Here is a 45,238-nt window from a genome sequence, read left to right as displayed (position 1 = left end):
CTTCGAATTCACTGAAATCTTCTAATTCAGAATTATACAGCATATTATTTAACGTTATATGAAAAATCAGGGATAAATAATAGATACTATTTTTAAATTTAAAAACCCTTTATTATATTTATTAAATTTTTTTGAATTATTAAAGAACGCTCATTATTTAAGCCTCTTTCATGTTTAGGTACATTATTAATAATTATTTTTTTTATATTAGTTGGTTTTTCACTAAGAACTACAATCTCATCTCCTAGCATTAAAGCTGCATGTATATCATGTGTTATAAAGATAACAGTTTTATTATCAATTGCATGAAGCTTTTGAAAATCCGTTATTAAATTCATTCTAAGCTCTAAATCTAAAGATTTAAAAGGCTCGTCCATTAAAAGAATATTTGCAGGATATGCAAATGCTCTAGCAATAGCAGTCCTTTGTTTCATCCCTCCACTAAGCTTATTAGGGTAATAACTCTCATATTCTTTTAAACCTACTACATCTAAGCATCTATCTATAGTACTATTAATTTCCTTTTCACTCATTTTATCTTCTAAAACAAATCTAATATTTTCTTTAACGGTTTTCCATTTTAAAAGGCGTGGTTCTTGAAATAAATAACTTATAGTTTTATCTTCAAAACCATCTATTGATCCTGAATCAGGCTTTAGCACTCCAGACATTATATTAAACAAAGTAGTTTTTCCACATCCTGATGGACCTAAAATACAAGTTATAATATTGTCCTTAATATCAAGGTTTAAATCTTCTAATACACAAAGATTTTCGTATGATTTATTTAATTCTCTTATTTTATACATATAAAACTACCTCCAGCTTTCAAATCTATGCTGTAATGCTCTAAAAAATGTTTCAACAATAAAAGAAAGTATTATTATGACTATTGTCCATGCGAATACTCCTGCTGTTTCTAAAAAAATAGACTCATCCTGCAAAGCAGTTCCTATAGATACTGCGGGCTGACTTAGTACTTCAGCTGTTACAACTGATTTTATTGTCATACCCCAACCAATAGATATAGCTGCAAATAAATATGATGATATTGAAGGCAGATAAATGTTTTTAACTATACTAAGCCTTTTTACTTTATACATGTATGCCATTTCTATTAAGTCATCATCAATGTTTCTTACACCTTCTAAAACATTATTATATATTACAGGAAAAGTAATTAGAAAACCAACAAAATTTGGAGTTATTTTTCTAAACCATATTAAGGCAAGGAGTATTATTGAAATAACAGGTGTAGTTTTAATAATAGTTATTATAGGCTGTAATAAATAAAATACAGGCTTAAAAAACCCTGATAAAAAACCTAATATAGTTCCGATTATTAAAGCTATAGTAAATGTTATTATACAAGTTTTAAACGTTGATAAAACAGTTATAAAAAATCCATCTTCTTTAATTATGCTAAGTAATTTTTTAAATACTTTTATTGGAGGAGGAAATGTTACATCTTGACCTATTACACTTGAAAGAATTGTACAAACTATTAATATAACCACTAATGAAATAATTATATATATACTGTTAAGTAAAGGGCTATAATTTTTATAGCCCTTTTGATTTTTTAGCATTCTTAAATCATTGTCTGGTATTGATTGTATATTTTTATTATCATTAATTCTCATAATAGAACCCTTCATCAGGAAGTTTATCACCTATAGATTTTGGATTAAAGTCTAACAATATTTTTAAGAATTCTTCTGTTGCCTTTTTAGCATCTTTTGCATCCATATATTTTAAATTACATCTTGGTATAGAGTTTTCAATTATCTTAGCATTAGGCATTATTCCCAGCTCTTGCCCCTTAATTCCTGCTTGTTCTTTATTCATATTAACCCACTCTATAGAACCTTTATGTTCTCTTAAAAATGCTTTAACTATCTCAGGATGAGCATCTGCTAGTTCTTTTTTAACAAATATTGATGATTGAGGAAAGCCTAAATCATTGTCATACTTTTTAGCCCATTCTTCTTGTATGTTCATAACAACTTTAACATTTTTATTTTTCATTAAAACTTGTGTTTGTACAGGCTCAGGTAAAACTGCTGTTGTAGCTTTTCCTGTTATCATATATGTTGCTAATTCTTGTGGACTGTTTAAATATACTAGTTTAACATCTTTATTTATATCAAGTCCATTTAACTGTAGCAAGTTAGAAAATACTATTCCTGGAGTCCCTGTTTTACCAATTAAATAAATCTCTTTATCTTTAAGGTCACTCCATCCTTTTATATCCTCAGTACTTGATAGATGAAGTACTCCCCATGAATATACATCTGCTAAAACATATTCTCCTTCAGTCTTATTATAAATGTTTGCTCCTAAATTTGTTGGTGCTACAATAAAATCAGCTTTTTTATTAAGCATATTAGCTTGTATTAAAGATACCTGTTTTAACATTTCATAATTAGCATTAACGTTTTTCCCTAAATAAGGATTATCCTTTAGCATTTTTATTAGACTCACTGCCGAAGGTCCCCCTAAGTAGTTTATATTAATATCTACATTATCTTTATCTACAATATTAGTTGAAACATTTAAAGTTTTAGTTGATTCGTCAATATCAATATTTATTCCAAAAACTGTACTAAAGAAACTTAAAGGTAATAATGTTCTCGAATCTTTTATTATAACTTTTCCTTCTAATGTGCATGGTCTGGAGTTAACCTTTACAATATTACTATTAATCTTAACTTCTACACTAACATCATTAAGTTTAATATCAACACTTCTTGTTTCTCCATTCCATTTTATATCAGCATCAAACGTCTCTAAAGCTTCTCTTGCTGGTACATATACAACATCATTTATTACTGTTGGTGAAACTCCGTATTTAACTGCCACGTTATTATCATTAACAGTTAACTTAAATTGATTATCTGATGTAGTTGCAAATCCATAACTAAATAGAAATACACTACATAATATTAATGCTAAAACTGTACTAACCACTTTTTTCATATAAAAACCTCCATTCAATAAATAAAACAATCAACGTTTATATCTTATGTACTTTAATACTAATATTACTTTTTACATAAACATTATAAGACCTTTTGATTTATACGTCAAATAATGAAATAGATACAGTTCTTATTTACCCTGCTTTAATCAGAATAGTATCTATTAATATAAACACTGTTTATTCAAGGTTATATAAAAAATCACAGCTAGAACTATTTCAGCTGATTCTAAACATAGTATAATTACATTTATATTAATTAGTCATAAATTTCACACTTCTAATTTGTAAAATAACAAAAATGATAATTGGCAAAATCATTTCAAATATAATAGCATAATATGGCCAAATTCCAGCGTTATAATCCCAATAATCAAGAACTCCTATAAATAAAATATTAGATAAAATTATCATAAATAATCCAATAGGAACTACTAATGTTTTATAATCTTCAATATTGAATATCTTTGCAAAACATTTACTAGTAGCAAAAAAATATATACTTATTTTAATAAAAGCTCCTAATGCATAAACTGTAGATATAACAACTTCTATTCTCTGTATGGTATCAAAAACATTTATTCTTGAAATAGCAGTAAATGTTGGATGAAACAACATTGAAGATCTATTAGCACCTAAAACAAAAATGGTAGTTGTAGAAATTATCAACATTATACCTCCCCCAAATAACAAACCTGTAAGATAGACTTTTAGAGATGATTTTTTTTCTTTAAATTTGGTAAAAACCATAGAAAAAGTCGTTATTTCTCCAAATGGAAACGTAAAAGCCATAAAAGCTCCTTTTAAAATCGGATTTATTCCATTATAAAAAACTGGACGAATATTATTTATATCCATTCTGGGAATTGCAAATAAAACTGAACTAATTATAAAAAACAAAAATACAATAAACATAAATTCTGCCCATTTACCTAAAACTTTAATTCCACTTTTTACTGTCCATACACTCAAAAGCATAATACTTATCATAATTACAATATTAGGCGTGTAATTCAAAAAAGCTGTATTAACAAATTGTCCAAAATTAATTAAAACTAAAGTTCCCTCCTCTAAAAAATAATAAGCATATGCTATCATAATTATTTTTCCAATATACTTACCAAAACAAATTTCAATTACATCAAATAAATTTTTACCAGGTAATTTATTGTTGAATCTGCTAATTATTATTACGACTGGAATTGTCATAAGGATTGATATTATAATTGATATCCAGAAATCCTCTTTACCGTCCATTCCAGGTATTATTAAAGCTGTAGTTCCTGCTAAAAACATTATAATAAGAATTATCATTTGTTTATTTGTAATAATCTCTTTATTCAAATTTATTCCTCCAATTAACTTGATCAAATTACGTATCTTAGCTTTAGCATTTTTTTAGAGTATTTAACTAATTAATTATTATGCTTTTCAATCAAGTAGAATTATTTACATTAATAATTAGTTTTTATCTTATTCCTAATTTCTGCAATAATGAAAGTAACTATAGGAATAATTGTATAAAATAAAATAGCAATATACGGCCAAATTTCATAACTATATTCCCAATAATCAAGAACTCCTTTGAATAAAATGGAAGATAAAATCAACATAAATAATGTTGTAGGAATCACAAATAATCTATAATCGTTAAAAATGAACATCGTTGCAAAACCTTTACTAGTAGCTATTAAATAAACACTTAACTTAATAAATACACCTAATATAAAAACAGTAGAAATAATGATATCTATTCCTTGTATTACATTAAAAGCATCTATTCTTGACATAGCAACATATATTGGATATACTGCTTTCGATGCTGTTTTTGCACCTAAAATTAAAATACTAGTTGTAGAAATTAATAACGATAATAAACTCCCAATTAGTAACCCTAGACTATAAACTTTATAAGCAGACTTTTTTCCTTTGAAATTATTAAAAATCATAGTAAAAACTGTCATCTGTGCAAATGGAAATGTATATGTCTCAAAGACTCCTTTTAGAATTGGATTTATACCACTATATAATGTAGGACGAATATTATTTATATCCATTTTAGGTATTGCAAATAATATACAAACACCTATTAAGATCATAAATATAATAACCATCAATTCTGCCCATCTTCCTATAACGTTAATCCCTATTTTTGTTATCCAAATACACAAAATCATAATACTTATTAAAATAACAATAAGAGGAGTATAAGTCAAAAAAATCACATCAACAAAATAAACATAATTTAATAAAACTAATGTTGCCTCTCCTACTAAATAATATGTATATACTATAATAATTATTTTTCCGATAAATTTACCAAAACAAATTTCAAAAATATCAAATATATTTTTACCGGGAAAAATATAATAAAGTCTACAATAAATAATAATCATTGGAACAGCTAATAACATAGATAAAATAGAAGCAATCCAAAAATCTTCTTTAGCATCCATTCCCATTACTGTTAAAGCTGTAGTTCCTGCTAAAAACATTATAATAAGAATTATCATTTGTTTATTTGTAATAACCTCTTTATTCAAATTTATTCCTCCAAAATTACATAAATCTAAAATTAATTAATATTACTTTTAATGTAGTTTAACCCAATAAGCTTAATTTAATGAAAAATTTATATATTCAAACCATAATATAGGTATAGTATTTTATAATTAATTATTTTATTAAAAAAAATGTATTTTTATGTTGAAATATATATATTATATGTTATAATTTTAGAAAGTATATAATTTATTAATTTTGTCCTGAGAGGCAAAAATAAAGGAGGCTAATATTTATGAACTATTTACTATTAGAAGATGGTAGTTATTTCAATGTTAAAATTGAAAAAGGTATTAAAAATATTTTAGGAAAATTGACTTTAGAAGATGAATGCAATACTAAACTAATAAGTTATATGGGTGATATTAATTTACAAAGCAATTTATCCAATAAAAATAATTGTATGGTTTTAGATAAATATGATCTTAAAATAATAAATAAAAAAATTAGAGATAATACTCATCTTTTGGGCAAACTTGTTACAGACTCATTGCCATTAGAGTTTCATGTATATGATTTAAAGACTTCTGTACCATATGAAATATAATTTATAAACTCATTTATCAATAAAAAAACAATTAATGGAAAATTATAAAATAAAATTAGTTTTTAAAAAAAGATTTCTATAAATTTGTATCCTTATAGAAATCTTTTTTTAATACTATTTATATATAAAAATCCTCTTATAGCTTAATAAATAAACATTATTTCAATTTTTTATATATTTAAATTCCTTATTAGAATTCTGTATATCAAATTCATATAATAATATAATTATATTTTAAAAAAATGATTTTATAATAAATATTAGTCCTATACGTTTGTAATAGGTAAAAAATCTTCGCATTAATATGAATTTGTAAAGATTTTTTATCTTAAATCATAGATGATTACTTTATGCTATTTTAAAAAAAGCTAAATCAGGCGTATTCAACGATACCTGACCTAGCTTTTAGTTGTAAAAATTAGGATAGTACAATTCCTTGAAATCTTTGGAAATATGTTATGCATACTCCATCAACATATTACAAAATATAAACCTATTTATTATTTAGGCTATGTTTAAAATAATTATTGGTTTAGTGTAATTTTTTATAGGAGGTGGGCTTATAGATTTCATGGAGTTGCAACTAAGTATTTGAATCTATATCTTGTATGGCATAAGTGGCTTGAGCCATTTAAAGAATATAAAGAGTTCTTTAAATGCAATAATCTTATAAAAAATGCTATCAGTGCTTATTCTAAATTTAGAGTATGTGACATAAAGGTATTACAATCAAAAATATAAATACGATAATACTGTATTAACTTTTGGTATATTTAGGTTTATTGTAAAGGACTGTTTCACTATGCTATAAAGATATTAAGTATTGGAGTCAGGTTTGATATTTTTATGCTATTAGTTAGAAATGGTTGAAAACAAACCTATATTATGGTAAAATTATTTAAATTACTCAAAGGGGGGGCATCATATGAACAATAGAATAAAAGCATTACGTGGTGGAAATATGGATATAGATTTAGTAAGTGAAGGTGTTGATTGGAAGCAGACAGAATGTCCTTGGAATGCTTCAGACAATACAAATGAGCATAAATGTGCGGTAAAAGGAACTTCAATATGCAAGTATTTTTGTGGAATTAAATTTTTAGATAGCGTGTTATGTAGCTATCCTTATGAAAACAAAGATGTACTTAAAAGAAGTGATATAGATAGAGATTTATGGTAAAATTTCCATTTATAAGATATGTTAATTAGAATTTTAAATTAAAGGAACTTTAACTAGTTCCTTTAATTATTATCTCAATTTCAACATTTATTTTAAACATAGCCATCATTTACTATCTCCAAGTATAACAAAAACCAAAACTATCTGGTCCTAAATGTGAGCCTATTATTGGACCTATTTCATCTATATCTATTTCAACATTAGGAAACTTATTTTTTAGCATATCTTTTATTTCCATAATTTTATCCTTACACATAACATGACATATACATATTTTACAAACATCTTTAGGAATTTGCTCTATCATATATTTAAGAGCCCTGCTTTTACCCCTTAGTGATTTTTTAAGTAACAATCTACCATCTTCTAATTTAATTACAGGTTTTATATTAAGTATTTTTCCTAAAGCAGCTTTTGTCACAGATAATCTACCACCTCTTTTTAAGTACTCAAGACTGCCTACCGTAACGCTAATTCCCATATGATTTTTAATATCATAAACTTTATGTACAATATCTTCCCTACAATAACCTTGATTGGCCATATCTTTTGCAGTCAAAACCATTGTTTTCAAATGTGCAACTGTTGTTAATGAATCAATAACTGTAATTTTGTCAGTTTCTAACATATTTGCAGCCATCAAAGCACTATTATATGTGCCACTTAATTTTGAAGACATTAAAATTGCTATAACTTCATCATTGCTATTTAACGCTTTTTTAAAAACTTCCAAAAAATCTCCCACAGCTGGTTGAGAAGTTTTGGCAAAGTTTTTACTCCTACTTAATTTTATAAAATAATCATCATATGTTCCTGGATAACCTTCTATAAATTGTTCATCGTCAAGTTCATATGAAAGTGGCACTACTTCTATATCTCTATCCTTTATTATCTCTTCTTCAATATATGCAGTTGAATCAGTAACTATTTTTATTGCCATTTAAAATCACCTCTCTTATATATATAGTACCAGATACTAATACTAGGTTCAAGTTTTTTAAGAAATTTTTCTATAAAATTTAACTATGTTAATACAATTTATATTAATCATACCTTGGCAAATAAAAATTTGAGTTTTATGCAAAAAAAAGACCAACATATAAATATGTTAGTCCTCATTTCATAATTATCGAGCTAAAACTTCTGTCCATATTCTATCATATTGCTCAACGAAATCACCTGGGTCTCTAAATATTTCACAATCTTTTAATTCTTCAAATGTTGGATACACGATATCTAACATTTTTTCAGTTTCAGCATTTGGTGTGTAATACATAATATAATCTGCTGTCTTTTTAGCAATATCTTTTCCAGTCATATAATTAATAAACAATTCTGCTTCTTTTTTATGCTTGCTTCCTTTAGGTATTATCATACTATCAAACCAAAGGTTGCTTCCTTCTTTAGGTACTACATATTTTAAGTTAGGATTTTCATCTGCTAGTAACATTGCGTCTCCTGACCAAAATACTCCTATACTAGCTTCACCACTTAACATTTTGTCTTTTCCCTCATCTATTACATAAGCGAGAACTAATGGTCTTTGTTTTATTAACTCCTGTTTAGCTTGTTCTAGTTGATCTTTGTTTTTAGAATTAAATGAATATCCTAATTTTTTTAATGCAATACCTATTGAGTCTCTTGAGCTGTCAAGCATTAATATTTGCCCTTTATATTTCTCATCCCAAAGCACGTCCCAACTATCTATATCCTCTTTTATAACTTCACTATTATAAACTATTCCTACTGTTCCCCATAAATATGGGACAGAGTATTCATTTTTAGGATCAAAAACTAAATCTTTGAATTTATCATCTATCTCTTTATAATTAGTTATATTATTAAAATCTATTTTTTCTAACATATCTTCTTTTATCATTTTTTCTATCATATAGTCAGATGGAATTGCTACATCATAGTTAGTTCCACCTTGCTTTAATTTTATATACATATCTTCATTTGTAGTAAATTCTTCATAATTTACAGCTATATTATACTCTTGTTCAAAATCATCAAGTACTGTTTTGTCAATATAATCTCCCCAGTTGTATACATTTAATTGTACTCTGTCATCTCCAGAGCAGCCGCTAAAATTTACTAGCATAATTGTCATCACAATGCTTAAAACAATAATTTTAAGTTTGTTATTCATTATAACACTTCCCTTCTTTTTTCGTCTTTACTTGACCTAAAATTAATAATAAGTAATAATATTAATACACTTAAAAATAATAAAGTTGACAGCGCATTAATTTCTGGCTTAATACCTCTTCTAGCCATTGAATATATTGTTATTGATAGATTTGTCACTCCATGACCTGTTGTAAAAAAGCTGATAACAAAATCATCTATAGATAATGTAAAAGCCATTAGTAATCCTGTTACTATTCCAGGCATTATTTGAGGTATCAATACCTTTCTAATAGCATACATAGGTGTAGCACCTAAGTCTAATGCAGCTTCCATTATTTCCTTTGGGATTTGTCTAAGCTTTGGTAATACAGCTAATATAACATAAGGTATGTTGAATGTTACATGAGCTATAAGCATTGTAACAAAACCTAAAGGAATCTTTAAAAATATAAACAAAGCCATAAGTGATATACCTGTTATCAAATCTGGATTTACAACTGGAACATTATTAATGCCTAAAATAATCTTCTTTTTTATAGGTTTCATGTTATGAATTCCTAATGCTGCAAATGTACCAACTATGGTAGCTATTATAGATGATAGTATTGCTATTGTTAAAGTATAGTATAAAGCTTTCATAATATGCCTATCCTTAAAAAGACTTACATACCATTTCAATGTAAACCCATCCCATGAAGCTCTAGATTTTGAGTCATTAAATGAAAATACTATTAATACTATAATAGGTGCATATAAAAATATAAATATCAATATTGTATAAACAATTCTTAATTTACTCAAAACCTTATCTACCATAAAATATTTCCTCCATCATTATCTTTATCATATTTATTCAATATAGCCATAGAAATGAACACTATAATCATCATTATCATAGATATAGCACTGCCAAAATGCCAATCTCCTACTTTCATAAACTGACGTTCAATAAGATTACCTATCAGCATATATTGTCCTCCACCTAAAAGTCTAGATATAACAAAAGTACTAACAGCAGGCATAAAAACCATAGTTATGCCCGAGATAATTCCCGGTAAACTTAAAGGAAATATGATTTTTCTAAAAACTGTTAATCTATCAGCACCTAAATCCTGTGCTGCTTCAATTATATTATTATCCATTTTATTTAGTACTGTATATATTGGCAATACCATAAAAGGCAAAAAATTATATACCATCCCCATCATTACAGCACCACTATTATACAATAGATTATTCATGGGCTCAAAACCCATCATTTTTATAATACTATTAATAATTCCTTCTCTATTTAAAATAGTTAACCAAGCATATGTTCTCAATAAAAAATTCATCCACATTGGTAATAAAAATAACAATGATAAAATACGTTGTTTTTTAGGTTCTAAACCTGCAAGAATAAAAGCCATAGGATACCCTAATATTAAGCAGATTATTGTTGTTAAAACTGCCAATTTTAATGACCTGTATAATACTTTTATATAAATCGGATCAAAAAATTTCATGAAGTTTGTAAGCGTAGGTTTTAAATCTACAATGTTTTGTTTATTTCCATAAGTTATACTAAAAACTATTATCAACAATAATGGTACTACTATAAATATTAAACTCCATAAAACATAAGGATACGCTATCCATTTCTTGTTCACGCCATCACCCTCTTCATAACATGAATGTCCTGAGGCTCAACACTTAAGCTTAATTTACTGCCTTTTGTCTTTGATTGAGTACTATGTATCATCCACTGCCTACCCACATGATCTATCAGTAATATTTCATAATGAACTCCTTTAAATATTACGTTATTGACGATTCCTGAAAACATTTCTTCTGATTCAGGTACAAATTTTATATCCTCCGGCCTAATAACTACATCAACCTCTTCATTTTTTTCAAAACCTTCATCAATACATTTAAAAATATTTCCTGCAAACTTTACTCTATAATCTTCAAGCATTGTTGCTTTTACAATATTACTTTCACCTATAAACTTAGCAACAAATCTGTTTTGTGGTTCATTATATATATCAACGGGCGATCCTTTTTGTTGGATAACACCATTATTCATAACTATCACTGTATCAGACATAGTTAATGCCTCTTCTTGATCATGAGTAACATATATAAAAGTAATTCCAAGTTTTTTTTGCATGTTTTTAAGCTCTATCTGCATTTCTTTTCTAAGCTTTAAATCCAATGCTCCCAAAGGTTCATCCAATAACAATACTTTGGGTTGATTTACTAAAGCCCTAGCTATTGCTATTCGCTGCTGTTGACCTCCACTCAATGAATCAATACTTCTTTTTTCATAACCCTTTAAATTTACTAACCTTAACATAGCTTCAACTTTATTTCTAATAATTTTTTCTGAAATCTTTTTTATTCTTAATCCAAAAGCAATATTTTCAAATATATTCATGTGAGGAAATAATGCGTATTTTTGAAAAACCGTATTGATAGATCTTTTATATGGTTTAACATTATTTATATTACTGCCTTCAAATAGAATTTCTCCACAAGTTGGTTGTTCAAAACCTGCTATTATCCTTAGTGTAGTTGTTTTACCACAACCACTTGGACCCAATAAAGTAAGAAATTCATTTTCTTTTATACTCAAATTCAAATTATCTAAAATTCTCTCTCCATCGTATTCTTTATTAATGTTAACCAGTTTGATTATTTCTTTTTTCAAACCTTTCACCTCCTATATTAGAAATTTGGCGGTGTATTAATCCATAATACTTTAGCCTTCGTTTTACATGCATTTGATATATAATGGTCTTTATCAGCTTTAAAATAAAAGCATTCTCCCTTTTTAACCTTGTATTTTTCACTACCTAAATGAACAAACACACTTCCATACATAACATATCCAAATTCTTCTCCCTCATGAGGATAATCTATATTCGATCTCCCATTTTCTTTTAGTTCAAATAGAATTGGCTCCATAATGTTCTTTTGCGCATTTGGTACTATCCATTGTATTTCATAATTTAAGTCTTCATCCATCTTTACAAAATAATCATTTTTAGTAAACACTATTTTTTCTTCTTGTCTTTCATTAAAAAAATCTTGTAAATTAGTCCCTAGACTTTCTAATATATCTACTAAAGTCGCGATAGACGGTGATGTAAGATCTCTCTCGACTTGAGATATAAATCCTTTTGATAGTTCACTTCGATCTGCTAATTCCTCTTGAGTTAATCCATGCTTTATTCTTAGCCTTTTAATCTTTTTACCAATATTCATATTATCCACCTCATTAATTTGCAAAACAATTCTTTATTACCATCTTATAAACTATAGTTTAATTAAATTTTTCAAGCATAGAAAAAGCTTTGTATATAAGATTTTTTTATATAAATTTTTTCGCGGGAATACATCTAAATCAAAATATTTTATTCAAATATCCTAAGCATAGTTATTATATTAAATATAATGTTTACAATTACTAAACTTCAATCCATAAATATTATACAATCCTTTATATTAGTCGTCAATCATTTTTTTCTATGTTTTTATATATAAAAAAACATAGAATATAACAATGATACAAAATGCTTTAGTAAAGCCAAAATATCGTAAAAATACATTGATTTTTAGGGGGTTTTCAAAACAACGAAATTCAAGATACTCAAAATTTTTACAGTTAAAATCGTACTTATTGTATAATATATTCGAATAACTCAGTGAATTAGCTATTTTAAAATCCCCTTGATAAATCAATGATATTATAAAGGTATTGTACTATTATTTTTTTAAACCATCAATTAATACATTAACAGCTTCTATCTTTTGTTCTAATGTCACATCTTTATCAATATATCTCTCAATTGCCATTGCTTCTACAAAAGAAAAAATAGTATAAGACATCATCTGAGGATCAATTTCTTTTATTTCCCCATCATTCATAGCCATATTTAGCAAATCTTTAAACATACTTCTAATTTTCATAGCATTTTCTAACAAAATATTGTTTTCAAATTTATTTTCTCTTTTTACTAGTAACCAAAGTTCAACAAATATAATAATAATATCACTAATAAAATCATTAGATACTACTTCTTGTATAATTTTTTTTATTTTATCAATGGAATTTATGGTGTTATCTTCTTTTATTTTGTCAAATTTATGTATTATGGCATTTCTTTCGTTATCTACTACATATTTAAATATATCATCTTTATTTTTAAAATATTGATATAGTGTCGTTCTCCCCATTCCACACTTTTTAGCTATATCTAATAATTTAGTTTTGTGAAATCCTTTTTCTATAAAAACATGAACGGCTTCTTGTGCAATATAACTTTTTCTCTTTTCGTAATCAACTATTTTTGGCATACTAATCCCCTTTTTCGTCTGCAATATGAATTTGAAACAATATTTTGTCTTAAAAATACTTAGCCATATTATTCATGAAAATCATGAGCAGTGAACTCAAATCTTAATTTTGAACAGGAGCTAAAAGCTGTGATTTTCGTGAATAGCTTATTCATGAGTAGAGACAGAAATCTATGATTTCTTGTGAATTCATTTACTTTTAGGAAAGAACTAATAAGAAATTTATGAATAAAGTTCCTTCTAATTATAAAAGCTATAAGCTCGGACACCCTAATTTTATATTTAGGTTCTCTGCTCAAAATTCAAAATTATACAGCACACTATTCAAAGATACATGAATTATAAAGGTTTAATATTTTATAGTTCTAACTGTTTTATTATCTATAGCTTCTTTTATTAGTTCATCAATATTTAAATTGGACTCAGATTTTTCTATTGCTTCAAGCTTTGGTCTGGTTACTGGATGCTTTGGTGAAAAAACTGAACAACAATCTTCATATGGTAATATAGACGTTTCAAAAGTTTTTATATCTTGTGCTATCTCTATTATGTCTGTTTTATCCATTCCAATAAGCGGCCTAAAAACAGGTAGTGTTACAGAAGCATTAGTTGCATTTAATCCTTTTATGGTCTGACTAGCAACTTGGCCTAAGCTTTCCCCAGTAATCAATGCATCGTGGTCATTTTCTAAAGCTATTTTCTCTGCTATCCTCATCATAAATCTTCTTGAAATTATTGTCATTTGACTTTGAGGACAATTTTCATTTATACTCTTTTGAATGTTTAATATGTTAACACTGTGAATTCTCATATCTCCACAATATTGTGCCATTATTTTAGCTAATGACATAACCTTTTCTTCAGCTCTTTCACTTGTAAAAGGATAACTATGATAATGAACACAATCTATTTTAATTCCTCTTTTACTCATCATAAAACCTGCTACAGGGCTATCTATACCACCTGATAACAATAGGATTCCTTTACCATTTGTACCTACTGGAAGTCCTCCGTATGCTTTTATTTTTTCAGTATAAACATAACAAAAATCTCTAACTTCTACATAAACATATATGTCTGGATTATGTACATCAACTGAAATATCATTTACATTTTTAAGTATAACCCCACCTAAATCTCTTTCTATTTCCATGGAATTTAGATGAAATTTTTTATCTCCTCTTTTTGCATCAACTTTAAAAGTCTTTATCTCTCTTTTTTCACTTTCTTCTTCCATTACTTTTACAGCACATTCTCTTAATAAATCCATATCTTTATCTATTTTATAACATTTGCTTATAAGTACTATACCAAAAACTTTCTTAACAATATTAGCAATTTCATCTATATCTTCTTCTTCAGCTTCAATAAAAATTTTACTTCTATCTTGATATACATTTGTATTATCAAAGTTTCTAATTACTCTTTTTAAATGCTTTATTAATTTATTTACAAAATATGATCTATTTTTCCCTTTTAAAGCAACTTCTCCAAAACTAACTGATACTACTTTTACCAACAAAATCCCTCCTGTATATTAAACCCAGATTATTCATAGAAAATTAAAAAGTTATATGAATAATCAGGGTTAACAACTTTTTATTTTATACTAATTTGTATATTATTCCAATTCATCATTAAGTAAAACATAATGAAAATGGTCTTCCCATTTATTATTGATTTTCAAATATTTCCTTGATAAACCTTCCTTTTCAAACCCTAATTTTTTAACAACTTTTATGGATCTAATATTTCTAGGCATAATATTTGCTTCTATTCTATGTAAGCCGTAATCTTTAAACATAATATTTATACCTTTACTCAATGCTTCTGTTATAAAACCTTTATTAATTTCATCTTTATCTAACCTATAGCCTAAATAACAGGATAAAAAAGCACCTCTTACTATATTTGAAAAAGCAATAGTTCCAATGACTTTAGACATTTGTAAATCATTTTTCTTCATTATCCACAAACGCAACATATTACCTTGTTTAGCTTTAGTTAATTCATTCTCTAAAATTTTTTTTTGATAACTAATTGTAAAAAATTCATCATTCTTAATAGGGTCCCATTCTTGTAAAAATTTATTATTTCTAATGAAGTAATCAAGTACTATTTGAGCGTGAGTAGGTCTTAATACTTTAAGAATTAACCTATCAGTATAATAAATCTTTTCCAATAATCTCACACACCTTTCATAATCCCAGTTTATTTATAGAAAATTAAATACCTTTTATAAATGAACCTCATTCTTCGAATGAATAAGCGATTCACATAAAATCAAAGATTTTAGTTCTCTGCTCATGATTAGAAGATACCCATTAAATCCTCGACATACTAACTCGGTATGCCTTCGTATGTTATTTAGATGTACCTCAGACTACGTCTGAATAAGCGATTCACACTAAATTAAAATTTAGTTTCTCTGCTCATAATTCAGAAACTTACAGCATATTATTCAGCATTATATGAATAATCAGAGATAATCTATCTTTTCATAATTTTCCTAATTTCAGAAATACAAATTTTTAATTTATCAACTACGTAATCTACTTCTTCTTTATTATTATAATGCGAAAAACTAAATCTTATTGCTCCTTCTATCTCTTTTTCTTTCAATCCCATAGCTAAAAGAATTTTACTAACAGATTTATCTCTCGATGAACAAGCTGAGCCTGTGGAAATGAATATATTATAGTTTTCTAGATAATGCAATAACACCTCAGCTTTTGTTCCTAAAAAAGATACATTCACAACATGAGGAGCGCAATTTTCATCTATATAACTATTAAATCTAATATCTGTAATATTGCTTTTAACAGCATCTATGAAATATTGTTTTATTTCACTAACATGATCAATCTCATTTTTAAAGTTTTTATGTAAAATTTCAACAGCCTTACCCATGCCCACTATACCTGGAACATTTTCTGTACCTGCTCTTTTACCACTTTCTTGCCCTGCACCATAGACAACTGGTTCAATATTAATATTATTTGATAAATACAATCCTCCAACACCTTTTGGTGCATGGAACTTATGTCCACTAAAAGAAAAACTATCTATACCTAGTTTTTTTAAGTCTACTTTTAATTTGCCAAATGCTTGAATTCCATCAACATGTATTTTTGTATTTCTATTTTTAGCCTTTATTATTTTTCTTATTTCATCTATAGGTTGAATAGTACCATTTTCATTATTAACCATCATTATTGCAGCAAGTATTGTATTCTCTGTTATACATTTTTCTAGTTGTTCTAGATTAATTAAGCCAAATTCATTTGTATCTAAGTATGTTACCTCAAACCCATTTAATTCATAATATTTGAAAATATTCATAATAGAAGGATGTTCTATTTTTGTTGTTACAATATGATTTCCTCTCCTCTTAAGTTTGTTTATTATGCCCTGTACTGCAATATTATTACTTTCCGTACCGCCTGATGTGAAAAAAATTTCATTTTCATTAACATTCAAAAATTTGCTTATAATAACCCTTGCATTTTTCACCTTTTTTTCAACTTCAAAACCCATTCTATGTAATGATGAAGGATTACCATAATTCTTTTTAAACACATCTATAATTTCATTTATAACTTCATCTCTAACTCTAGTAGTAGCACTATTATCTAAATACACATTCACTATATCACCTCAAATACTTATTCACTCTAATTATTAATAAAATTTAATATACATTTTATTATCATTATTATTATCATTATATAAGAAAATAACTACTTTTGGAAGGATAAATGCTTAGTTTACTCTTTTTTAAATTAATAGTTATTAATTATATACAGGTCAATATATTATGAGCATTTATTTATAATAGCTTTTAAAACCCTACACATGAGTATAACTAAGAGAGCACTTACCGAAGAAAGATATGATGAGATATTGTAAATGCACAATAAAATGCTATCTACCATCAAGAAAGTAAAAGCTAGAGGAGTATATGTAATAGCAATAGCTAAAAAAGAAACAAAGAAGTAGTAAAATTCATTTGAATGGCACTTCAAAACATCCCCTAGACATTCATTTAATAGGGCTGACTTTTCAATGTTTTAAAAACCATTGTAAGATAGCCTCTTTTGTTTAGATTACAAGGTTTAAAAAAATATACTAAGGATGTAGTAGATTTCTTTATTATTTTAAGTCAGTTATAAATAAGCTTTAGTTTAATTTAATAATAGATAGGATTAGACACATTTTGTGAATTTTATGTAAAAAAGTATTATATGTTAATAGACTCAGGAAAATATTCGTAAACTGCCTTAATAAGCTGAGAACGATTTAAAACTCCTAATTTTTTGAATGTATCAGTCAAATGTTTTTTTACAGTATTTTTTGAAATAAATAGTTTTTCGCTTATCTCTTTATTATTTAATCCCATAAAAACTAATTTTGTTACTTCATATTGTCGGTTTGTAAGCTTATATTTTCCTTTTAAATCATTTTCATGATAACAATCTGTTTTACAACTTACTCCATTAGGATAAAGTAAAGCAAGTTTTTTTGATAGGTGTAAGTTGATAATTTGCATAATATACAAGTCTTTGTTAGTAAAATCATCCATATCTTTATCTCTAAACATGGTTATGGATCCTAATAACCTATCATTTGCAAATATACTAAAACCTCCTCCGTAATGTACACCTATAGATTGCATCCAATTTTTATAAATAATAGTTTGCTCTCTTAGATGGTCTGGAAGTATATTAGTATCCTTATATACAACAGGATGATCTAGCGACCATACAAAGTTTGCATAGTCTAAATGTAGGTAGTGTTTATAGTATTGGGTTAAATGTTTTTCACTTATATTTACAGAAATTGGATTAAAGAAACTAAAATTATAATTTTCATAATTACCTAAATCAAAAAAAGCTTTTTTATGCGGTATTAATACTTCTAATGACATTAAAAGGTTTTTAATCGCAGAATAACAGTCCTTTGTAGTATGAAGTTTCAAAACTATGTCGTTTATTAAACTCCATTCATTGTGGGATAAAGAAATCATTAATATTCCCCCTCAGCCTTAATAATTAAATTCATTTTTTACTTAAAACTTTGCTATATCAATATATAAAGCATTTACTAGTCGACTTATGAAAATAGCTAAAATCTAGAGTTTTATTATTTTATTTTATTATAAATCGCAATTCTCGTCAATAATAAACAATTTTTGTGAAATAACGTAAAAAAATAAAAATACTACTTTTAGGTAGTATAATAATACGTTTAGGTACTTTTTAGATATCTACTCTAAATGGTATCATTGTGTAATTTAAAAATAGAGAAATTAATATTATGATTATTATAGAAACTAAGATATTCATAAATAAATATTGAATGTTAAAAGAAATATATTATTTAAATATCAATGCTTGAGTGTTAAAATTGCTCTAAACTTTTGATATTATGAACAAAATATTGGAGGGATTATATGTCAAAAACAATTCAAAGTACACCAAAAAAAGATGGATATAGAATGCCGGCGGAGTTTGATACACAAGAGAGAATCTGGATGCTTTGGCCTGAACGTCCTGATAACTGGAGATTAGGTGCTAAACCTGCTCAAAAAACATTTGCAGATGTTGCGACAGCAATTTCAAGATTTGAACCAATTACAGTTTGTTGTAGCAGAGAACAATTTGCAAATGCTAGAGCGTTGTTACCTGAAGACGTTAGAGTGGTTGAAATGTCCTATGATGATGCATGGGTTAGAGATTGTGGACCAGCTTTCGTAAGAAATGAAGAAGGTGAAGTACGTGGTGTTCATTTTGGATTTAATGCCTGGGGAGGACATTATGATGGATTATATTTTCCTTGGGATAAAGACCAAAAAGTATCTCAAAAAATAATAGAAATTGAAAATTGTGACAGATATGATGCAACACACTTTATTTTAGAAGGTGGCTCCTTCAATGTAGACGGTGAAGGGACTATTATTACAACTGAACAATGTTTACTTAGTTCTGGACGTAATCCTGATATGACTAAAGAAGAAATAGAAGAAAATTTAAAAGAATATCTTGGATTAGAAAAAGTAATATGGTTACCTCGTGGCATTGATCCAGAAGAAACTAATGGACATGTTGATGATGTTTGTTGTTTTGCAAGACCTGGAGAAGTTGTAATAGCTTGGACTGATGATAAAACTCATCCATACTATGAAATATACAAGGAAGCTCGTAAAGTTTTAGAAAATACTACAGATGCCAAGGGTAGAAAACTTAAAATACACACTGTTCCATGCTTAAGACCACAACAATTTACTAAAGAAGAAGCAGATGGAGTTGACAAAGGTGATGCTATTCCCCGTATGGAAGGTGATGAATATGCTCCGTCATATATGAATTTCCTTATTGTAAATGGTGGTATAATCTGTCCTCAGTTTGGACTTGATAGTGATAAAAAAATAATTAAAGCATTAAGCAAAATATTCCCTGAAAGAGAAATTGTAGGAGTTTATACACATGAAATTATTCTAGGTGGAGGCAATATACACTGTATCACACAACAAGTACCTAAAAAATAATGATTTTAAAGTATATAACTGACTATCGCCTAAGGAATAAGTAGCGCCAGTAAATATTTTGACAAGGGGACGTCAGATCAATGCTGTCAACTTAAGAAATGACTATTTGATATTTAATTATTATACCATATAGTTTTACAAGTCTTAGTTCAGTATTCTCGACTAAAATAATCAAAATTCATATTATGAATAAGTGTTAATTCAAAGTAACATGTCTAATACCCGTTTTGTTATAAACAAAACGGGTATTCTTTTTATAAGAATTAATTATGTCATAAATTTTGGCTATATTTATTCCTACGCCTAATTTTTAAGCGTGGAAAACTTCTGCCAACTGAAGTCCGTTCTGATATAATCTCTGTAAACTACTAGAGGATGAATCAAAATTATAGCATGGCTGCTCATGAAAAATCAACTACTGTTTTTATCATCATCGGTCCAGTTGGAACTAATATAGGTGAAAATGCTTGGGTTGTAGTAAATCATCAATAGCACTGCCTTATTTTATAATATTAATATTTCATGGTTTGCATGACCTATTATGAATTGTTATAAATTTCCTGTTGATTATTATGTCGAAATTTGTTATAATTTATTATGGTTATCCCCCTGGTAACCTTAGAAATATATTTCAATACCCCTTTGAACAGTTTTATTTATGTATCGGTTCATGATTTACAAAAGAAGGCTCGTAAGAGCCTTCTTTTGTTTTTCATAAATATATGTTAAAATAGTTCTGTTATAAAAATTTTTTAACAGTTCAATTTTTATTAATACACAGTATTTTTTTCAAAATATATGAATAAACAAGTTTTAATGATAGTTATAAAGGGGGATTTATTATGAAAAAAAAGGTAGCAGTTATTTTTACTGGTGGAACAATATCCATGAAGGTAGATCCAAGAATAAATGCTGCAATTCCAATGCTTACTAGCGAAGAAATTATGTCTATGGTAACAAACATCGAAAAATATGCTGATATTGAAATTGTGAATTTTTCACAGTTACCAGGACCTCATGTAACACCTGAAATAATGTTAGAGCTATCTAAACTGGTTAATGAAATTATATTAAGAGAAGATATTACAGGTATTGTAATAACTCATGGAACTGATACTTTAGAAGAAACTGCATACTTTCTAGACTTAACTGTGAAATGTATTAAGCCTGTTATTGTTGTTGGAGCCATGCGTAACGGCTCTGAATTGGGTTATGATGGTCCTAGTAATCTATCCGCTGCCATATGTACTGCTATATGCGATGATTCATGTAATAGAGGTGTTTTAGTCGTTATGAACAATGAAGTAAATGCAGCTAGCGAAGTTACTAAAACCAATACTTTATCATTAAATACATTTAAATCTCCACAATTTGGTCCACTAGGTATTGTAGATAATGACGAGGTACTATTTTATAGAAAAACGAAAAATCACATGCATATAGATATAAAAGAAATCACAGCAAAAGTAGCGTTAATAAAATGTGCATCAGGTATGGATTCTGATATTATAGATTTCTGTATAGAATCAGGGTATAAAGGCATTGTTATAGAAGCATTAGGACGAGGTAATGTACCTATTGGTATGGTTGAAGGTATAAAAAACGCACTACTAAAGGGGCTCGCAGTGGTTATTGTTTCAAGATGTCATACAGGTAGAGTTTTGGATACTTATGGATATCCTGGTGCTGGTAAAGAATTAAGAAAATATGGCGTTATATTTGGTGATAATCTTCCAGGACAAAAAGCTAGAATAAAGCTATTATTAGCTTTAAACTTTAGTAATAATATTGATACTATTAGAGAAATGTTTGAAAATGATATATATATATAATGAGGTAATTGTTTATCAATTACCTCATTTATTTACGTCAATTATAATATGTAATATAGTGTTTAAATTTTTATTATTAATCTTGTTTAATCTATGACATCCATTATTTCTATATCTTTAGCCTTCATTAAATCACAAAAAATATCATCAACTTTTACAACAGGTCTTGTAGGATTATTCTTATCAACATATACAATTTCCCCTATTTCACCGTTGTTTAGTTTAACTATATTGCCAACATAAAAAGCTGATATATTTTTTAAAAATAGTAATGATATTTTAGGATTAAGTACTCCAAAGCTATCATGTGAAATCTGCTCAGCAACTTTGAATGGCGAAATTTTATTTCTATATACTCTTGAAGACGTCATTGCATCAAAAACATCACAAACAGCTATGATCTTAGCAAATTCATGAATTTTATCACTTTTTAATCCAAAAGGATATCCAGAACCATCTTCCCTTTCATGATGTTGTAACACACCATACATTACATTTTTGCTTATACCAACAGTATTTGATAAAAGCTCATATCCGTAAACAGGATGTTTTTTTATAATCTCAGTTTCTCTTTTATCTAGCTTATCTGGTTTATTTATAATATCTGCTGATATTTTCAATTTGCCAATATCATGAAATAATCCAGCCATAAATAATTGCTTCATTTCAACTTTAGAAAAACTCAACCATTTTCCTACCATTGTCGATAGTATTGAAACATTTATCGAATGTTTGAAAGTATAATCATTATCGTCCTTTATCTGTCTTAATTTAGCAAGTATATTATCGCTACTGTACAACTCTGAAATAATTTCATCAGCTTCATTATTAATTTCAGAAACGAGTATTTTTTTTCCAATTTTCACGTCTTCAAAAACTTTTTTAGCTTTACCGTTAAGCTTACTATGATTCTCCACAAAAGTTTTTGCCTTCTCCCCACGTTTTTTTATTTTTTCTTCATCACTGTAAGTTTCATCAATAATATAGATATTATCTATACCCATATTTTTCATATGTAGTATAAGATTTTGATTCAAAACAGTTCCTTTTGTTAATACAGTAATTCCTGTAACTTCATTTATTGAATCTTTACTCAACACCATTCCCTGTCTAGCATCACCCATTCCAATATGCTTCAAAATATCACCTACTTATATTATATTAACGTTCATCTATTTCAACTATTATTTACTTCGACATAAACTTATTTTTTTCCTTTTATAAAATAGATATTTTTTATTAAAATGTAATATTCTTTTATTTTTTTAATAAGTACTTCATGATAGTTACTTTATAATTTTTTTATTTTTCACAATAAATTTTCCTACTATGTAAGTCAATAAAAACGCTATAACTAACCTAAAGCTTAATAAAATATATCCATTTGCTCCTATAGTTGCAAACAGCAATGTATCCTCAAATACTGAATGACAAGCTATTAAAAATATCATCAAAAGGTATAAATCTTTTTTTGAAAGTTCTCCTTCTTGACTACTGTTTATAATAATACCTGCACCGTAAGATAATCCCAATATCAAACCTATTACCAAAGGAAATATTGATTTGTCTGAAATATTTAGTATTTTTGATATTGGTTTACAATAATTCGATATTTTATCTAAGACATTTAAATCTTTTAGTATTTCAGTAACTATCATAAGGGGTATTATAATTTTAGCCATAGTTATTATTGTACTAAAGCTTAATCCTAAAACCTCTTTAAAATAAGTTATAAATAAGTCCATCATTAATCACCCTAACCTTTATTACCATCTATTGTGAAACCATTCTATCTTATTGTTTTGCAAAATTTATATTTGCATCATTAAACTATAATATAATATTCAAAGCTATACCTGAAATTATAGATAAAGACAATCTTATAGCAATAACAATCAGTACACTTATACCTGTTTTTTTAGCTACAGCACTTTCAACAGGTAAACTATGTGAAAAAGACAACATAACCGCAATTATCGTTGCTTGCTTAGCAGTTAATGTCAAAGAAGTCATAGCTCCTATAGCTGCATATATATTTAAAATATTCCCAAATACTAAAACTAATGATGCTTCCCCTGGTAATCCAAATATTTTCATAAAAGGTTCAAAAATCAAAGAAATCTTATTTAGAATATGTATATACTTTAAAAAAACTATAAGAAAATGAATTGGAACTATTACCTTTGTAAGTAACCAAGTCGTTTTGATACCTTTGATTATGCCTCTTTTCAAGGTATTTACAATGGGTTTATCTTTAAAGCTATCAATCAACATATATCAACCTTTCCTTATTTTATGAAACCATTATAACATAAATTTAGATAATATAATATTAAACCTAAATTATTGATTGATAACTATTAAGGAACAATTTTGAGTCACTTCTACTAAAAAAATAATTCGTGCAATGATTCTTAGATTCTTTCATCTCTCCTTTTTGTTATACATATATACCATATTTTATTCAGCAGCTTCAATACAAAAAAACTGTCTCAAATTAGAAAATACTTTCTAATTTGAGACAGTCTCCTATTATCAATATTTGTTTCAATTCTATGCCAATTCTTGATTATCCGTTATTAAATTACTCCATCTACCACATTTATCTCCCCATCTAGCTATCACTTTCTTATTTCTCAAAATTTCTATAACTTCACACATGTTTGAGCAATGATTACACTCAAATCCATGGACTACAAATGCATTGTTAAATACTGCATCACTCTTAAAGTTAGTTTTTTGATCTTTTGCAACTTTTTCTTTTGCTAATATTGCTGAACCTATAGCTCCCATAACATCATAATTTTGTGGAACATATATTTCAGCATTTAGAGATTTTTCAAAAGCTTTCTTTATACCTATATTAGCAGCAACACCACCTTGAAAGAAAATTGGTTCCTGTATTTTTTTCCCTTTTCCAACATTATTTAAATAATTTCTAACTAAAGCTTCACATAATCCATTTATAATATCTTCTTGGCTGTGTCCTAATTGCTGTTTATGTATCATATCAGATTCTGCAAAAACAGCGCATCTACCTGCAATTCTTACAGATGTTTTTGATTTTAATGCTAGCTGTCCAAAATCTTCAATTTTAACTCCTAATCTTGCAGCCTGCCTGTCTAAAAAAGAACCAGTACCTGCAGCACATACAGTATTCATTGCAAAATCCTGTACCACACCATCTCTTAGAATTACTATCTTTGAATCTTGACCACCTATTTCTAATATCGTTCTAACATTAGACTTAATGTTTATAGCAGCAATTGCGTGAGTTGTTATTTCATTCTTCACTATATCAGCTCTTAACATAGCACTTGCTAAATATCTACCACTTCCTGTTGTTCCTACTCCTTTTATATATCTTGCTTCATCTTCTATTAATTTCATTCCCTCTTGAAGTACAACTATTGGTTTACCCATAGTTCTAAGGTAATATTTTTTTACTACATTTAAATTTTCATCTATCAAAACAATATTTGTACTAACTGACCCAAGATCAACCCCAAGATATAGATTTTCCACTGTTAATCTTCTCCTTTCTATTTCTTAATAAATCTACAAAAGCTTCTATTCTTGTGAGATATCCAGCTTCACCAGTCATCTCATCAACTATAAAAGTCATGATAGGTATGTTATATTTCTGTCCAATTGAAGGTAATATACTTGCTGCAACAATTTCAGGCATACAACCAAACGGATAAATCTGAATAATACCATCATATCCGTTTTGAGCATATAACACACTCCCTCCCACTGTCTCTCTTCCATGACCTCCTACCAATGTTTTTAAATATGGTCTTGCTGCTTTTAATATTTCTCTTTCTTGACTCATGCCTAATAGTGATTTTACGGTAAGATGATTTTCTACCCATGCACTTGGAGAATGATATCTATGAACTAATACATTAAAATTACCTAATTTTCTTTCAATCTCTAAATTAACAAATGGCTCTATTACACTATATATTTCACCAACTATTCCTATTTTAATAACATCTTTAGAATTTTCTTTTATTCTATCTAAATACTTTGCAGTTTTTGTTATATTCTTAATTATTTCCCTAGAACCTTTACAATTTTCTACTCTATTCATATAGTCATCCATTATTTTATCTATTTCACGTTTATTACTTGCATAAGCTCTTTTTCTATTTGATAACTTTGTAAGTTCATCAGCCATATATACAATATGCTTGCCTTTTAAAAAACATTTTACGATATCAATTTTATTTTTTGTACTTAGCTTTCCTGTATTTGCAATTATATTTTTATTACCACTGCTTGGCGGGTCAACAACTATAAAATTAACGTTATAACCCAAATCCTTAAGTATCTCTTCTTCTATAACCGAATATAAACCAAATCTACAAGGTCCTCGACTACCTGTAATTAATATTGTATCAGCACCTCTTTTAATACTCTCTATGTAGTTCCCAATATTAATTTTTAGTGGTAAACATATAGTTTCTGGTGAATATTTCGTACCTATTTCTAAAGTTTTTTTATTGCATTTTGGAGGAATTATAACCTCGTAACCTAAATCTTCTACTACTGCCTTTGCACCAATATATGCATTACCCATGTGTGGAAATGTTATTTTCATAATTTTTCCTCCATTCTAACATATCTAGAAAAGCTTCTAGTCTAGTGTTAAATCCAGCCTCACCAGAATGTTCATCTATTACAAGAACTGTAAATGGAACCTTATTTTTTATACATTTTCGTTGAATTATATCTATAATTATTGAATCCAAGCCACAACCAAATGATGATAGATATATTATTCCATCTACCAAATTTTTTTCTATTGCATAAAAACATGTGCCAACTATTTTGTTTCCTGCTGACCAAAAAATTTTTCTCTTAATTTGATTAATATATTCATCTCTGTGCTTTGATAACATTTCTGGTGTTATAATATGCACTTTTTCTTTACTTAGCTTGTTTATTAATCCCATATTAAGATATTCATCATATATATTATATGAGTGTCCTGCAACCATGATTTTAGTAGAATGATTATAATTGCTTATATTAGCATCCATAGCATGAGACAACATTTTATTTTGAAATTTATCTTCATATCGTTTTAGATCCATTAAACCATTATTATAGGCCTTTCTAATTTTGCTAATATTATGTGTGAATTTTCCCCCAAGTTTTAAAATTGCTGCTTTATATAACTGTTTTCTCAAATTTACCTCTACATCAATTATTTCAGGTAAATCTTTTACCGAATGCTTAACCATAGATGGTAATCCAAGTATCTTAGGACATTGATATGTTTTTTTCTCTACACTTATTATTTTAGGGATAAATATATAATCAACTCTATCCTTTAAATTCATAACTTGCCCATGAAAAAGTTTAACAGGTAAACAAGCATCATCTATACATTTTGATACTCCATCAGTTAATATTTTTTTATTACTTTTATCAGAAACAATAACATCTACGCCAAGTTCCTCAAAAAAAGTTTTCCAAAGGCTTACATAATCATAATACAAAAGCCCTCTAGGTATTCCCACTTTCAACTTAATCCCTCCTAACTACTCTTATATTATGAACAGTAAACAGTTTTTTTATCCAAAATAATACTATGTTATTTAAACTTTAAATTGAAATTCAAAAACTTCAAAAATATTTTTTCATTTTTTGTTTTCAATACAATAAGAGGCCATCATGAAATAATAATGATATCATTATTATTTCATGATGGCCTCTTTATATTATTAACTTTTAAAATTTTATATTTTATTTATCTATAATAGTATAAATCAATTCAATATAATATTTTAAATCCTCTTTATCACTACACATTTCTAGTGAGTATTTTATATAATCTACAAATTCATCTATTGTATCAAACGGTATACTTATTAATGACAATAACTTTTTCATTCTGTTTTTTTTCTCATTTTTATTCATTTTAGAAATACTTCTTAATATATAATCAATAAAATTATCTATTAACAATTCTAAATACTCTTTATTTACTAAATTATTATTATCTTCTGAAATAATAAACTCTTCAGGTTGGATAATTTCATCCTTATAATATGCAAGCAAATGCTCCGTTTTATTTATTTCATTCAATATTTTTTCATTGTTAATTTTTCTACTTATCAATTCATTAATTATTTTGCTTAGTTCTATATTTTTCTTCTTGATTTCATGATTAAGCTTATTTATATATTTGTTGTTCTGCTGAATATACCTATCTCGTTCTTTACTTTTTTCTATTTCTAATATGTTTAATAAGTATGGCTTTTTATTATATAAATCACTTAAACCATATTCTACGTCTATCATAGATAATATTATGAATCTATTAATTATAAGTCCTAAAATTCTTATAATTTCTGAGATATTATTCATTTCATCTGAAATTCGTAAAATTTCTTCATGTTTATTTAATGCTGCTTCGTATGATAATTCCTTAAATTTAATCATTTTTAATTCTTCAACATAAAAAAAATACTTTTCGAATTTTATACCATATTTTGGGTGCAAGTGTCCGTTAAAAAAATATTTATACGTAGAAATCATTGTTTCACAAAATTTATTTGATTTTTTTAACATACTTTTTCTCAAACCATTTCTTACTAAACTAAAATATTTATCTTTAGCTAGATATAATGGAATAACATTTATTATTTCAGGTATGTATGTTTCAACCATTTTAGGATTATTATAGTATTTATTCTTGAGATGACTACATAAAACGAAAATATCCGTTTTATTATTTTTGTTTATATTATTAGACCTTCTTCTTATAATACTTAAAAGTATCTCATTATAATAATCTATTTCGTTTATATATATGGATAACAAAAAACTTAATTCTCTAATATTATCTCTAACAATTTTATAATATTTAATCTGTTCAATATCAAATTTTTTTGTACTATCAACCTTGTATAATTTTTTTATATAATTCAAAAAAGTATCTCTTATGCTCAAAATATTTGTGTATTCACTTTCTACACCTTTTAAAATATCTTCATTTAAATTAATATAGTCTTCTAATTTGATTATATAGTTAAATAATTCAATAACTGATAATTGTCCAATATTATATTTTTGAATGTTATTTATTTTAAAAAACATATTTAATAATTCTTCAGTTTTAATAGTATGTACTCCTTCTTTTTTATTCATAGAATCACCTTCATTATATTATCCAATACTCACATTATTCATAGAAAATTAAACACAATACCATATTTGTATATGAATAATCAAAGAATATATATTAATAGTTTACTATTAATATTCTTATTTTTCAAGCTTAGAAAAATAGAAGCCTTAATTGACTTCTATTTAAAATATGTTTAATATTTTAACCCTGATTATTCATATAACTTTAAATAATGTGCTGTATAATTCTGAATTATGAGCAGAGAACCTAAATTTTAATTTAGTGTGAATCGCTTATTCAGACGTAGTCTGAGGTACATTTAAGTTAACCTTCGAAGGCATACCGAGTTGGTATGTCGAGAATTTAATGGGTATCTTATAATCAAAAGGATGCAATTACGTAATAATTGCAACACACCGTTTCAACGAGGCGGAAGATATGCACACCGCCTGTTAAATACAATTGGACCCACTACCTATAGAGGTGGGGGACATCTTGCGCCTTGTTATAATCAAAAGTATATTATTAATGAATCTCCTATTCAGTTACTTCATAGGAGTAAGCGATTCACATAAAATCATAGATTTTAGTTCACTGCTCATGATTTTCTATGGATAATCTGGGTTTAAGTTATTTATAAATCATAGTACATTTCAAATTCTTTTGGATGAGGAATCGAATCTAGCAACTTAGATTGATTTCTTATACTTCTTATTTGATCTTCAATTACACCTTTTGTAAAAACTCCACCTCTTAATAAAAATTCAAAATCTTTTTCTAATTCATCTGCTGCTTCTGATAAAGATGTTGGTAAACTTTTGATTTTATTTCTTTCTTCTATTGGTAAATTAAATATATTTACATTATACGGTCCATAACCTTCACTTTGCGGATCTATTTTACTTACTATTCCATCTAATCCTGCCAAAAGCAATGCTGAATATGCTAAATATGGATTACATGTTGCGTCCGATGGTCTATATTCAAATCTTTTAGTTTCAGGGGTATTTGCATATCCTGGTATTCTGATTACAGCACTCCTATTAGAAACTGCAAAACAGATACTTACAGGTGCTTCAAATCCTGGAACAAGTCTTTTATAAGAATTTGTACTAGGGTTCGTAAATCCAGATAACGCTGGAGCATGCTTTAATATACCTCCTATAAAATATAAAGCCTCTTTACTTAAACCTGAACATCCATTCTTATCGTAGAATATTGGTTCTCCATTTTTAAATAATTGCATATGGACATGCATTCCATTTCCAGCTTCACCATATAATGGTTTTGGCATAAAAGTAGCTGTTTTTCCATTTTGTATTGCAGTGTTTTTCACTACATATTTTAAGATCATTGTGTTGTCAGCCATTTCTCTCATTTTACCATGTTCTGTTTCTATTTCTACTTGACCTGTACCTCCGACCTCATGATGGTGATATTTTATTTTTACATTTAAATCTTCTAATTTTCTAGTAATTATTGAACGTAAATCATTGGTTAAATCCATAGGTAAATCAACATGATATCCATTTTGATAAGGTACTTTATATCCTTGATTATATTCTGAATTACCAGTATTCCAATAAGCTTGTTCGCTATCAATATTAACAAATTGTTCTTGAGGCTTGTTCAAATATGATATATGATCAAATAAATAAAATTCAAATTCTGGTCCTATTATGTTTTCATCAGCTATATTAGTTTCTATTAAGTATTTCTCTGCTTTTTGTGCAATATATCTAGGATCACCCTCAAACCTACTAGTGGTATCTCCTAATTGATAAATATCACTTATCATACTAATTGTGGGTACCTCACAAAATGGGTCAACAAAAGCTGTTGTTATATCTGGTATAAATATCATATCTGATTTTTCAACTGTCAAAAAACCATAACTTGAGCCATCAAATCCAATACCTTCTGTTAAAGTTTTTTCACTAAACCTTTCAACTGGCATAGCTAAATGATGCCATCTGCCTGCTAAATCAATAATCTTAAAATCAATTATTTCAATACCTTCTTGCTTACAAAAGCTTTTTACTTCCTCCAAATTACTAAACAAAAGATCACCCCTTTTTCAACTATGTAATTCTATAATATTGCAATAAAAGCAAGCTGTCAATATATACACCACTAGTTATATATTAACAGCTTATTAAGATTTTTTAACAATATTAATTTTAACTTGATTATTCATTAGATATTATAAGGTCTACCTGTATATTTGGGCTTTTATTAAGCTTTTTATTTAATATTACTTTGATGTATCCAACTAATTGTTCTTCAAGTTCATTTAAACTATAATTATTAATTTTATTTAATCTAACAATATTTAATAAATTTCTGAGAGTTTCTTCACATTCATTTAACTTTTCCAATCTGTATTCTAAATATGCTTTATTAAAATAAAACTTTTTAATAATATTAATGTTATTTATTTCCATTCCGTTATTGTCTAGTACATTTTTATATAATAATACTGCTTCTTCTAATTTATTATTATTAACAAGTAATTTAGATTTCGTAAAGATAGTATTAAAATATTCTTCTTGACTTGACGTTTCACTCTGCCATTTATTGAAAGCTTTATCTAGTATATCGTTTTGTACACTATATATAAACATTTCATTAAATATTGTCTTAGCTTCATAACTTTTTATATCATCACGTTTTAAAAAATCTTCCAACATTTCATATAATAGAGTTTGATAATCATCTTCTTTAACAACCTTATATTTTATTAAATAATAATTCAATCCTATTTTATTCCAATAATTTTCTTTTTTTAACTCTTTTAGAGTTTGTAGGGGATTCTCATCATAATTTTCTTTCTCATCATAAGGTATGGTTTCTACAAAATCTAAGTATTCTAATGTTCTCAGGACTCTAATATATTTATCATCATTTTCCTGTAATTCCATATCAGTAAAATAATTTCCAAAATACATAAATTTGTTATCGTAAATATCTGATATCATTTCAATATCCTTTATAAATTCTTTACCATGTTCCATCTCTTTAAAAACTTTTTGTATCAATGTTGCAGCTTCAGCTCTAGTAATGTTATTTTTAGGCTTAAATGTATTATCTTCATAGCCATTAATAATCCCATTATTAACAAGGTTTTTAATTTCATCATAATACTGATATGTTGGTAAAATATCTGTTAATACTAAATCTTTTTCTTCAATCGCGGGATAGTCAAAAAAACTAGTTAACAAAGCTGCTTCCTCTCTAGTTATATATTGATTAGGATTAAATGTATCTCCAACGAATATAGCTTCAAACTTCAAATCATTATCAAGACTATTTATATACTCAATTACTGTAGTTATGTTTTGATAAGCCCAAAATGTTGGTTGTAAATCACTATATAAATTTGAACTTTCTATCTTTTCCTCATCATCATTTCTTACATCATTGTCTAAATTATTATCTTCTGATTCTTGTTTTGTTTCATTAACTTCTTCCTCATCAATAGTATTTTCGGAATTGTTTGTTGAATTTGAATCAATTTCCCCATTAACATTTTTTGATTCATCGTTTATTATTTCAGCTGTACTATCTGGCGTATCTATAGCAATAGCATCTTCGTTTGTATTTTCTTCTATATTATTTGAACTTATTACTTTACTTATATTAGCTGCTCTATATAAAATACTTATGTATTCACTTCTAGTTATAAAGTTATTAGGTTTAAAAGAACCGTCTTCATATCCATTAAATAACGGATAATCATTAGATGCCCAAAAGATAGTATCTTCCGCCCAATGCCCAAATACATCATAAAAAAACATACTTGAATAAACATTGCTTATATTTAGTATGCTAAATAGTAATGCTAAAGCTAATACATAAATTTTTCTTTTCATAAAAATCCTCCTAAAGGGTCAATTACCCTATTCATATGTACTAAGTTTTATTATTACTAGCATTGAATATACTAATTATACCATAACTTATTAATATTTATTATTACAATAATATGACTTATTAAATACAATATAAGTTCCAATACATCCTCAATTTATTTAAATGTGGTATCAAATAAAAAACACAAATCTTATATATAAATTAACATTGTAATCTTTTATTGAATTATCATAAGCTATGTATTTTTTAAAAAACCATTATGCTTTTGAAAGCACCTATATAGTGTTTATTAATAATATGAATTAATTATATTTTATGAATTCATCATATATACCATTTACAAGAATATTCATTCCATATTTTTTTAGTTTTTCAATAATGATAAATTGTAAATCACCAAAATTACTTATTTTATTGTTGTCATTAATATTCATTCTTAAAAATAAATCAATTATATATTTACTTAAATATAATGTATAATATCTAATTGAAATTTCATCTATTAAATCGACGTAAAAAGTATCATTTTGCATAACAAGTAGTATATCTTGACTACTTTTTACTTTTTCATCATATCCTAAAAGATTTTGAACAATATCTTTTTCTTTTTGTAATAGTTTACCTTTACCATACATACTCCAAGCTAATCCTAAATACATAGAGCAAAATACCTTTACTATTGATATATCCATCAACATTCCTAAATCTATCAAATCTTTTAAATCTAATTTAATATTATTTATAATCGATAATATTGCTTCTTGCGAAAAATTATTAAAAACAAGCATAATATCATTTTCAAATCTATTCAAACATATATCTTCAGCTTGGCGCACTAAATAATCAGAAAAATAAATTACACCCAAAATTATCTACTCCTTATTTTTTATTATCTCCACTCACAAAATATATTGCTTAATGGATAATTGTTAATAATATTAATATGCATGAATTTATTGTTAACCTTATATACATATCTTTAAACATATTCTTTATATATAATTCATATTATTAATTGTTTGTACAATATAACATTTTTTGATAACAAAGATTTAATAAGAAGTTTTTTAATTTTAACCCTGATTATTAATATGACTCCAGATAATAAGCTGCATAATTCCGAATTCGAAGGTTTCAGTAAATTCGAAGGCATACCGAGCTGGTATGCCCGCCATTTAATAGGCATCTTATAATCGGAAGGATATTATTTCTGGGTTTAATACTACTGTATGAATTTTTTTATTATTTTTATTTCTTTATCATTTAGCTTATACATTTTAAAAAAGATGTCATTCATTTTCATTTCCAATTCAATTGCTCTCATCTTATTTTGATTATTCGCTATCGAATTATTGTTTATTTTTATTAGCTCTTTTACACAATTTTCTATATCTTTCTCCCAAGCAACTCTTATTTTTAAATTCATAATTTTATTAGGGTAATAATCATATACATTTACACCCAGTTTTTTAGCAACACACTTAAAATAGTATTCAAACAAATTTGAGTTAAGCATACCTAACAGATAATAAATAGAACATATATTGTTATTCGTTATACTATATACATCTGCACTACTTAAAGTACCAATATCATCTATAGTAAATCTATTGTTTTTACATTTATAAGGAAATATGATTTTCTGCTGCAAAAATACCTCCAGATTCCTTCCCCATTGCAATTCATACCATTTTCTTATATTTTTTTTGCACTCTCTTCTGCTTAATAGTCTATCTTTATATTTTTCTATATACTTAATAGCGTTTGGATATTTTTTTATATCAATTATTTTATCAGAATATATTATATATTTAGATGGTTTAACTTGCTTATATCTGGTGACATCACTATTTTTTATCCAAGGTAAAATTATATCTGTCTCTAAGTTAAATTGTGAAATTTGCTGTTTATTAACAATAAACGCTCTGTCACAGCCTGTTATAATTCCCTGATAACTATTGCATAAATTTTTTAGTACATAATCCCCTTGTTTATCTATTTTATTGTATATCTTTTTTTCTTCATTACTAAGTAAAACCCATTTTTGAACGCTAAAGTTATTGCTATCTACAGTATAATTATAAAAAATATCATATGGAAATTGATTTATATTCTTTATTTTAAAATTACTATTATCACCTAATCTAAATATATCTGAAGTCAAACTGTTCTGTTTACTCTTAACACAATTTATAATTGCAGGACTAACGCCTACCTGCTTAAAAACTTTATGTCCATAAAAATCAATTATTTTTTTTATATCAAATTCACTGTGTATAAATTTTCTCAAATTGATAGCTGAAGGTGCTTCTATAAAATATCTAGAAGTAATATATGTTAAATTCTGACCATCTTTTAATAAGTCATAACCTATTTTAAAAAAACAATAAGATATATCTGATTTATCTGTAAATATTTTAGGAAACTTTTCCTTTAGTTGTTTTTTATATAATATAGATAATTTTTTATGCCCAATATATGGTGGATTACCTATTACCAAATCAAAACTATTATTATCAATGATAGATTTATCATCTTGAATTAAATCAATTAGCATTGTATCATTGTCCAATAAAATATCCTTATTATAAATATTAGTTTTAATTAATTTATTGCAATTTTGATATTTTAGTAATAAATCAGTTCTAGTTAAAAACACTGCAAATTTGTCAATATCTGCTCCCCATAAACAATTTTCAATAATAAACTTATCTAAATCTGTATATATTTCATCTATCATTTGAGGATGCTTTTTTTCTATGTCAGGTCTATTTGTAACAAAAATCTCTTTTAATTTATCAAATATTTTAATCAAAAAAAATCCTGCTCCACATGCTGGGTCAATAATTTTATAACTTGGATTATTTACTATAGCTTCAGGCTTTATGCTAATATTTATCATTTCATCAATAATAAAATCTGGTGTATAAACTTGCCCAAGATATTTCTGCTCCTTTGCACTGATAAAATTTTCATATAGTTTCCCTACAGAAATGTTTCCACATTCATTGTACAGACTGCATAAAATTTCACTTAATTTATCTTTATCATTTTCATCAAAACTGCTATTATCAGAATATAACTGTTCATTTTTTTTGTTGATTCCAACAATTTTTGAAGCGGTTTCTATATCTACAGAATATTTATTGCATATAAGCTTAATTCCAACAAAATATATAATAACTTTCTTTAATTCTATATATTTATCAACATCATCTATTGAAACCTTAGACATTATCTCTCGTACTTTGTTTTTTAAGCCATCAACTGACATTTTATCACCTCAAATTATAAAGTTTAAACCTAAACACTTTATTTTATATAATAAATATTATAATATAAATATATAGCAGTAGTAAACAACACTTAAAGGAGTTAGTTATTTATGATTAAAATAGAAGATAAAAAATCTATAGATTTCAATATATGTAATGAATTCTATAACATAATCCAAAATAGAAGTTTTTGCATTTTTGATATCGAAACAACCGGTTTTAATAGCAAATTTAATAAAATTATTCTTATAGGAGTACTTTATTTTGATAATAACAAGTTAATTATTAATCAATTTTTTTCAAAAGGGCCTGAGGAAGAAATAGATATCCTGACAGAAGCTGTAACTCTTATAGACAAATTTGATACTTTCATAACTTATAATGGTGATACTTTTGATATCCCCTTTATAAACAGAAGACTCTTACATCATAAATCCAATTTAAAACTTGATAAAATCAAGAGCCTAGACTTAATAAAAATAGTTAGGAAAAATAAAAATATTTTAAAACTAGAAGACTGTAAATTGAAATCAGTAGAAAAATCGTTAGGAATTTATAGAGATGACAAAATATCAGGCAAAGAAAGTATTCAATTATACAAAAAATATGTTAAAACATATGATAAAAATATATTAGATATAATATTAAAACATAACTACGATGATATATATTATCTCCCACAATTATTAAATATCTATAGTATTATTTATAACAATAAATACTTTAACTACAATGTGTATTTGGACAACTATAATATAAATATTTCAATAAATCTAGATGATGTAGATATATCAAAAAATAACATGAGTATAATGTGTCAAACTGATTCTATAGAACTGCCAAAGCAGATTTACTATAGTGATATATTTGATTTTGATTGGGACATACGCAAGGGCATTTTAAAGCTAAATATGATGCTAGCTAACAGCAAGCTCTCAAATAACAATAAATGCTTTTATATAAATAAAGATGCTTTTGACTTTGAAATAAATATTAATGATAATTCACCTTATAATTTCCCAGAAAATATATTACTTATTAAAGAAAAAAATACATTGTATTATGAAAATATAAAACAACTCTTAAATCTCATATTAACTAATATATTTAAGTCATCTTCAAAATTAAATATGTCAACTATATAATATGTAAAATCACTTATAGTTGGTTGAATTCACTTATGATAATATGAAACCCTGATTATTCAATATTATATAAATAATCAGGGTTTTTTCTACAATTAAATTTTCATTTCCCTACTCTACAAACCTATATAGGCAAAAAAAATGGTGGGCCTTCAGGGACTCGAACCCCAGACCTACCGGTTATGAGCCGGGCGCTCTAACCAACTGAGCTAAAGGCCCCCATCAATGGTAGGACTAAGTGGACTCGAACCACCGACCTCACGCTTATCAGGCGTGCGCTCTAACCTGCTGAGCTATAGTCCTATGATATCATGTTTCATCTATTTAATTAAGTGGTGCCCAGAGGCGGAATCGAACCACCGACACGGGGATTTTCAGTCCCCTGCTCTACCGACTGAGCTATCTGGGCAAAAAAATGGTGGGCCTTCAGGGACTCGAACCCCAGACCTACCGGTTATGAGCCGGGCGCTCTAACCAACTGAGCTAAAGGCCCCCATTAATGGTAGGACTAAGTGGACTCGAACCACCGACCTCACGCTTATCAGGCGTGCGCTCTAACCTGCTGAGCTATAGTCCTATGTATCAAAAAATTTATGGTCGGGGTGGCAGGATTTGAACCCGCGGCCCTCTGGTCCCAAACCAGATGCGCTACCAAACTGCGCTACACCCCGAAATTAATTTTCCTTATATTATACTCATTCACAGTCTTCATTGTTTTCTACATTTTATTAAATTGGCAGGGGTAGCAGGACTCGAACCCACGGCGCTTGGTTTTGGAGACCAACGCTCTACCAACTGAGCTATACCCCTACAAATGGTGGGCCTTCAGGGACTCGAACCCCAGACCTACCGGTTATGAGCCGGGCGCTCTAACCAACTGAGCTAAAGGCCCAAAATAAATTTTGGGTGAATGGCGGAGAAGGAGGGATTTGAACCCTCGCGCCCCGTAAAGGACCTACTCCCTTAGCAGGGGAGCCTCTTCAGCCACTTGAGTACTTCTCCATTTACTGGCGGAGAGGGTGGGATTCGAACCCACGTGGGCGTAAACCCTAACGGTTTTCAAGACCGCCCCGTTATGACCACTTCGGTACCTCTCCATTATTAATCTGTTATTGGTGACCCATCGGCGACTCGAACGCCGGACACCCTGATTAAAAGTCAGGTGCTCTGCCAACTGAGCTAATGGGTCATATTAAATTTATAATATATCAATTTTTATAATCCTTTGTAACGACCTCTTTGATGTCTCCACCATTTATAAAAATGGTGACCCATCGGAGGCTCGAACTCCGGACACCCTGATTAAGAGTCAGGTGCTCTACCAACTGAGCTAATGAGTCAAATTGGCTGGGGTAGCAGGACTCGAACCTACGCATACTAGAGTCAAAGTCTAGTGCCTTACCGACTTGGCGATACCCCATCATGTGGTGCACCTGGGAGGATTCGAACCCCCGGCACACGGATTAGAAGTCCGTTGCTCTATCCTACTGAGCTACAGGTGCATGTTGAAAAATGGAGCGGGTGAAGAGAATCGAACTCTCGCGACTGGCTTGGAAGGCCAGGGCTCTACCACTGAGCTACACCCGCATAATTAAATTTGGTGGAGGGGATTGGATTCGAACCAATGAAAGCACAGCTAACGGATTTACAGTCCGTCCCCTTTGGCCAACTCGGGAACCCCTCCTCAATTTATGGAGCTGGTGAAAGGACTTGAACCCTCAACCTACTGATTACAAGTCAGTTGCTCTACCAATTGAGCTACACCAGCAATTTTTATGGCGACCTGGAAGAGACTCGAACTCTCGACCTCCAGCGTGACAGGCTGGCATTCTAACCAACTGAACTACCAGGCCATTTTTTCGGCTCAGTTATAAATTATAAGCCATCTTTTTTGTTTTGTCAACACTTTTTTAAATAATTTCTAAGCATTAATCTACTAAACAATGGTGGGCACAATAGGGCTCGAACCTATGACCCCCTGCTTGTAAGGCAGGTGCTCTCCCAACTGAGCTATGCGCCCTTAAATGGTTGCGGGGATCGGATTTGAACCAATGACCTCCGGGTTATGAGCCCGACGAGCTACCAGACTGCTCTACCCCGCGACAAAACAATATTAAATATGACTCTCTACTCACTCTGTTACAGAATAAGTGATTCACACCAAATCATAAATCTTGATTCTCTACTTAAATGGTGCCGGAGATCGGAATCGAACCGATACGATCGTATAAGGATCGCAGGATTTTAAGTCCTGTGCGTCTGCCAGTTCCGCCACTCCGGCAATTACTCTGGCTCTCAGGGTGGGACTCGAACCCACAGCCTACCGGTTAACAGCCGGTTGCTCCACCATTGAGCTACCTAAGAATACTTAATATTATTACTGTTGTCCTCAAGTAACTATTTGCTTGTTTTTCAAGGACAAGATATATCTTACCATACTAACAACCCACTGTCAAGGTTTTTAAAAAATTATTTGTTCATAAATTGTAATACTAAATGTCGAACCAGTTATGTTAAGTTGTTCCAGTTATAACTATGTATCATCTGTTGATATTCTATCATACTTTTGTACTATACACACCTATAAAAATAAAAAAATATAAATTTATTAATCTTAAACTAGAATCTATCATAGTTTAGCTAAATCTTTCATAGCTTAAAATAAGAAATTTTTTTTAGGAGGATAAAATATGATAGATTTTATAAAGTATTTATTATTTCTTATAATATATTATTTACTTATTATTAAACTCGATAAACGTTTTTGCTTTAAGCATTATATATTCAATAAGATTGGTACTCGCAAAAAATATAATATTTTAATCATTGCATTATTTTCTACATTATTGATATTATTAAGCTTTTTTGATACTTCACTAATTTACCCAAATATATTAGGTGGTATACTGATTGGATCTATGCTTTCTTTTTTATGTTATTAATTTTTATTATTGAAGTAACAAAAACTCCTTTACTACCATATATTATAGTACATAGATAATCAAATGTAATATATTTATATTCGAATATCAAATCTAATTACAGGAGGTATTCTTATGGCTGATGCTCAATGTGGATGCGGATGTAGTGATAGTTTATTATTCTTTTTCTTGCTATTAGTAATATTGTTCTGTTACTGCTTTTAATTAAAATTAGTATTAGGAGCTAGTAATGCTCCTAATAACTACATAGATTTATCTTTTTTACTAACTACATAAGCTATTATTAATAAACTATACAATATTTGTAACAAGTCGCATCTGATTTCCATAATATATAATAGCTATTGACTAATTCACTAAACAAAGGAGGTTGCGTTATGGCTAACGGTCTTTTTGGAAGTTTATTCAACTGTGAAAACGGTAGCAGTTTATTGTTTTTCTTCTTACTATTAGTTATAATTTTCTGTAACTGCTATTCAGGCGGCTGCTAGTTGTAAGACTCTAGACATCTGAGTTTACAAACAATAAAAAGCTAATATTATCCTTATGATAAATAAATAGCTAATTATGCATTTAATAATAATTTGATTTAGTTGCATAAACTTAGGTAGGAGTCTTTCAAGACTCCTTAACCTTTATAACAACACAATCAATTACGTAGTAATTGCAATACACCGTTTCAACGAGGCGCAAGATTTCACACCGTCTGTTAATCTAATCGGCACCCACCACCTAAAGAGATGGAGGACATCTTGCTCCTTGTTATAACCCCAGATTATTCATAGAAAATTATGAGCAGTGACCTAAAATCTGATTTTATTTGAATCGCTTACTCCTATAAAAAAGCGAAATAGGAGATTCATTAATAAGTATTCCTTTGATTATAAGATGTCCATTAAATAGCACTATAGGGAGTTATATGAATAATCTGGGATAATAATTTTATTAGAAAGAGTGATTGTATGATGAAGTTTCCTCTTTGGATTGCAAAAAATAAAAATAAGATATTAGTTTACGATTCAAACGGATTATTATTAAAATTATATGATAGTACTGAAATAAATTCACAAGATGTAGAAAAAAATATCGGAATTTGTAACAGAAACAAAAACATAGATAGTTTAAAACCCTGATTACTAGGCATTATGCGTATAATCAGGGCTAATACTTCTTTTAAATATTTACTCCAAAACAAATTGAGGTTGATATAAGTTAAAAACAAGTGTTCATTTCATATATAAATATCGTTAATCAAAACAAGAAATAAATTTAATTAATAATTTGACCTAGGAATATCGTCCTAGGTAATTATTTTTTTAACAATATTGAAACACCATTATAATCCATCTCCAGATTATTGTCATCTTTATAATATATCTTCAGTTTGTATTCTGCATCTACATTTGGTACGTCAAATAATAATACTCCAGTTTTTTTAACCTTTGGCTCAATATCTAAACGTAGATTTTTACCACCCATTATTTCAGTCTGTACTTTATCATAATTAATAATTTCTCCTGTTTTAAGAGTAATATTGTATTCTGTTCCATTTTTTTCGATTAATTTATATTTGAAATTATCTAATTTTATATTTTGTAAGCTTGCATTAACTCCAGATACTTGTACTAGCAAAAACTTATTTTCAGGTTTATACTCTACAATATCATTAGTATCTAATTTTATTTTACAGACATCAGTTTTATAGATTTCATCTACTTTAAACTTAACATCTTTATATTTAACTTCTTGACCAATTTTAATAGAATTTTCCTCTTGATATTGATCATTAGTAGTAAAAGAATTCGAATTACTACTTATTTTATCTTTCAACTCTGCAATTTCATTATTCAAATCATTAATTTTACTATCCTTTTGTTTAATATTGTTCTCAAGTAGTTTAATTTGGTTATTTAAATCCTCTATTTGACTCTTCATATCTTGATTTTCTTTTTTTGATGAATCATCATTTCCATTGCTACAACCACTCAATAGTAAAGCTAGAATAGTCATAACCACTATAATTTTTTTCATTGTTATCCTCCCTTTAAAATTAAGTACATTAATACATGGTTAATATTCTATAAGTACTTTTATATTCCTCTATATTATAATATAACTTGTCCATTATTTTAATTATATAAAACCAAATTATTCATATAAAACTAAAACCCATGATTTTATAATTGATTATATTTTTAAAAATAAGCTATAAAATCTAATAAAAATGCTACAATGCCAACTGTAATACTTACTAATAAAAAAGTTTTAACACTTTAGGTGATAAAGATACAATATTTAACTATAATCAAAGATTTCTAAGTCACTTTTATACATAATATAATTTATTATAAAAAAATAATTAACTTTCTACATTTTCCTAAAATCCAAAACCTCTCTAGTCTTCTTAATCTGTTCAGGAATGCTGTCAAATTTCTGTCTGACTATATTTATAAATAACACATCAATAACAGTCAATTGAGCTATTCTAGACGCAATTGCACCCATTCTAAGGGTGTTTTCTACCTCAGTAGTATATAAATTAATATCTGCTAGTTCGGCTAATGCATTTTTACCATACTTTGTTAATGATATTATTTTACATCCTCTTCTTTTAGCCATCTCTACAGCTTTAACAGTTTCTAGGGTTTTGCCATTATGGGAAATCGCTAAAACTATATCATCTTTATCTATATTTACAGCTGAAACTAACTGAAGATGATAGTCCATATACATACTTACTGGTATATTAATTCTGACAAGTTTATATTGAAAATCCATTGCTACTAATGCAGATTGTCCAACTCCAAACAAATGAACTTTTTTTCTATTTATAATTTCATTTGTAGCTTCATCTATTATATTCTTATCTAAAAGCTTCATAGTTGATTCTATCGCTCTCATATTACCGATTGATATTTTATTTATAATGTCCTTTGAAGAATCATTTATAGAAACTTGTTCATATATGTTTTTATTATCATTATCTATTTTGACTACATCCTTTGCAAGAGCAATTTTAAACTCTTGAAATCCAGAATATCCAAGTCTTTTTGAAAATCTTACCACACTAGCTGGGCTTGTATGAGATAAAGATGCTAATTGAGATGCTGTTTGGTTGTAAACTTCATCAATATTCTCTATTACATAATCAGCTAGTCTTTTTTCTGAACTAGAAAATTCATTTAACATACTACTTATTTTAACAATGACGCTCATTTTACCCTCCAACTAAAACCTATATTATTTATAGAACATAAAATATTATATTGCATTCCTCATAAATAATCAAAGTTAATTTCTTTTTATAATATTATATCAAGTTAATGTATATTTTAAAAACAATTTTTATATAATTACCATTAATTATTATAATATTTTCAATTATTGTTAATTTATGAATAAATGTACACTTCTTATACTTATTAAAAGTATACATCCTTCAAACACTGTTTCATCCTTTCTATTAATGGTGCCCTATGAAATCTTAACTAAACTATTTATATCCTTCTTCTATCAATTTAACAGCATTCATAGAATCTCTAAACGTAGGCAATTTCATGAATTTCAGTTTTTTATTATCAATATTTAATAAAAAGCTGTACAATGAAGCCATATGAGCATCTACCATCCATCCTAATGAGTATTTTCCAGATGGCCATACCTTATCAATGTCGTGTTCAACATCATCAAAAGATATAAAATTACCAATTTTATAACTCTGCTCTGCAAAACTGTATACCTCTGGATATAATGGATTCAAGGTAGTAATTTTTATTGAACCTTTTGTCCCATATATCTCGAACAAAACACCTTCTTTGAAACCAGATGAAACTCTGGAAACTTCCATAAATCCATTAACATCATTCTTCATTGTTATGTCCATATGAACAAAATCATCTACGTCAACCTTTTTAATCTCGTTGCCGCTAATTCTGTTATCAATCACAGTTTTTGTTACACCTTCTATAGTTTGTATTTCACCTAATACATAAGATATCAAGTCTATCATATGTACCCCAAGATCAATAAATGCTCCACCACCACTTTTAGCTTTTTCTAGTCTCCAAGACATTGGTCGATTTTTATTTAAATAACTCTCATGATAAAAACAACATTTAAAATGAATCACATCACCAATTATATCTTCCTGAATTATCTTCTTAGCTCTATTAACTGTTGGTAAAAATCTATATATTAATGCTGTTTGATTACAAACATTATTATCCTCAGCAAGCTGTGTTAAATACACTTCATCTTTATAAAATCCCGCAATAGGTTTTTCACAGTATATGTTTTTAACTCCCCTCTTTATGGAATCTTCTATTTGATTTTTATGTACAAAATTTGGTGAGCATATATCTAATATCTCTGCATCTATCATTTCCTCTATTGTCTTTACATGTTGATTATAGCCTGTTTTTGACGTGCTAATTTCTTTTGACGTAAGTAACTTATCTAATATAACATTATATTCAAAATTTTGATAGCAATATTTCATACTATTATAAGCAATTGAATGTATTTTTGATATATATCCATATCCAATAGTACCTATTCTAAAATTCATTATAACCCCTCCTTTGATTTTTATTTTAATTATATATTTATTTAATGGTAATGACAACATTATGTCTTGTAAATTATTATAGCATAATAACATTGTTATGATAATTATAGAAAGGGATGCGGTTTTAATAATAATAAATAGCAGCTATCTGAACTGACCTATGTCAAGTA

36 protein-coding genes and 22 tRNA genes are annotated in these 45,238 nt (G+C 27.6%); 6 read left to right on the top strand and 52 right to left on the bottom strand.

Features of this window, described 5'->3' with window-relative positions; translation table 11 throughout:
- Positions 1 to 98 precede the first annotated feature (98 nt).
- From AYC61_RS06735 to AYC61_RS06715, 5 genes are all read right to left on the bottom strand, one after another.
- A complete protein-coding gene (locus AYC61_RS06735) occupies positions 99 to 809 on the bottom strand; it encodes an ABC transporter ATP-binding protein (protein ID WP_066498519.1) in 711 nt (236 codons plus the stop codon).
- 6 nt (positions 810 to 815) lie between these two features.
- Positions 816 to 1,643 (bottom strand): ABC transporter permease, encoded by an 828-nt coding sequence (locus AYC61_RS06730; RefSeq protein WP_162265446.1) that lies wholly within the window; start codon positions 1,641 to 1,643, stop codon positions 816 to 818.
- Positions 1,633 to 2,979, bottom strand: coding sequence for a stalk domain-containing protein (locus AYC61_RS06725; protein ID WP_066498512.1), 1,347 nt, complete (start codon positions 2,977 to 2,979; stop codon positions 1,633 to 1,635). The genes AYC61_RS06730 and AYC61_RS06725 overlap by 11 nt, the downstream gene beginning before the upstream one ends.
- A gap of 256 nt (positions 2,980 to 3,235) precedes the next feature.
- A complete protein-coding gene (locus tag AYC61_RS06720; RefSeq protein WP_066498509.1) occupies positions 3,236 to 4,324 on the bottom strand; it encodes a GerAB/ArcD/ProY family transporter in 1,089 nt (362 codons plus the stop codon).
- A gap of 110 nt (positions 4,325 to 4,434) precedes the next feature.
- Positions 4,435 to 5,523, bottom strand: a complete 1,089-nt coding sequence (locus tag AYC61_RS06715) for a GerAB/ArcD/ProY family transporter (protein ID WP_066498506.1) — start codon at positions 5,521 to 5,523, stop codon at positions 4,435 to 4,437.
- A 254-nt stretch (positions 5,524 to 5,777) separates the two neighbouring features.
- On the opposite strand from AYC61_RS06715, the gene AYC61_RS06710 reads away from it, so the two are divergent.
- Together AYC61_RS06710 and AYC61_RS06705 are read left to right on the top strand one after the other, a co-directional pair.
- Positions 5,778 to 6,089: a hypothetical protein gene (locus AYC61_RS06710; protein ID WP_066498498.1), complete on the top strand. Its 312-nt coding sequence runs from the start codon at positions 5,778 to 5,780 to the stop codon at positions 6,087 to 6,089.
- Between the two features lie 925 nt (positions 6,090 to 7,014).
- A complete protein-coding gene (locus AYC61_RS06705; RefSeq protein ID WP_066498496.1) occupies positions 7,015 to 7,269 on the top strand; it encodes a hypothetical protein in 255 nt (84 codons plus the stop codon).
- A gap of 112 nt (positions 7,270 to 7,381) precedes the next feature.
- Here AYC61_RS06705 and AYC61_RS06700 read toward each other — a convergent pair whose 3' ends face one another.
- The 11 genes from AYC61_RS06700 to AYC61_RS06650 form a co-directional block, all read right to left on the bottom strand.
- Complete coding sequence (locus AYC61_RS06700) at positions 7,382 to 8,209, bottom strand: DegV family protein (protein ID WP_066498493.1); 828 nt, start codon at positions 8,207 to 8,209, stop codon at positions 7,382 to 7,384.
- Positions 8,210 to 8,395: 186 nt separating this feature from the next.
- Complete coding sequence (locus tag AYC61_RS06695) at positions 8,396 to 9,421, bottom strand: ABC transporter substrate-binding protein (protein ID WP_066498491.1); 1,026 nt, start codon at positions 9,419 to 9,421, stop codon at positions 8,396 to 8,398.
- Entirely contained in the window at positions 9,421 to 10,218 is a 798-nt protein-coding gene (locus AYC61_RS06690; RefSeq protein ID WP_066498489.1) for an ABC transporter permease, read from the bottom strand. Before AYC61_RS06690 ends, AYC61_RS06695 begins: the two co-directional genes overlap by 1 nt.
- Positions 10,212 to 11,051 carry an ABC transporter permease gene (locus AYC61_RS06685; protein WP_066498486.1) on the bottom strand — a complete coding sequence of 280 codons (840 nt, stop codon included), beginning with the start codon at positions 11,049 to 11,051 and terminating at the stop codon, positions 10,212 to 10,214. The genes AYC61_RS06690 and AYC61_RS06685 overlap by 7 nt, the downstream gene beginning before the upstream one ends.
- Entirely contained in the window at positions 11,048 to 12,094 is a 1,047-nt protein-coding gene (gene potA / locus AYC61_RS06680) for a spermidine/putrescine ABC transporter ATP-binding protein (protein WP_066498482.1), read from the bottom strand. Before potA ends, AYC61_RS06685 begins: the two co-directional genes overlap by 4 nt.
- 17 nt (positions 12,095 to 12,111) lie before the next feature.
- Positions 12,112 to 12,651: a helix-turn-helix domain-containing protein gene (locus AYC61_RS06675; protein ID WP_066498480.1), complete on the bottom strand. Its 540-nt coding sequence runs from the start codon at positions 12,649 to 12,651 to the stop codon at positions 12,112 to 12,114.
- Positions 12,652 to 13,152: 501 nt separating this feature from the next.
- The gene (locus AYC61_RS06670; RefSeq protein ID WP_066498472.1) at positions 13,153 to 13,743 is read right to left on the bottom strand and encodes a TetR/AcrR family transcriptional regulator; all 591 of its coding nucleotides are present in this window, start codon (positions 13,741 to 13,743) and stop codon (positions 13,153 to 13,155) included.
- A gap of 349 nt (positions 13,744 to 14,092) precedes the next feature.
- Positions 14,093 to 15,262 carry a tRNA uracil 4-sulfurtransferase ThiI gene (gene thiI, locus AYC61_RS06665; RefSeq protein ID WP_066498468.1) on the bottom strand — a complete coding sequence of 390 codons (1,170 nt, stop codon included), beginning with the start codon at positions 15,260 to 15,262 and terminating at the stop codon, positions 14,093 to 14,095.
- Positions 15,263 to 15,364: 102 nt separating this feature from the next.
- Positions 15,365 to 15,925, bottom strand: a complete 561-nt coding sequence (locus AYC61_RS06660) for a GNAT family N-acetyltransferase (protein ID WP_066498466.1) — start codon at positions 15,923 to 15,925, stop codon at positions 15,365 to 15,367.
- Between the two features lie 308 nt (positions 15,926 to 16,233).
- A complete protein-coding gene (locus AYC61_RS06655) occupies positions 16,234 to 17,391 on the bottom strand; it encodes a cysteine desulfurase family protein (protein ID WP_066498465.1) in 1,158 nt (385 codons plus the stop codon).
- Positions 17,392 to 17,983: 592 nt separating this feature from the next.
- Entirely contained in the window at positions 17,984 to 18,769 is a 786-nt protein-coding gene (locus AYC61_RS06650) for a response regulator transcription factor (protein WP_066498463.1), read from the bottom strand.
- 426 nt (positions 18,770 to 19,195) lie between these two features.
- Between AYC61_RS06650 and aguA the strand changes: the two genes are divergently transcribed.
- Positions 19,196 to 20,290, top strand: a complete 1,095-nt coding sequence (gene aguA, locus AYC61_RS06645; protein WP_066498460.1) for an agmatine deiminase — start codon at positions 19,196 to 19,198, stop codon at positions 20,288 to 20,290.
- A gap of 842 nt (positions 20,291 to 21,132) precedes the next feature.
- Entirely contained in the window at positions 21,133 to 22,122 is a 990-nt protein-coding gene (locus tag AYC61_RS06640) for an asparaginase (protein WP_066498456.1), read from the top strand.
- Between the two features lie 86 nt (positions 22,123 to 22,208).
- Here AYC61_RS06640 and AYC61_RS06635 read toward each other — a convergent pair whose 3' ends face one another.
- From AYC61_RS06635 to AYC61_RS06585, 11 genes are all read right to left on the bottom strand, one after another.
- Positions 22,209 to 23,261 (bottom strand): HD-GYP domain-containing protein, encoded by a 1,053-nt coding sequence (locus AYC61_RS06635; protein WP_066498452.1) that lies wholly within the window; start codon positions 23,259 to 23,261, stop codon positions 22,209 to 22,211.
- Positions 23,262 to 23,408: 147 nt separating this feature from the next.
- Positions 23,409 to 23,867: a nucleoside recognition domain-containing protein gene (locus tag AYC61_RS06630; protein WP_066498451.1), complete on the bottom strand. Its 459-nt coding sequence runs from the start codon at positions 23,865 to 23,867 to the stop codon at positions 23,409 to 23,411.
- A gap of 85 nt (positions 23,868 to 23,952) precedes the next feature.
- Entirely contained in the window at positions 23,953 to 24,396 is a 444-nt protein-coding gene (locus AYC61_RS06625) for a nucleoside recognition domain-containing protein (protein WP_066498446.1), read from the bottom strand.
- Between the two features lie 279 nt (positions 24,397 to 24,675).
- Positions 24,676 to 25,647: an acyl-CoA dehydratase activase gene (locus AYC61_RS06620; protein WP_066498443.1), complete on the bottom strand. Its 972-nt coding sequence runs from the start codon at positions 25,645 to 25,647 to the stop codon at positions 24,676 to 24,678.
- Positions 25,622 to 26,728 carry an acyl-CoA dehydratase activase-related protein gene (locus AYC61_RS06615; protein ID WP_066498440.1) on the bottom strand — a complete coding sequence of 369 codons (1,107 nt, stop codon included), beginning with the start codon at positions 26,726 to 26,728 and terminating at the stop codon, positions 25,622 to 25,624. Before AYC61_RS06615 ends, AYC61_RS06620 begins: the two co-directional genes overlap by 26 nt.
- Complete coding sequence (locus AYC61_RS06610) at positions 26,700 to 27,653, bottom strand: acyl-CoA dehydratase activase-related protein (protein ID WP_242866757.1); 954 nt, start codon at positions 27,651 to 27,653, stop codon at positions 26,700 to 26,702. Before AYC61_RS06610 ends, AYC61_RS06615 begins: the two co-directional genes overlap by 29 nt.
- Positions 27,654 to 27,879: 226 nt before the next feature.
- On the bottom strand, positions 27,880 to 29,286 hold the full coding sequence (locus AYC61_RS06605; RefSeq protein ID WP_066498433.1) for a hypothetical protein: 1,407 nt from the start codon (positions 29,284 to 29,286) through the stop codon (positions 27,880 to 27,882).
- Positions 29,287 to 29,900: 614 nt separating this feature from the next.
- Positions 29,901 to 31,328 carry a type I glutamate--ammonia ligase gene (glnA, locus tag AYC61_RS06600; protein WP_066498429.1) on the bottom strand — a complete coding sequence of 476 codons (1,428 nt, stop codon included), beginning with the start codon at positions 31,326 to 31,328 and terminating at the stop codon, positions 29,901 to 29,903.
- A gap of 127 nt (positions 31,329 to 31,455) precedes the next feature.
- Positions 31,456 to 33,138, bottom strand: coding sequence for an S-layer homology domain-containing protein (locus AYC61_RS06595; protein ID WP_066498428.1), 1,683 nt, complete (start codon positions 33,136 to 33,138; stop codon positions 31,456 to 31,458).
- Positions 33,139 to 33,441: 303 nt separating this feature from the next.
- A complete protein-coding gene (locus AYC61_RS06590) occupies positions 33,442 to 34,005 on the bottom strand; it encodes a hypothetical protein (protein ID WP_066498425.1) in 564 nt (187 codons plus the stop codon).
- 356 nt (positions 34,006 to 34,361) lie between these two features.
- On the bottom strand, positions 34,362 to 36,413 hold the full coding sequence (locus AYC61_RS06585) for an Eco57I restriction-modification methylase domain-containing protein (RefSeq protein ID WP_066498423.1): 2,052 nt from the start codon (positions 36,411 to 36,413) through the stop codon (positions 34,362 to 34,364).
- A 111-nt stretch (positions 36,414 to 36,524) separates the two neighbouring features.
- On the opposite strand from AYC61_RS06585, the gene AYC61_RS06580 reads away from it, so the two are divergent.
- The gene (locus AYC61_RS06580; protein ID WP_066498418.1) at positions 36,525 to 37,559 is read left to right on the top strand and encodes a ribonuclease H-like domain-containing protein; all 1,035 of its coding nucleotides are present in this window, start codon (positions 36,525 to 36,527) and stop codon (positions 37,557 to 37,559) included.
- 142 nt (positions 37,560 to 37,701) lie between these two features.
- Here the strand turns inward: AYC61_RS06580 and AYC61_RS06575 are convergent.
- The 22 genes from AYC61_RS06575 to AYC61_RS06470 all read right to left on the bottom strand — a co-directional run bounded on the left by AYC61_RS06575 (position 37,702) and on the right by AYC61_RS06470 (position 39,923).
- Positions 37,702 to 37,778 (bottom strand) — tRNA-Ile (locus tag AYC61_RS06575).
- 7 nt (positions 37,779 to 37,785) lie between these two features.
- Positions 37,786 to 37,862: transfer RNA gene (locus AYC61_RS06570), tRNA-Ile, on the bottom strand.
- A gap of 30 nt (positions 37,863 to 37,892) precedes the next feature.
- Positions 37,893 to 37,968: transfer RNA gene (locus AYC61_RS06565), tRNA-Phe, on the bottom strand.
- A gap of 7 nt (positions 37,969 to 37,975) precedes the next feature.
- Positions 37,976 to 38,052 (bottom strand) — tRNA-Ile (locus AYC61_RS06560).
- Positions 38,053 to 38,059: 7 nt separating this feature from the next.
- Positions 38,060 to 38,136: transfer RNA gene (locus AYC61_RS06555), tRNA-Ile, on the bottom strand.
- Positions 38,137 to 38,153: 17 nt separating this feature from the next.
- A tRNA-Pro gene (locus AYC61_RS06550) sits at positions 38,154 to 38,230 on the bottom strand.
- Between the two features lie 63 nt (positions 38,231 to 38,293).
- Positions 38,294 to 38,369: transfer RNA gene (locus AYC61_RS06545), tRNA-Trp, on the bottom strand.
- Between the two features lie 5 nt (positions 38,370 to 38,374).
- Positions 38,375 to 38,451 (bottom strand) — tRNA-Ile (locus AYC61_RS06540).
- A gap of 19 nt (positions 38,452 to 38,470) precedes the next feature.
- Positions 38,471 to 38,561 (bottom strand) — tRNA-Ser (locus tag AYC61_RS06535).
- Between the two features lie 6 nt (positions 38,562 to 38,567).
- Positions 38,568 to 38,656, bottom strand: a tRNA-Ser gene (locus tag AYC61_RS06530).
- Between the two features lie 16 nt (positions 38,657 to 38,672).
- Positions 38,673 to 38,748 (bottom strand) — tRNA-Lys (locus tag AYC61_RS06525).
- Between the two features lie 75 nt (positions 38,749 to 38,823).
- Positions 38,824 to 38,899: transfer RNA gene (locus AYC61_RS06520), tRNA-Lys, on the bottom strand.
- 4 nt (positions 38,900 to 38,903) lie between these two features.
- Positions 38,904 to 38,979 (bottom strand) — tRNA-Gln (locus AYC61_RS06515).
- 5 nt (positions 38,980 to 38,984) lie between these two features.
- Positions 38,985 to 39,061, bottom strand: a tRNA-Arg gene (locus tag AYC61_RS06510).
- 11 nt (positions 39,062 to 39,072) lie between these two features.
- Positions 39,073 to 39,146 (bottom strand) — tRNA-Gly (locus AYC61_RS06505).
- Between the two features lie 11 nt (positions 39,147 to 39,157).
- Positions 39,158 to 39,243, bottom strand: a tRNA-Tyr gene (locus AYC61_RS06500).
- Between the two features lie 8 nt (positions 39,244 to 39,251).
- Positions 39,252 to 39,327: transfer RNA gene (locus AYC61_RS06495), tRNA-Thr, on the bottom strand.
- A gap of 8 nt (positions 39,328 to 39,335) precedes the next feature.
- Positions 39,336 to 39,412, bottom strand: a tRNA-Asp gene (locus tag AYC61_RS06490).
- 91 nt (positions 39,413 to 39,503) lie between these two features.
- Positions 39,504 to 39,579, bottom strand: a tRNA-Val gene (locus tag AYC61_RS06485).
- A 5-nt stretch (positions 39,580 to 39,584) separates the two neighbouring features.
- Positions 39,585 to 39,661, bottom strand: a tRNA-Met gene (locus AYC61_RS06480).
- Positions 39,662 to 39,750: 89 nt separating this feature from the next.
- Positions 39,751 to 39,840 (bottom strand) — tRNA-Leu (locus tag AYC61_RS06475).
- Between the two features lie 8 nt (positions 39,841 to 39,848).
- A tRNA-Asn gene (locus AYC61_RS06470) sits at positions 39,849 to 39,923 on the bottom strand.
- Between the two features lie 1,540 nt (positions 39,924 to 41,463).
- Between AYC61_RS06470 and AYC61_RS21115 the strand changes: the two genes are divergently transcribed.
- Positions 41,464 to 41,634: a hypothetical protein gene (locus tag AYC61_RS21115; RefSeq protein ID WP_156456373.1), complete on the top strand. Its 171-nt coding sequence runs from the start codon at positions 41,464 to 41,466 to the stop codon at positions 41,632 to 41,634.
- A 175-nt stretch (positions 41,635 to 41,809) separates the two neighbouring features.
- Here the strand turns inward: AYC61_RS21115 and AYC61_RS06460 are convergent, their stop codons facing one another.
- The 3 genes from AYC61_RS06460 to AYC61_RS06450 form a co-directional block, all read right to left on the bottom strand.
- Entirely contained in the window at positions 41,810 to 42,532 is a 723-nt protein-coding gene (locus tag AYC61_RS06460; protein WP_066498406.1) for a DUF4352 domain-containing protein, read from the bottom strand.
- Positions 42,533 to 42,868: 336 nt separating this feature from the next.
- Positions 42,869 to 43,717, bottom strand: coding sequence for a MurR/RpiR family transcriptional regulator (locus AYC61_RS06455; protein ID WP_066498405.1), 849 nt, complete (start codon positions 43,715 to 43,717; stop codon positions 42,869 to 42,871).
- A 277-nt stretch (positions 43,718 to 43,994) separates the two neighbouring features.
- Entirely contained in the window at positions 43,995 to 45,068 is a 1,074-nt protein-coding gene (locus AYC61_RS06450; protein WP_066498401.1) for a Gfo/Idh/MocA family protein, read from the bottom strand.
- Positions 45,069 to 45,238: the final 170 nt, after the last annotated feature.

The organism is Abyssisolibacter fermentans (genome assembly GCF_001559865.1).
Classification (GTDB): Bacteria; Bacillota; Clostridia; order Tissierellales; family MCWD3; genus Abyssisolibacter; species Abyssisolibacter fermentans.
This window is presented reverse-complemented; position numbering and strand designations above follow the sequence as displayed.

Bases quoted from the DNA above. Each gene is read 5' to 3' on its own strand.
- AYC61_RS06735 (WP_066498519.1), bottom strand. From the start codon at position 809: ATGTATAAAATAAGAGAATTAAATAAATCATACGAAAATCTTTGTGTA.
- AYC61_RS06730 (WP_162265446.1), bottom strand. From the start codon at position 1,643: ATGAGAATTAATGATAATAAAAATATACAATCAATACCAGACAATGAT.
- AYC61_RS06725 (WP_066498512.1), bottom strand. From the start codon at position 2,979: ATGAAAAAAGTGGTTAGTACAGTTTTAGCATTAATATTATGTAGTGTA.
- AYC61_RS06710 (WP_066498498.1), top strand. From the start codon at position 5,778: ATGAACTATTTACTATTAGAAGATGGTAGTTATTTCAATGTTAAAATT.
- AYC61_RS06705 (WP_066498496.1), top strand. From the start codon at position 7,015: ATGAACAATAGAATAAAAGCATTACGTGGTGGAAATATGGATATAGAT.
- AYC61_RS06700 (WP_066498493.1), bottom strand. From the start codon at position 8,209: ATGGCAATAAAAATAGTTACTGATTCAACTGCATATATTGAAGAAGAG.
- AYC61_RS06695 (WP_066498491.1), bottom strand. From the start codon at position 9,421: ATGAATAACAAACTTAAAATTATTGTTTTAAGCATTGTGATGACAATT.
- AYC61_RS06690 (WP_066498489.1), bottom strand. From the start codon at position 10,218: ATGGTAGATAAGGTTTTGAGTAAATTAAGAATTGTTTATACAATATTG.
- AYC61_RS06675 (WP_066498480.1), bottom strand. From the start codon at position 12,651: ATGAATATTGGTAAAAAGATTAAAAGGCTAAGAATAAAGCATGGATTA.
- AYC61_RS06670 (WP_066498472.1), bottom strand. From the start codon at position 13,743: ATGCCAAAAATAGTTGATTACGAAAAGAGAAAAAGTTATATTGCACAA.
- AYC61_RS06650 (WP_066498463.1), bottom strand. From the start codon at position 18,769: ATGATTTCTTTATCCCACAATGAATGGAGTTTAATAAACGACATAGTT.
- aguA (WP_066498460.1), top strand. From the start codon at position 19,196: ATGTCAAAAACAATTCAAAGTACACCAAAAAAAGATGGATATAGAATG.
- AYC61_RS06640 (WP_066498456.1), top strand. From the start codon at position 21,133: ATGAAAAAAAAGGTAGCAGTTATTTTTACTGGTGGAACAATATCCATG.
- AYC61_RS06630 (WP_066498451.1), bottom strand. From the start codon at position 23,867: ATGGACTTATTTATAACTTATTTTAAAGAGGTTTTAGGATTAAGCTTT.
- AYC61_RS06625 (WP_066498446.1), bottom strand. From the start codon at position 24,396: ATGTTGATTGATAGCTTTAAAGATAAACCCATTGTAAATACCTTGAAA.
- AYC61_RS06615 (WP_066498440.1), bottom strand. From the start codon at position 26,728: ATGAAAATAACATTTCCACACATGGGTAATGCATATATTGGTGCAAAG.
- AYC61_RS06605 (WP_066498433.1), bottom strand. From the start codon at position 29,286: ATGAATAAAAAAGAAGGAGTACATACTATTAAAACTGAAGAATTATTA.
- AYC61_RS06595 (WP_066498428.1), bottom strand. From the start codon at position 33,138: ATGAAAAGAAAAATTTATGTATTAGCTTTAGCATTACTATTTAGCATA.
- AYC61_RS06585 (WP_066498423.1), bottom strand. From the start codon at position 36,413: ATGTCAGTTGATGGCTTAAAAAACAAAGTACGAGAGATAATGTCTAAG.
- AYC61_RS06580 (WP_066498418.1), top strand. From the start codon at position 36,525: ATGATTAAAATAGAAGATAAAAAATCTATAGATTTCAATATATGTAAT.
- AYC61_RS21115 (WP_156456373.1), top strand. From the start codon at position 41,464: ATGATGAAGTTTCCTCTTTGGATTGCAAAAAATAAAAATAAGATATTA.
- AYC61_RS06460 (WP_066498406.1), bottom strand. From the start codon at position 42,532: ATGAAAAAAATTATAGTGGTTATGACTATTCTAGCTTTACTATTGAGT.
- AYC61_RS06455 (WP_066498405.1), bottom strand. From the start codon at position 43,717: ATGAGCGTCATTGTTAAAATAAGTAGTATGTTAAATGAATTTTCTAGT.
- AYC61_RS06450 (WP_066498401.1), bottom strand. From the start codon at position 45,068: ATGAATTTTAGAATAGGTACTATTGGATATGGATATATATCAAAAATA.